General features: G+C 45.5%; 42 protein-coding genes, 5 tRNA genes and 1 other annotated feature (1 of these 48 running past the window's edge). Of the genes, 3 read left to right on the top strand and 44 right to left on the bottom strand.

All coding sequences use genetic code 11. From position 1 onward, the window contains the following. The 16 genes from rpoC to G636_RS19635 form a co-directional block, all read right to left on the bottom strand. Positions 1 to 910, bottom strand: partial view of a DNA-directed RNA polymerase subunit beta' gene (rpoC, locus tag G636_RS0111150; protein ID WP_242826960.1) — the 5' portion only. It extends 2747 nt beyond the left edge of the window; 910 of the gene's 3657 nt are visible here — the first part of the coding sequence; its start codon is at positions 908 to 910; its stop codon lies beyond the left edge, outside the window. Between the two features lie 164 nt (positions 911 to 1074). Further along, positions 1075 to 4923: a DNA-directed RNA polymerase subunit beta gene (rpoB, locus tag G636_RS0111145; RefSeq protein WP_026508122.1), complete on the bottom strand. Its 3849-nt coding sequence runs from the start codon at positions 4921 to 4923 to the stop codon at positions 1075 to 1077. Positions 4924 to 5152: 229 nt separating this feature from the next. Continuing rightward, complete coding sequence (rplL, locus tag G636_RS0111140; protein WP_026508121.1) at positions 5153 to 5527, bottom strand: 50S ribosomal protein L7/L12; 375 nt, start codon at positions 5525 to 5527, stop codon at positions 5153 to 5155. 98 nt (positions 5528 to 5625) lie between these two features. Continuing rightward, positions 5626 to 6195 (bottom strand): 50S ribosomal protein L10, encoded by a 570-nt coding sequence (gene rplJ / locus G636_RS0111135; protein ID WP_026508120.1) that lies wholly within the window; start codon positions 6193 to 6195, stop codon positions 5626 to 5628. A gap of 21 nt (positions 6196 to 6216) precedes the next feature. Continuing rightward, positions 6217 to 6345, bottom strand: a sequence feature (ribosomal protein L10 leader region). A gap of 57 nt (positions 6346 to 6402) precedes the next feature. Beyond that, positions 6403 to 7866, bottom strand: a complete 1464-nt coding sequence (locus G636_RS18295) for a CapA family protein (protein WP_051226926.1) — start codon at positions 7864 to 7866, stop codon at positions 6403 to 6405. 240 nt (positions 7867 to 8106) lie between these two features. Further along, a complete protein-coding gene (gene rplA, locus G636_RS0111125; protein WP_035779568.1) occupies positions 8107 to 8796 on the bottom strand; it encodes a 50S ribosomal protein L1 in 690 nt (229 codons plus the stop codon). A gap of 17 nt (positions 8797 to 8813) precedes the next feature. Beyond that, positions 8814 to 9239: a 50S ribosomal protein L11 gene (gene rplK / locus G636_RS0111120; protein WP_026508118.1), complete on the bottom strand. Its 426-nt coding sequence runs from the start codon at positions 9237 to 9239 to the stop codon at positions 8814 to 8816. A 114-nt stretch (positions 9240 to 9353) separates the two neighbouring features. Then, on the bottom strand, positions 9354 to 9986 hold the full coding sequence (gene nusG, locus G636_RS0111115; protein WP_026508117.1) for a transcription termination/antitermination protein NusG: 633 nt from the start codon (positions 9984 to 9986) through the stop codon (positions 9354 to 9356). A gap of 29 nt (positions 9987 to 10015) precedes the next feature. Then, positions 10016 to 10276 carry a preprotein translocase subunit SecE gene (gene secE, locus G636_RS0111110; protein WP_081668384.1) on the bottom strand — a complete coding sequence of 87 codons (261 nt, stop codon included), beginning with the start codon at positions 10274 to 10276 and terminating at the stop codon, positions 10016 to 10018. A gap of 50 nt (positions 10277 to 10326) precedes the next feature. Beyond that, complete coding sequence (rpmG, locus tag G636_RS0111105) at positions 10327 to 10476, bottom strand: 50S ribosomal protein L33 (RefSeq protein ID WP_026508115.1); 150 nt, start codon at positions 10474 to 10476, stop codon at positions 10327 to 10329. A gap of 254 nt (positions 10477 to 10730) precedes the next feature. Further along, positions 10731 to 11522, bottom strand: a complete 792-nt coding sequence (locus tag G636_RS18290; RefSeq protein WP_051226924.1) for a glycerophosphodiester phosphodiesterase family protein — start codon at positions 11520 to 11522, stop codon at positions 10731 to 10733. An 18-nt stretch (positions 11523 to 11540) separates the two neighbouring features. Further along, a complete protein-coding gene (locus tag G636_RS0111095; RefSeq protein ID WP_026508114.1) occupies positions 11541 to 12608 on the bottom strand; it encodes a galactitol-1-phosphate 5-dehydrogenase in 1068 nt (355 codons plus the stop codon). A gap of 2 nt (positions 12609 to 12610) precedes the next feature. After that, positions 12611 to 13324 carry an IspD/TarI family cytidylyltransferase gene (locus tag G636_RS0111090; RefSeq protein WP_026508113.1) on the bottom strand — a complete coding sequence of 238 codons (714 nt, stop codon included), beginning with the start codon at positions 13322 to 13324 and terminating at the stop codon, positions 12611 to 12613. Positions 13325 to 13330: 6 nt separating this feature from the next. After that, a complete protein-coding gene (locus tag G636_RS0111085; RefSeq protein ID WP_026508112.1) occupies positions 13331 to 14011 on the bottom strand; it encodes a ribulose-phosphate 3-epimerase in 681 nt (226 codons plus the stop codon). A gap of 69 nt (positions 14012 to 14080) precedes the next feature. Continuing rightward, on the bottom strand, positions 14081 to 15265 hold the full coding sequence (locus G636_RS0111080; RefSeq protein WP_026508111.1) for a glycosyltransferase family protein: 1185 nt from the start codon (positions 15263 to 15265) through the stop codon (positions 14081 to 14083). A 9-nt stretch (positions 15266 to 15274) separates the two neighbouring features. Next, positions 15275 to 15760 carry a GNAT family N-acetyltransferase gene (locus tag G636_RS19635; protein ID WP_051226922.1) on the bottom strand — a complete coding sequence of 162 codons (486 nt, stop codon included), beginning with the start codon at positions 15758 to 15760 and terminating at the stop codon, positions 15275 to 15277. A gap of 216 nt (positions 15761 to 15976) precedes the next feature. On the opposite strand from G636_RS19635, the gene G636_RS19630 reads away from it, so the two are divergent. Then, positions 15977 to 16969 (top strand): LicD family protein, encoded by a 993-nt coding sequence (locus G636_RS19630; RefSeq protein WP_051226920.1) that lies wholly within the window; start codon positions 15977 to 15979, stop codon positions 16967 to 16969. 108 nt (positions 16970 to 17077) lie between these two features. Here the strand turns inward: G636_RS19630 and G636_RS0111065 are convergent, their stop codons facing one another. The 16 genes from G636_RS0111065 to G636_RS18260 form a co-directional block, all read right to left on the bottom strand. After that, a complete protein-coding gene (locus tag G636_RS0111065) occupies positions 17078 to 17902 on the bottom strand; it encodes a flagellin N-terminal helical domain-containing protein (RefSeq protein ID WP_026508110.1) in 825 nt (274 codons plus the stop codon). Positions 17903 to 18271: 369 nt separating this feature from the next. Next, positions 18272 to 19090 (bottom strand): flagellin N-terminal helical domain-containing protein, encoded by an 819-nt coding sequence (locus G636_RS0111060; protein WP_026508109.1) that lies wholly within the window; start codon positions 19088 to 19090, stop codon positions 18272 to 18274. Between the two features lie 116 nt (positions 19091 to 19206). Further along, on the bottom strand, positions 19207 to 21054 hold the full coding sequence (locus tag G636_RS0111055) for a motility associated factor glycosyltransferase family protein (RefSeq protein ID WP_026508108.1): 1848 nt from the start codon (positions 21052 to 21054) through the stop codon (positions 19207 to 19209). Further along, on the bottom strand, positions 21047 to 21304 hold the full coding sequence (locus G636_RS0111050) for a hypothetical protein (RefSeq protein WP_026508107.1): 258 nt from the start codon (positions 21302 to 21304) through the stop codon (positions 21047 to 21049). The genes G636_RS0111055 and G636_RS0111050 overlap by 8 nt, the downstream gene beginning before the upstream one ends. Before the next feature lie 100 nt (positions 21305 to 21404). Continuing rightward, on the bottom strand, positions 21405 to 21806 hold the full coding sequence (fliS, locus tag G636_RS18275; RefSeq protein ID WP_051226918.1) for a flagellar export chaperone FliS: 402 nt from the start codon (positions 21804 to 21806) through the stop codon (positions 21405 to 21407). A 25-nt stretch (positions 21807 to 21831) separates the two neighbouring features. After that, a complete protein-coding gene (gene fliD, locus G636_RS0111040; protein ID WP_026508106.1) occupies positions 21832 to 23370 on the bottom strand; it encodes a flagellar filament capping protein FliD in 1539 nt (512 codons plus the stop codon). 15 nt (positions 23371 to 23385) lie between these two features. Continuing rightward, positions 23386 to 23895 (bottom strand): flagellar protein FlaG, encoded by a 510-nt coding sequence (locus G636_RS19625; protein ID WP_026508105.1) that lies wholly within the window; start codon positions 23893 to 23895, stop codon positions 23386 to 23388. Positions 23896 to 24261: 366 nt separating this feature from the next. Next, positions 24262 to 24741 (bottom strand): hypothetical protein, encoded by a 480-nt coding sequence (locus tag G636_RS0111030; RefSeq protein WP_026508104.1) that lies wholly within the window; start codon positions 24739 to 24741, stop codon positions 24262 to 24264. Between the two features lie 342 nt (positions 24742 to 25083). Beyond that, positions 25084 to 26481 (bottom strand): glycosyltransferase, encoded by a 1398-nt coding sequence (locus G636_RS0111025; protein WP_026508103.1) that lies wholly within the window; start codon positions 26479 to 26481, stop codon positions 25084 to 25086. A gap of 106 nt (positions 26482 to 26587) precedes the next feature. Continuing rightward, the gene (locus tag G636_RS0111020) at positions 26588 to 27502 is read right to left on the bottom strand and encodes a class I SAM-dependent DNA methyltransferase (RefSeq protein ID WP_026508102.1); all 915 of its coding nucleotides are present in this window, start codon (positions 27500 to 27502) and stop codon (positions 26588 to 26590) included. Between the two features lie 27 nt (positions 27503 to 27529). Then, positions 27530 to 28669, bottom strand: coding sequence for a YibE/F family protein (locus G636_RS0111015; RefSeq protein WP_026508101.1), 1140 nt, complete (start codon positions 28667 to 28669; stop codon positions 27530 to 27532). A 303-nt stretch (positions 28670 to 28972) separates the two neighbouring features. After that, positions 28973 to 34516, bottom strand: a complete 5544-nt coding sequence (locus tag G636_RS19620; protein ID WP_051226916.1) for a CehA/McbA family metallohydrolase — start codon at positions 34514 to 34516, stop codon at positions 28973 to 28975. 76 nt (positions 34517 to 34592) lie between these two features. Next, the gene (locus G636_RS0111005; protein ID WP_035779565.1) at positions 34593 to 35087 is read right to left on the bottom strand and encodes a COG2426 family protein; all 495 of its coding nucleotides are present in this window, start codon (positions 35085 to 35087) and stop codon (positions 34593 to 34595) included. 264 nt (positions 35088 to 35351) lie between these two features. Then, positions 35352 to 37073, bottom strand: coding sequence for a methyl-accepting chemotaxis protein (locus G636_RS0111000; protein WP_026508099.1), 1722 nt, complete (start codon positions 37071 to 37073; stop codon positions 35352 to 35354). Positions 37074 to 37418: 345 nt separating this feature from the next. Then, positions 37419 to 38474 carry a histidinol-phosphate transaminase gene (hisC, locus tag G636_RS0110995; protein ID WP_026508098.1) on the bottom strand — a complete coding sequence of 352 codons (1056 nt, stop codon included), beginning with the start codon at positions 38472 to 38474 and terminating at the stop codon, positions 37419 to 37421. Positions 38475 to 38620: 146 nt separating this feature from the next. Beyond that, positions 38621 to 39676, bottom strand: coding sequence for a tetratricopeptide repeat-containing glycosyltransferase family 2 protein (locus tag G636_RS18260; protein ID WP_035779563.1), 1056 nt, complete (start codon positions 39674 to 39676; stop codon positions 38621 to 38623). Positions 39677 to 39909: 233 nt separating this feature from the next. Here G636_RS18260 and G636_RS18255 point away from each other — a divergent pair, with 233 nt between their 5' ends. Beyond that, positions 39910 to 40947, top strand: a complete 1038-nt coding sequence (locus tag G636_RS18255; RefSeq protein ID WP_051226912.1) for a hypothetical protein — start codon at positions 39910 to 39912, stop codon at positions 40945 to 40947. Positions 40948 to 40974: 27 nt separating this feature from the next. Here the strand turns inward: G636_RS18255 and G636_RS0110980 are convergent, their stop codons facing one another. From G636_RS0110980 to G636_RS0110940, 8 genes are all read right to left on the bottom strand, one after another. Continuing rightward, complete coding sequence (locus tag G636_RS0110980) at positions 40975 to 44619, bottom strand: Ig-like domain-containing protein (protein ID WP_026508097.1); 3645 nt, start codon at positions 44617 to 44619, stop codon at positions 40975 to 40977. A gap of 587 nt (positions 44620 to 45206) precedes the next feature. Beyond that, a complete protein-coding gene (prfB, locus tag G636_RS0110975; RefSeq protein ID WP_026508096.1) occupies positions 45207 to 46346 on the bottom strand; it encodes a peptide chain release factor 2 in 1140 nt (379 codons plus the stop codon). Positions 46347 to 46444: 98 nt separating this feature from the next. Continuing rightward, positions 46445 to 49015 carry a preprotein translocase subunit SecA gene (gene secA / locus G636_RS0110970; protein WP_026508095.1) on the bottom strand — a complete coding sequence of 857 codons (2571 nt, stop codon included), beginning with the start codon at positions 49013 to 49015 and terminating at the stop codon, positions 46445 to 46447. Between the two features lie 272 nt (positions 49016 to 49287). Continuing rightward, positions 49288 to 50355, bottom strand: coding sequence for a butyrate kinase (buk, locus tag G636_RS0110960; RefSeq protein WP_026508094.1), 1068 nt, complete (start codon positions 50353 to 50355; stop codon positions 49288 to 49290). 14 nt (positions 50356 to 50369) lie between these two features. Further along, positions 50370 to 51296: a phosphate butyryltransferase gene (gene ptb / locus G636_RS0110955; protein ID WP_026508093.1), complete on the bottom strand. Its 927-nt coding sequence runs from the start codon at positions 51294 to 51296 to the stop codon at positions 50370 to 50372. A gap of 148 nt (positions 51297 to 51444) precedes the next feature. Then, positions 51445 to 55947: a phage tail tip lysozyme gene (locus tag G636_RS0110950; RefSeq protein ID WP_026508092.1), complete on the bottom strand. Its 4503-nt coding sequence runs from the start codon at positions 55945 to 55947 to the stop codon at positions 51445 to 51447. Between the two features lie 29 nt (positions 55948 to 55976). Then, positions 55977 to 56480 (bottom strand): acyl-CoA thioesterase, encoded by a 504-nt coding sequence (locus G636_RS0110945; RefSeq protein ID WP_051226910.1) that lies wholly within the window; start codon positions 56478 to 56480, stop codon positions 55977 to 55979. Between the two features lie 126 nt (positions 56481 to 56606). Then, a tRNA-Asp gene (locus G636_RS0110940) sits at positions 56607 to 56680 on the bottom strand. A gap of 204 nt (positions 56681 to 56884) precedes the next feature. Between G636_RS0110940 and G636_RS18250 the strand changes: the two genes are divergently transcribed. Beyond that, positions 56885 to 57163 carry a zinc-ribbon domain-containing protein gene (locus tag G636_RS18250; RefSeq protein ID WP_051226908.1) on the top strand — a complete coding sequence of 93 codons (279 nt, stop codon included), beginning with the start codon at positions 56885 to 56887 and terminating at the stop codon, positions 57161 to 57163. A gap of 136 nt (positions 57164 to 57299) precedes the next feature. Here the strand turns inward: G636_RS18250 and G636_RS0110930 are convergent. The 4 genes from G636_RS0110930 to G636_RS0110915 form a co-directional block, all read right to left on the bottom strand. Next, positions 57300 to 57385: transfer RNA gene (locus tag G636_RS0110930), tRNA-Leu, on the bottom strand. A 15-nt stretch (positions 57386 to 57400) separates the two neighbouring features. Further along, positions 57401 to 57473: transfer RNA gene (locus G636_RS0110925), tRNA-Val, on the bottom strand. A gap of 30 nt (positions 57474 to 57503) precedes the next feature. Next, positions 57504 to 57577: transfer RNA gene (locus G636_RS0110920), tRNA-Ile, on the bottom strand. A 22-nt stretch (positions 57578 to 57599) separates the two neighbouring features. Then, positions 57600 to 57671: transfer RNA gene (locus G636_RS0110915), tRNA-Glu, on the bottom strand.

Below are 57671 nucleotides of genomic sequence, written 5' to 3'. Positions count from 1 at the left end.
CTGTAACAGGTCTTCCACGGCGGCCGTTATCGATAAGTGCGTCTACAGCCTCCTGGAGCATTCTCTTCTCGTTTCTGACAATGATGTCAGGAGCGCCCAGCTCCAGCAGTCTCTTAAGTCTGTTATTTCTGTTGATGATCCTTCTGTAGAGGTCGTTCAGATCAGATGTTGCAAAACGACCACCATCCAGCTGTACCATAGGACGAAGATCCGGAGGGATAACAGGGATGCAGTCCATGATCATCCAGCTGGGCTGGTTACCGGACTCGCGGAAAGCTTCGATGGCATCAAGTCTCTTGATGACACGTGCTCTCTTCTGGCCGCTGGAAGTATCAACCTCTTCCTTAAGCTCCTCGTATTCCTTCTCCAGGTCGATATCCATGAGAAGCTCTTTGATAGCCTCTGCGCCCATTCCGGCACGGAACTTGTTACCAAACTCTTCTCTGGCATCCTGATATTCCTTCTCAGAGAGCACCTGCTTGTACTCAAGCGTAGTGCCTTCTCCGGGATTCAGTACGATATATGAAGCAAAATAGAGGACTTTCTCCAGAATCCTGGGAGAAATGTCCAGGAGCAGTCCCATACGGCTGGGAATGCCCTTGAAGTACCAAATGTGTGATACGGGAGCAGCCAGCTCGATGTGACCCATACGCTCACGTCTTACAGAAGACTTGGTTACCTCTACTCCACATCTGTCGCAGATTACACCTTTATATCTGATCTTCTTGTATTTGCCGCAGTGACACTCCCAATCCTTGGTAGGTCCGAAAATCTTCTCACAGAACAGACCGTCGCGCTCAGGCTTGAGTGTTCTGTAGTTGATGGTCTCAGGCTTGGTAACCTCACCATGGGACCACTGACGAATCTTTTCCGGAGAAGCCAGGCCGATCTTGATCGCATCAAATGTCATCGGCTGATACTGCTGTGTAAGTGTGGATCTGCCGCTTGAAGCTTCATTGATTGCTTTATTCATTGTTGAATCTGACATGCTTATTATCTCCTTGTCATATGCCCGGACTGTGCCGGGCACAAAAGCTCTTTTTGACAGTAACTAGGATCTATGGATCTCACATGTTAAAAGTCGCTGTCATCGGCCTGATCGTTGGCTGCAAAATCTGAAGAAAGATCTGTATCATCCACAAGTTCACCACTTTCTTCATCAAATCTCTGAGTTGAGAATCCGTTTGCTTCAAATGACTCATCGTCATAGTTGCGACGACCTTCGCCCTCGATCTCCATACGGAGGTTGGAATCTGTATAATCAATGGATTCCATGATCTCAACTTCAGTATTATCCTCGCGCAGGACTCTGATATCCAGACCCAGAGCCTGAAGCTCTTTCAGGAGTACCTTGAAGGATTCCGGTACGCCGGGTTCAGGGATATTGTCGCCCTTGATGATAGCTTCATAAGTCTTAACACGTCCTACAACGTCATCGGACTTAACTGTCAGGATCTCCTGAAGTGTATAAGCTGCGCCATAAGCCTCTAGAGCCCAAACTTCCATTTCTCCGAAACGCTGTCCACCGAACTGAGCTTTACCACCCAGAGGCTGCTGTGTTACCAGAGAGTAAGGACCGGTAGAACGAGCGTGGATCTTATCGTCTACCAGGTGGTGGAGCTTGAGGTAATGCATGTGACCGATTGTGGTCTTACCGTCAAACTTCTGGCCTGTACGTCCATCACGGAGCTGTACCTTACCGTCGGATGTGATAGGAACACCCTTCCAGAGCTCTCTGTGATCACGATTATCATAGAGATACTTCATGATCTCGGGCATTACCAGATCCTTGTACTTAGCTTCAAAATCTTCCCAGCTGTCATTTACATAGTCGTTAGCCATTTCCAGCATATCCTGGATGTCTTTCTCGTTTGCACCGTCGAAGATAGGTGTTGAAACGTTAAAGCCCAGAGCCTTGGCAGCCAGTGACAGGTGAATCTCCAGGACCTGTCCAATATTCATACGGGAAGGCACGCCCAGAGGATTCAGCACGATATCAAGAGGACGACCGTTGGGCAGATAAGGCATATCCTCGATAGGAAGCACACGGGAAACGACACCCTTGTTACCATGACGTCCCGCCATCTTATCACCCACAGAGATCTTTCTCTTCTGTGCAATGTAAATACGAACTGATTTATTAACACCGGGAGACAGCTCATCGCCGTTCTCTCTTGTAAATACCTTGGCATCAACGATGATACCGTACTCACCGTGAGGAACCTTAAGGGATGTATCACGTACTTCTCTTGCCTTCTCACCGAAGATAGCTCTCAGCAGTCTCTCCTCTGCTGTAAGCTCGGTCTCACCCTTAGGTGTAACCTTACCAACCAGGATATCACCTGCACGAACCTCGGCACCGATACGGATAACGCCGTTCTCGTCCAGATCCTTAAGAGCTTCATCACCTACACCGGGCACATCTCTTGTGATCTCTTCAGGTCCCAGCTTGGTCTCACGTGCTTCTGCCTCATACTCCTCGATATGTACGGAAGTAAATACATCATCACGTACCAGACGCTCAGAAAGAAGAACCGCGTCCTCGTAGTTGTAACCTTCCCAGGTCATGAAACCGATAAGAGGGTTCTTACCAAGTCCCAGCTCACCCTTATATGTAGAAGGTCCGTCTGCAATAACCTGTCCTGCTACAACTCTGTCACCCTTTACTACTGTAGGTCTCTGGTTATAGCATGTGGACTGGTTGGTCCTCATGAACTTGATCAGGTGGAATTCTTCATTGTCACCATCATCATAGGAGATACGGATGATACGTGAATCAACATAATCAACCACACCGTCCTTGGAAGCTACTACGCTGTCACCTGAGTCAACAGCGGCCTTTCTCTCCATACCTGTTCCTACTGCAGGAGCATCGGTTGTCAGAAGCGGCACTGCCTGACGCTGCATGTTTGATCCCATCAGCGCACGGTTAGCATCGTCGTTCTCCAGGAAAGGAATAAGTGCTGTAGCAACTGAGAATACCATTCTCGGGGAGACATCCATATAATCGATCATGTTCTTCTGATACTCGGATGTTTCCTCTTTATAACGACCGGATACATTGTTGCGCAGGAAGTGACCCTCTGCATCCAGAGGAGTATTAGCCTGTGCTACATGGTAGTTATCTTCTTCGTCTGCTGTCATGTATGTGATCTCATCTGTGACAACAGGATTTTCCTCGTCTGTGTGGTCCACCTTACGATAAGGAGCTTCTACAAAGCCGTACTCATTGACTCTTGCATAAGAAGCCAGTGAGTTGATAAGACCGATGTTAGGACCTTCAGGAGTCTCAATAGGGCACATACGTCCATAGTGAGTATAGTGCACGTCTCGAACCTCGAATCCGGCACGATCTCTTGACAGACCGCCGGGACCCAGAGCAGAGAGACGTCTCTTGTGAGTCAGCTCGGACAGAGGGTTGTTCTGATCCATGAACTGAGACAGCTGTGAAGAACCAAAGAACTCCTTAACAGCAGCCTGTACGGGCTTGATGTTGATAAGTGTCTGAGGTGAGATCTCTTCAGCATCACGGGTTGTCATACGCTCACGAACTACACGCTCGAGACGTGACAAACCAATACGATACTGGTTCTGGAGCAGCTCACCTACGCAGCGGATACGACGGTTGCCCAGATGGTCGATATCATCGTGGTTACCAATGCCGTATTCCAGGTGCATATTATAGTTAATAGAGGCAAAGATATCCTCTCTTGTAATGTGCTTGGGGATCAGATCATGCACACGGTTCTGGATAGCTTCAGCAAGGCCTTCTGCATCATCCTTTACCGCATACTCATCCAGAATCTCACGAAGGACAGGATAATATACGTCCTCGTTGATGCCCAGTTCCTTGGGATTGCAGTCAACATAATGAGTAAGGTCTACCATCATGTTGGAGAGCACCTTAACATTACGCTCTTCTGTCTGGATCCATACATAAGGAATAGCAGCATCCTGAATCTCTTCTGCCATAGCTCTGGTCAGCTTGGTACCTGCAGCAGCGATCATCTCGCCTGTTGTCTCATCAACAACATCTTCAGCCAGTACCTGTCCGCTGATACGATTCTTCAGGTGAAGCTTCTTATTGAACTTGTATCTGCCGACCTTAGCCAGATCATATCTTCTGGGGTCAAAGAACATAGCTGTGATCAGTGATTCAGCGCTGTCAACGGAAAGAGGCTCACCGGGACGGATCTTCTTGTACAGCTCTAAGAGACCCGTCTGATAATCTGTAGACGAATCCTTGGAGATTGAAGCCTGAAGCTTGGGCTCATCGCCAAAGAGATCAATGATCTCTTCATTGCTTCCAACACCCATAGCACGAATCAGGACTGTAACAGGAACCTTACGTGTACGGTCTACACGTACATAGAATACGTCGTTACTGTCTGTTTCGTACTCAAGCCATGCACCACGGTTAGGGATAACTGTGCATGCGATCAGCTGCTTACCCAGCTTGTCATATGTGAGATCGTAGTAAATACCGGGAGAACGAACCAGCTGTGATACGATAACACGCTCAGCACCGTTGATAACAAATGTGCCTGTAGCAGTCATCAGAGGCAGGTCGCCCATAAAGATCTCGTGTTCTGTGATCTCGTCCTTCTCCTTGTTATGGAGACGAACCTTGACCTTAAGAGGTGCAGCAAATGTAGCATCTCTTTCTTTGCATTTTTCGATGGAATACTTGACTTCATCCTCGCAGAGTTTGAAGTCTACGAATTCAAGACTCAGCTTTCCGCTGTAGTCTTCGATAGGAGAAATATCATCGAACGCTTCCTTGAGACCGTCATCCAGGAACCACTGATAGGAGTTCTTCTGGACTTCGATGAGGTTAGGCATCTCGAGAACTTCTTTCTGGCGCTGAAAGCTCATGCGCACAGTCTCGGCCGAACCGGTAGGATGTATCCTGTACTTTTCCATTGACATTCACCCCGTTCTATATTAAATGAATCGAGTAAACAGGCGTCCTCTTGCCCTCTCCTAAAAAAGGGCGCACTAGGGCCTGTCACTCCACAATAAGTGCACATAACATTTTATACCACAAAAAGCAAGTGTGTCAAGAAACTTTTTTGTGCAAAAAAAGAAGCTGCAGCGCATACACGTTGCAGCTTCTCTATATGAGTTATAAAAACAATGACTTAGGCAAAAATTACTTAAGAGTAACCTTAGCGCCTTCAGCCTCAACCTTAGCCTTGATATCCTCAGCTTCAGCTTTCTCAGCACCTTCCTTGATCATCTTAGGAGCGCCGTCTACGAGATCCTTAGCTTCCTTGAGGCCAAGACCTGTGATCTCACGAACAACCTTGATAACCTTAACCTTGTTAGGGCCAACTTCTGTCAGCTCTACGTTGAACTCAGTCTGCTCTTCAGCAGCTGCAGCGCCTGCTGCAGGACCAGCAACAACAACACCTGCTGCTGCGGATACGCCGAACTCTTCTTCACATGCCTTTACGAGATCGTTCAGTTCAAGAACGGAAAGCTCTTTGATAGCATCAATGATTTCCTGTGTGGATAACTTTGCCATGATAATTTACCTCCATTTAGTCTGGTTTAAAATCTTATTTTTAATATCATCTCCGGTAGATTCCGGATATCGGCTCATCTTAAACTAGAGCCATTAAATTATTCTGCTGCAGGTGCTTCTGCTTCTGCTGCAGGTGCCTCAGCTACAGGAGCTTCCTCAGCTGCGGGTGCTGCTTCACTGCCATCTGCATTCTTCTCTGCGATCTGCTTAACCACGCGAGCGAAGTTTGCAATAGGTGACTGCATAGAACCAAGCAGTCTGGAAAGGAGCTGATCCCTCGGGGGAATTGCTGCGATTTCCTGAATGGTCTTCTCGTCAAACAGTCTTCCTTCGCATACACCACCCTTAACCTCAAGTGCGTTGTTCTTCTTAGCGAACTCGCACAGGATACGAGCCGGAGCTGCAGGATCTGTTTCAGAAACAGCCATTGCACTCGGTCCATTGAGCATATCATCCATCTGAGCGAAATCTGTGCCCTCGAATGCACGCTTCATCATTGTGTTCTTGTAGATCTTGTAGCTTACGCCCTCAGCACGAAGTGCTCTACGAAGCTCTGTATCCTGAGCAACAGTAAGTCCGCGGTAATCTACCAGAACAACAGCCTGCGCATTTTTAACCTTTTCAGAAATCTCCTGAACTACAGGCTGCTTAATCTCAACCTTTGCCATGTCTTTACCTCCTTATAGAATTCGGCCGAAAAAAAACCTCCCAAAGACATTGGGAGGGTAATAGTCAGATAATGAACTAATCCTCGGCAGGGAACCATGCGGTTTATGTCTTACGACACCTGCTGTCTTCGGCTTGGTCTTACGACCTAAAATAATTTACTACATATAGCCATTAGCTGTCAAGTGTTTTTTATAAATTAATACAGATTATCCCCTGGGAACAAGCGAGTCTATAACGCCATCCTGAGAGATTATCACATTAGGAGAGAGAGACTGCATATAGGATATGATCCTGGCCTTTTCCTCCGGAGATGCTGCTCTTACAGCAGATCCGGACTGGATAGCAGGTATGAACCGCCAGCTCTTAAGGCCTTCTTTGGCAAAAGTAGCTTCTATCAGACCTGTATCAAGAGTCTTGGAATTAAAGAGATAATTGCCAAGGCTATATATCACAGGAACATCGCCAACATAATCTATTCCCTGCAGGCAATGGGGATGATCTCCTATTATGAGATCTGCTCCTGCTGCGGACAGATCCTTTGCCTGACTCATCTGAAGCCAGTTTAATTCAGTGGTATTCTCTATGCCCCAGTGCATATATACGATCACCACAGCGCCAGTTTGCTTTGCCTCTCTCACGCGCTGGCATAACAGCTCATCTTTCCTGACCCTGAACACACCGGGCAGAGATTCTGTAGCTCCCCTGGTAAAGGGAGGCTCAGCACCTTCAACGTCACAGCCTGATATAAAAGCCAGTCTGATGCCATTATCGCTGGTAAAATAGAGCGTCTCCGAAGCTTCATCTATATTTCTTCCGGCTCCCACATAGGGCATATCTGCATCTTCCAGGCAGGACAGAGTATCAAGCAGGCCCTTTTCGCCATAATCAAATATATGATTATTGGCTATGCTCACCAGATCCACACCCATATCTCTTAGATATGAGACAGAAGAGTAATCTGCGTGAAAAGTAAATTCCTTGCCTTCAAGTGGTGCGCCGCCTGTTGTATAAGGAAATTCATTATTGACCATACACAGATCAGCACCCTGCATCAGATCCAGGAGCGGCTTGTCTACAACCCCGCTTATTCCGCCATTTCTCTGCACGGAATATAAAATGGCATAATCCCTGGAAAAGAGTACATCACCCCCAAATATAACAGTGACCTCATCTGAGGATGCATCAAAAGATCTGTTTTTTATGCTGACACAGCTGTCAGAAGAATCACCGGAATCAGCTGCTGCATCTTCAGTTTCCTTTGCTTCAAGCAGATTATTCTCAGTGCTGCCGAAAGTTGCCTTATCAGCTTCTTTATCAGCTGATCCATCTTTTTCGGAAGAAACGTCATTTTCTTCTTCTCCCATTACCTGAATAGTGGGGACCCTTTTGCCTACAGCGTAATTATCCGCGTTGGGTTCTGCCGCTCCTGGTACACCCCCTTCAGCGATCATGTCCCCATCAGGACCCATCACATAGTCTTGTCTTTGAAGCTCGGATTGCTGATCATAGCCCTCAGGGAGCAAACTGTCCTCTCCAGTAGCATAGACAGGCTCTCCAAAAGCATATTGTGTATTTTCTGCTTTGTGCGAACATCCGGAAAGACTGCATATAGCAAGCATAGCTGCCATAAGTGACAGCCTTGCAGTCACCTTACCCTCAAACCTTCTCATGACCATTCCCCCAAATTATCACAAGTATGCATAATTGATCCCAAGTTTCCATACAGATCAATCCCGCCTTTAACCCAAAGCTATTGTAACACATTTGGGTTTATCAGCGCACCCCCTCCAGGCCGCAAGCAATGACGTCAATGTGCATCAATGCGTAAAAAAGGACCTGCAGTTACCTGCAGGTCCTCTATAGACACTGTAATATACACGCTTCGTTGCAGCTTGCAACTTACGCATTTATCAATATCTGTTAGCTACGATCTTGATGCCAGGGCCCATTGTTGTTGCAACGCTGATGGACTTAAGGTACTGTCCCTTTACGCTACTGGGCTTAGCCTTGGAAATAGCATCCATGATAGCTGTGTAGTTCTCGATAAGCTGCTCTTCAGAGAAAGAAGCCTTACCGATCGGTACGTGTACGATGTTAGCCTTATCAAGACGATACTCAATCTTACCAGCCTTGATATCAGCGATAGCCTTAGCAACATCCATAGTAACTGTGCCAGCCTTAGGGTTGGGCATCAGTCCCTTAGGACCAAGAACCTTACCAAGACGACCAACAACACCCATCATATCAGGTGTAGCTACTACTACGTCGAAATCCAGCCATCCATCGTTCTGGATCTTAGGGATCAGGTCTTCGCCGCCAACAAAATCAGCGCCTGCAGCCTGAGCCTCGTCAAGCTTTGTACCCTTAGCGAATACAAGTACACGAACAGTCTTACCTGTTCCGTTAGGAAGAACTACAGCGCCTCTGATCTGCTGATCAGCGTGACGGGAGTCGCAACCTGTCTTGATGTGCAGTTCTACAGTTTCATCAAACTTAGCTGTAGCAGACTTCTTTACCAGAGAGATAGCTTCCTCAGCTTCGTACAGCTTTGACTTCTCGATAAGCTTTGCAGCTTCAGCATATTTCTTTCCGTGCTTCATGATCTACTCTCCTCCTATCAGTCTACTACTTCAATGCCCATGCTGCGAGCTGTTCCCGCAACCATGCTCATTGCTGCTTCAATTGTGTTGGCATTAAGGTCAGGCATCTTCATCTCAGCGATCTCGCGTACCTTATCCTTAGAAATCTTTGCAACCTTGTTCTTGTTCGGAACGCCTGAACCCTTCTGAAGATTGCAAGCCTTCTTCAGCAGTACTGCTGCAGGGGGTGTCTTTGTGATAAATGTGAAGCTTCTGTCTGTGTAAACAGTGATAACAACAGGGATGATCAGGTCACCCTTATCTGCTGTCTTTGCGTTGAACTGCTTTGTGAATTCAACGATGTTAACGCCGTGCTGACCAAGTGCAGGGCCAACCGGGGGTGCCGGAGTTGCTTTGCCGGCCTGGATCTGTAACTTAATGTATCCTTCGACTTTCTTTGCCATGATGGCTTCCTCCTAAGAAAATATGTGGTTGGACGCGTTCCGCTCATAATATATGTCGTATACGCTCCCACTCCATAGGGTTATATGTATAAGCACTATTGCTATATACCTTTATCAACCGTCGATCCTGCGAACCTCAGCAAAGCTGATCTCAACAGGTGTCTCACGGCCAAACAGCTCTACATTGATAGTAGCTGTCTGCTTGCCGAAATCCATACGTTGAACGACACCGGCGGTATCCTTCCATACGCCTGCAATAACGGCTATCTCATCACCAACGCCAAAATCAACAGAAATATTCTCTGTCTTGATGCCCAAGGGCTTGATCTCAGCATCGGAAAGCGGAACAGGCTTTGATCCCGGACCTACGAAGCCTGTAACACCACGGGTGTTACGAACAACATACCAGGTCTCGTCGTTCATGATCATATGTACCAGAACGTAACCGGGGAACATCTTGCGCTGAACATTCTTCTTAGCGCCGTTCTTAACCTCGACAACATCCAGAAGAGGAACTCTTACCTCAAGGATCTGATCCTCAAGATGACGATTCTCTATGGTCTTGTCAAGATTAGCCTTTACCTTGTTCTCATATCCGGAGTATGTATGCGCTACATACCACTTGGCTTCTGTTGTCTTGTCTTCTGCATCAAGCTTATCTGCTGATGACTCTTCGGCAACAGAGCTTTCAGTAACGAGGCTGTCCTCAGCGGGGACTTCCTGCAGCTTCTTCTCTTCTTCTGCCATTTGAATCTCCTTTAATGTGATCCCTCAGATCAAAGATTCTGAAGGAAATTCAAACCTGCTTCGAAACCATAGTCAAGAGCAGCTATCAATGCGCCGACAACTATGCAGACTACAACTACAGCAACAGTCTGCTTGCCTACAGTTTCGCGGCTGGGCCAAACGATCTTGCCAAACTCAGCCTTAAGGCCTGCCCAAAAAGACTTAACCTTATCGCCTGCCACCTTCTTATCAGATGAATTTGCTGACTTCTTTGAACTTGTGCTCTCTACTGTATTATTGGACTCTCCCATTGTTATGGTCTCCCTCTTGAAGCATTAGTAGGTTCCGTTTCAGACAAATATTACTTTGTCTCCTTGTGCATAGTATGCTTTCTGCAGAAAGGACAATACTTCTTGATCTCCATACGCTCAGGATGTGTCTTCTTGTCCTTTGTTGTGTCATAGTTACGGTTCTTGCACTCTGTGCAAGCAAGTGTGATTCTTGTACGCATCTCTCTACCTCCGCGTGATTTATAGCGTCTTTTAAAAAGTCTTTTTTTGCATAAAAAAAAGACCCAAAATTCTTGTCGCTGTAACAGAATAGCATACACTTCTGTTACAGTCAAGTGTTTTTGCAAAATCCGCTATCATATCTGTCCGCTCAAGAGGAGCAATCATTATAGCTCAGCAATCTGCCTGCTCATGAGCAACTACCATTATAGCGCAGTTATCCGCCTGCTCATGAGCAACTACCATTATAGCGCAGTTATCTGCCTGCTGCCAGATAATGATCAGCCCTGTTGGTGATAAGATCTGTCACTCCGTATACACTGTAATCCCTGTAATCATGGTCTATCAGGATACGTCCGCTGCCAAATAAGGGCTCGGACACATTCCAGCCTCTGATAATGAGCCCGTCAGCTTTATAGCTATCTGCTTCCGCAGCAGTAACTTCATATAAGAGTTCCAGTGCCACATGATATGCATCAGCTGACACAAGCGCACCTCTTTCCAGACTCTCGCTCATATGAGGCGCCAGCATACCTGTCTCAGCGCCGGGATCCATCTTTTTGATAATAGCCATGGACTCCGGAAGAAAAGACGACCACAGAACACAGTCCAGCATGCCTTTGTCCTTTACAAGCTCATAGGCAGCCTTTTCAATCCCTTCATATCTTACATTGGCAGTCTTGAGCTCTATATTTATCCTCTGCCCGTTATCCCTGCAGTATGGCTCCATAAGCTCCAGAACTTCAGATAGCGTGGGCACGTAGATCAGTTTTTGTTCTTCACTTGTAAAAGCTTCTGAATTTTTAAAAGAAAGGCTCTGAAGCTCTTTTAAAGAACACTCTGCAATATTAGCTTCCGCGGCAAGCACTCTGCCAGCAGTCTCATCATGAAATACAACTATCTCCTTGTCAGCAGTAAACTGTATATCCAGCTCTATACCTGCGATGCCCTCAAGCTCAGCAGCCTTTTTAAAGGCCAGAAGAGTATTTTCGGGATAATCCATACTCAGACCTCTGTGAGCCCATATCGCCATTTTACTCTCTGCCATTTCCACCTCCCGTCCAGATCAATTTACTATAATTATTTTAATATAATCTTCCCGTTTGTTCCTCATTATATCAAGCCCTTTATCCAGATCTTCAAGGGAAAACCTGTGACTGATCAGCAGATTGGGCCTTATAAGACCCTGGCCCATCAGCTTCATAGCAATATTCCAGTCGTCAAGGGGCGCATGATCATAATAGGAATTCCAGCTTCCTTTCAGGGTCAGCTGTTTTCTCAGTATCTTCCAATATATATTTTTGTCCAGGTTCATATCAGCCAAAGGATTGCCCACCAGCATCACCCTGCCTCCGGGAGAAGCGCAGTCAAGGCATCTCTCCAGCGAACACCTTGTGCCTGCAGTCTCAAATGCATAGGCGAACTGTCCTGCCAGCATAGCAGCTCCCCGCCCTTCAAAATCGTCTGTGCTGTAGATATCGTCAGGATCAATGCCCAGCTTCCCAGCCATCTCGAACTGTAGATCCCTCGTACCTATACAGCTTATGTTTTCAAAGCCCAGGCTCCTTAGCACCATCATTACAAGGAGCCCTATAGCGCCTATACCGGACACCATAACAGGCGCGGTAGGATCAGCGCCTTCCGTAAGCTTCCATTCTAAAGGCTTTATCCTGCCGCCCAGGATCCCCCTGACAGCATGTATAGCCACAGCCAAGGGTTCCATCATAGCACCCTCTTCAAAAGAGACATTTTCATCCAGCTCTATCAGGTTCCATACAGGCACCTTCACATATTCTGCAAAGCCGCCATCGCAGCGAGAGCCCAAATAGTTGTAATTCTCGCACATCTCATAGCTGTGAGCCTTGCACATAGGGCATACTCCACAGGGTATCAGAGGAAATATACCCACTCTCTTGCCTGCCAGGCCTCCTTCTTCGGAATAAACAGTGCCTGCAAATTCATGCCCCGGTATGGCGGGAAAATGATATGTCCCGTTCCTGTATATCCTAGGCACGTCAGAGCCGCAGATGCCCGCAGCCTCCACCTTGACGATCACCTCTTCATCTGAAGGCACAGGCATCTTAACATCTTCAAATCTCAGATCTGCTACAGAATACAGATTCCAGCCCCTCATGGTCACCCTCCGTGCTCTGCCCTGAACCTGATCAGGTCAGCATTGGTAGTCACTTTATAATTAGCCTCATCACCGGGGATCATGGCTATATCCATCCCGGCCATGATAGCAGGCTCAGTACTGCCATGGATCATCATGATCTCTTCATGGCTGAGGCTTTCATTTGCCCTAAGGTACTTTCCATAATGAAAGACTTCAGGAGCCTGCCCTGCAAAGAGCTCCGATCTGTCAAGGAGTCCTGATACCTTAACCCCGTCACTTGACATATAGATGGTATCCTTCATAGGCAATACAGGTAGAGAACCTTCTGCATCCATAGCTGCTGCTATGCATTCATCCAGAAGCTCATCTGTAAGGCACGGCCTTGCAGCCTCAAGTATTGCGACCAGGTCATCATCCTTCATGGCATCTCTCATAGCATAGAGTCCGTTTAATATGGACAATTGCCTGTTTTCTCCGGGTCGAGCAAAAGAAACATCCTCAAACCTGCCTCCGCAGCTGGTCCGAACTGCTTCCCTGATAAAATCCTCCCACTCCGGGGCGCACACTATAACAAGCCCGGAAATCCTGTTATTCCGGGCTGCCGTTTCAAGAACATAACTGATAATGGGTCTGCCGCCCACTTCCACATACTGCTTTGGCCTGTCTTCCAAAGTGATCCTGCTTCCGGTACCTCCTGACAGGATCATGCACAGACACTTTCTATCTACTGACATATATTCTTATATCTCCAATTCTCTTATCCTTTTGATAATATCCCCATAAGATTCTTTTTTGCCAAATAAAAGGGTCGTACCAAGGACAAATCCGTCCACTCCCATAGGAGCATAGGTCCTGATCTTTTCTGCAGAACAGGCTCCGTCCCAGTAGATCTTGATACCCATTTCTTTTTTCAGCTCCAGAAGCTTGGGAAGCTTTTCACCAACATAGGGCAGAAACATCTGAGCGGCATTGCCGGGATTCACTGACATCACCAGGACCTTCTTTACTATCCTGAGCATCTCATATACAGTCTCCACGCTGGTCCCGGGATTTATTGCTATGCCCGGCACCATGCCTGCATCTATCACTTTCTGCAGTGTAGTAGACGGATGATACTCGGCTTCCGGATGGATATACACAGTGTCACCCTTCCTGAGCTTACGCAAGAAGAGATCGATATTATTGTTGGGATGTTCGATCATCAGATGTACATCCAGGCGTTTATTTGTGGCAGATGCGATATATGCCATATCATATAGGGACATAGCAAAATTATTGACAAATCGCCCATCCATGATATCGATATGAAAAGAGTCCACTCCCGCTTCGTCCAAAGCCTTCACTTCCGAACTCAGATTGCCGTAATCGGCACACATCATAGATGCCATAAGCTCAAAATACTTTTGTTCAGTACCGGCCATATCGCCCTCATTTCCGCCATCCGTTCTATGGCTGTAAACGTTCAATGCCTCGGTATTATGCTGCTATATTCATATTGATAATAGTATTTCCACTTCTCTTTCCGCTGACAGCCTCTCACGTACAGCCTTCATGCCTGCCGCGGCTATCATTTCCCGCTCATCTGCGTGGGCGAGGTAATAGCTGATCTTCTCCCTGCAGTCCTCGAGACTGTCATAGGTTACAAGCTCCCTGCCGATATCAAAATACTCCTCAAGCTCCTTTTGATAATTAGACAAAAGAAAGCCACCCGCATTCATGATATCGATGGCTCTTAGCGGAATCCCGCTGTGAATGCTCCTGAGACTGATATTCAGATTGATCCTGCTCCTTAGAAAAACCAGGGGCATTTCAGTCTTGTAATCCACTTGTCCCATAGCCACTTTATCCAAAAGAGGGGAAGAGGAAGTATCTGATGCCGTGTAGAGCCTAAGGTCCGTCCCATTCCCGGCAAGGCTCTCAAGAAGCCTTCTTCTTTCTTCTACAGTCACTTTCTTTTCCAGATAAGAGCTGATAAAAATGTCATCCCGCTCCAAAAGATATTCATCTCCCGGTAGGAGCCCTTCTTTATCTATCTGTTCAGCGGCCTTTTCTCTAAGGAAACGCCTTTCTTCTTCAGATCTGCCCTTGTCAAAAAAGCTGGCCAGATGATCCTCTCTATAGTCAAATATCTGCTCTTCCACCGCCTTACTCGAAGCCTCAAGAAGCTCCTGAGCATCCGATAAGCTGTCAAAATAATTGTATTTATTGGTATATAGGTTTCCCACAAAGGAGACGTCGCAGTCATAGCCTTTATCCCCTTCAAACGCTCCATTTGAAGCCAAGGCTCCTGCGCCAAGAGGAAGATGGATGACATCTTTTGCACCAAGCTTCCTGAGCCTTTCTGCCATTTCCCTGTCAAAACAGGCTATCCTGTTAACATCATAAAGGACAGGAGCCGCATACAGGGTATAATGGGGACAATCATAGACCCACGAATAGTACTTTATCCCGCACTTCTTACAGACCATTGATATAATAGGAAAATAGTTGCAGCTGATAACTCCGGCTACCTGCCCGGTCCCTATAAGAGTCATGAGCCCCAGGGCATATTCCATATCCCTGGTATAATGCCTGCACTCTTTCTTATATAGGATCACTTCATGGCCCAGCTTCTCCAATGCTATTTTCAGCGTGTCTTCATATATACTGCCCCAGGCAGCCATTATGATCTTCATTCCTGCCCCTTATTTGTCCCCGGTCTTCTTATTGTAAAAGACGTAATGATCATCTTCTCTTTCCATGAGATAGCCCAGCTTTTGGAATACCCTAACAGACGCCGCGTTGCCGGGCAGGACCTCCGCCTTCACTGTCACATCTCCATATTTCCTGCGAAGGAGCGTGGCTGCCATTTCAAGCATGATACCTGCATAGCCTCTTCCCCTTCGATCCTTGTCAATACTGTACGACATAAGGGCTATCCCATCACAAATGTCATATCTGACTTGTCCTGCATCTCCTTCATTGTCAGAGAATATCAGGATCAGACAATCATCCTGTCCCAGCTTCTTTTCCAGCCATTTCAGGTGGTCCTCATACCTGATAGGCTCCTTGTTAAAAGAAAATCGCCTGGTGTCCTCATCGTTTCTCCAGTCATACAAGAGCCGTGCATCCTCCATAACTGCAGGCCTCAAGCCAAATCCGTCATTTGATATTTTAATTCTATCAGTCATTTTCTGCTTTTATCCGTTCTCTTCTACTGCATATACCAAAAACTTTTGTATTGGTATAATTCTATTATCGGCGAAGACACTATCAAACATTATATTTTCCGCCATTTGACCGAAATACTATTAGGTACAATTGCATTAACAATGCTCATTTCTTTAATTATAGATTATTAGATATAAGAATCAACACCCCGGGCAAGACTGAAAGGTAGGAGGGAAATGTCATTTTCTTTTACTGAAGATTATTTCAAAGAGGAGATCAGACAAGACTTCACGATCACATCCACAATGAAGAGATGCTGGGCAGCTCAGATGCGCGTAGTATCCGAGCTGGAAAAGCTATGTGACCATTATGGCATTCACTACAGTGCTTACTGGGGTACGCTTCTTGGAGCAGTCAGAGAGCACGGCGTGATCCCCTGGGATGATGATATAGACATAGCAATGACCAGAGATGACTTCAATATACTGGTCTCTCACATAAACGAACTTCCCGATACTCTCCAGCTTGTAGGCAAGGACAGCAGCAATTTTCCATTTAACGGCTATTACCGCATAGTCAATACCAACCACGTCAGATGGGATGACAAATATCTGGCAGCCAATTATGGTTTCCCCATGGGAGCCGGAGTAGATGTATATGTATTTGACTATATTCCCAGAGACGAAGCTACTCTTAAGTGGGTAGGCGAATTCTCTGACCTGTGCCTGAATGCTGCAGACCTCATCTTAAAGGATCCCAGAGACCCCAGTCTTCCTCAAAAACTAGTCAACATCCAAAGCTTTTTGGGTGTTAATCTGGACCCTGCTTCAGACAAGTCCATAGTCTGGCAATTGCAGACCTTTTATGAAGCCGCCTGTAGCATGACACACGAAGACGAAGCAGACGAAATGGCCCTTATAAATCATATCTTCTATCATGCTCCAAGTATACGCTTTCCAAAAGAAGCTCTTAAAGAATATATAATGCTCCCCTTTGAGACCGGTAGTATCATGGCATTCAAAAATCATGATATTCACCTGATCAAACGTTTTGGCAAAAACTATATGACTCCCAAACAGCAAGCATCCCAGCATAATTATCCCTATTACCTTGGGCAATTGCAGATGATAGCAGACTACTGCAAGGAAAATCATACAGACGAACCTGTAAGAAAATGCAATCTTGAAGAAGAAATGAAACTAAGGCTTGGTATAACAAGCTATTACTAAGCTTCTTTCTCAAGATAGATCAACAGATCACATATCAGCTTCATTAATATAAAGCCATAGAAAAAAGCCCGGCAGCACTGCTGCCGGGCCTCATTATATTCATCACTGTTACTGAAGAAGTGAAAGTACACCCTGGTTGGACTGATTGGACTGAGCCAGCATAGACTGACCTGCCTGAGCCAGAATATTGTTGTTAGAATATCTAACCATCTCAGCTGCCATATCAGTATCTCGGATCTGAGATTCAGCTGCAGTAGTATTCTCAGCGATATTATCCAGATTCTTGATGGTGTGCTCAAGTCTGTTCTGCATAGCACCAAGGTCAGCTCTCATACTGGATACCTTTTCCAGAGCAGCCTTTACCTTTTCAATAGTTCCCTTAGCTCCTGAGTGAGAGCTTACGGTTATAGCAGATCCTGTCAGCCCAATAGCAGCTGCATTCATGGATGTAATGGTAACCTGGATCTGGTTCACAGCGCTACTGTCTGTACCAACCTGAAGGTTCTTCTCGGAGAAGGAACCATCCAGGAGCTTTTGGTTATTAAACTCTGTGGCTGATGCTGTACGGTCGATCTCAGATACCAGAGCATCGATCTCAGCCTTGATATAGTTTCTGTCACTTGTTGTAAGTGTATCGTTAGCAGCTTTGACACTAAGCTCATTCATACGCTGAAGCATATCCTGAACTTCCTGAAGGGCACCTTCAGCTGTCTGTACTGCTGAAATTCCGTCCTGGGCATTGGCTGAAGCCTGATTCAGACCTCTTACCTGTCTTCTCATCTTTTCGGAGATTGCCAGACCTGCTGCATCATCCGCTGCACGGTTGATCCTGTAACCTGATGAGAGTTTCTCGCTGGACTTTGCCTGGACATCCGTTGTGATACCCAGCTGTCTCTGAGAGTTCATCGCCGTAATATTGTGTTGTACTACCATAAATAAATCCTCCTTGAACCGGCACCTGCATCCCTGCTGCCACAGTCCTTTTAATATAGCCCTTTAGGAGTCCGTTCCAAGGCACTTTACTTATCTTTTCACAATATATATCGGAGAAATGATCGAAAAATTAATAAAATAACAGCTATACTAAAGTATATTTTCTTATGTTTTGGTATAATTCATCATATTGTCTAAATATTTTGTTTTTAATTCTTATAAATATGATAATCTTTATCTATTAAGTTTTTTACACTTTTGTCGAACAACAAATACATTGAAGTGCCTCCAAAGAAAAGCCCCGGTCTTGCGACCGGGGCCTTCTTGTGGTAGTTTGGCAATTTAGCACTTAAACAGATTTTAAACAGATTAGCCAAGTATTGACAGAACACCCTGATTGGACTGATTGGCCTGAGCCAGCATTGACTGACCAGCCTGAGCCAGGATGTTATTGTTGGAATACTTAACCATCTCAGCTGCCATATCTGTATCACGGATCTGGGATTCAGCTGACTGAGTATTCTCAGCAATGTTGTCCAGATTCTTAATGGTGTGCTCAAGTCTGTTCTGGTATGCACCAAGGTTAGCACGCATCTGGGATACGTTCTCGAGAGCAACCTTTACGTTATCCATGGTATTCTTAGCGTCATCGTGGCTAGAAACGCTTGTAGAAGTAAGGCCGATGGATGTAGCATTCATGTTACCGATAGAGATTGTGATCTGGTTCTGATCAGATGTCTCTGTACCAACCTGAAGTTTCTTTCCGGTGAAGTTACCATCCAGAAGCTTTGTGTTGTTGAATTCGGTAGCAGATGCTGTACGATTGATCTCAGATACAAGTGCATTGATCTCAGACTTGATATAAGTTCTGTCACTTGTTGTGAGTGTATCGTTTGCAGCCTTAGTTGAAAGCTCGCTCATTCTCTGAAGCATATCCTGAACTTCCTGAAGAGCACCTTCAGCTGTCTGTACTGCAGAAATTCCGTCCTGTGCGTTTGCAGAAGCCTGATTCAGACCTCTAACCTGCCTTCTCATCTTTTCGGATATAGCCAGACCTGCTGCATCATCTGCTGCACGGTTGATCTTATAACCGGATGAGAGCTTCTCACTTGACTTAGCCTGAATGCCTGTTGTGATTCCAAGCTGTCTCTGTGCGTTCATTGCGCCGATGTTGTGTTGTACTACCATAGTTTTTTCCTCCTTGAATTAAAACTCCGAAAGCTTCCTTGCTCCCGGCTTGCATGATATTGTGGGAAGTTATCTTCCCGCTTACACAATAATTATCGACAGAAAAATCAAAAATATTATAGGTCTTTCCAATATTTTTTTATTAATTTGATAATTTCATCAATGTTACTTATATAAACACCCATCAGTTCACTTCCTGCAAAGAGCACCTCTTCAATGCTCTTATTTGGATCAGCCACTACATCCGCAAATTTCCAGGACTGTTTTTGATCATAGGAGGACACCAGGGGATAGAGCTTCTCCTTCTGTCCCATGGCATTTGCTTTTTTAACCTGCTTGTAGGTATTTTTAAAGGCGGAGCCTTCAGTCTTTCCTTCTTCAAAGAGCTTCTTTAGTTTGAGATTAGCCTCTTTATAGCCTAGCAGCCTTCCCCGATAATCTATGAGCTTTTGTTCAATGGTAGACAGCTCTTTTGTCATTTCCTTTCGCTCATCATCGTCAAAAGCATAATCACATTCCTCTATGATCCTGTCAAAATCAATCTCTCTTTTGCAATACTCGTCTATGGCAGCTGCAAGTGTCATTTGCCTTGCACCTTCTTTTTTGGCTCCGCCCTCAGTTGCATCTATGACCTCCAGCTGGCCTTTATATGCCATAAACATCTTCTCAAACCATTTCAGATAATACTTCATCTGGTCATCTGTTCTAAGGATATCGCCATTCCAGCCCTCTACAAGAGCAGTCCCCCTCTTATCCAGATAGCTCTTGCTCTCTTCAAGCGCATACTCGCTGGTATGACCCAAGTCGCCCTTATAAGCCAGATCCTGTCCTACAAGTATTATCTTCTTAAAGCCCAATACCATTAATGTATAGAAAGCATCTGTTGCTACAGATCCTCCGGAATTAATAGGGATAAAGGGGTGCTTGTTTTTGCCGGAGAAAAAAGAATTCTCAACAATTGATTTCACCTGACCATTTCCGGTAAAGAAAAGCCTGCCCTTCCACTGAGCTACTGCTTCACGATTACCTGACAGGCCGCTTATAAGAGGCTTACCCTTTGCCAGCTCTTTTTCAAATATGGAAAAAGGCTTCTTGGGATCGATGGTTATACCAATATTATAATCAACTCCGTGACTGTCCAAAGTCCTGAAGGCAGAATCCACGGCTATGATCAAAGCCTTGCCCCAGGCCTTTCTCAGATCCTCAATATTTTCATCAAGAGAGGGGCCTGCCGCCACGATAATAGCAGGTACATCTTCTATATCATTCTCTTCAAAAGCTTTTTTGAGACAAAACAGATCCGACGACCTGAGATAAATGGGAAGACTTACTATATTATTCTCATTGATCGCACTGTTCATACGTTCAATGGTAACTCTCGATGAAGCCTGCTCCGTCTTGTTAAAATTCATGATGTCAATGCATTTCCTGCAGATCTCAGAATATATAACATCATAGCCCGGACTGATTATGAGCCTGATGGGATACTCAGAAGAAGCATTGGTCAGATTAAATATCACATTGGAAAACTCTTCATATATCTCCTCGATATCTGTCAAAAGTATAAAATTCTCTTTTTTAAAGAGCCTCGTATAATCAAAATGCTGCATATTAAACTTGAACACTTCAATATCAGGCTCTATGGCAAAGAGGATATTATTATCAAGAAGATTATCCATGATCTTCTCTGCAGCTCTTCCGTCTCCCAGCCCAAAAAGACAGTAATTCTCAAACATATGAGGGTCATTGTTTCTTTCAGCCAGACATTCCGAAGACATATCTGCATCTATTAGGCTGGACATGGCGTAGGTATAGCCCTCATGTTCAAGACATAATACCTTTTGTCCCTTTCCGTCCTCAGCTATGCTCGCATATGGGGCAAGCTCACATTCCTCCACTTTCTTTTGGGAAAAAATAACCTTTTTCTCGGCAGCTTTGAGATTCTTCTGATACAGATCAGCCATCCAGCACCTCCCCTGCCAGCAGCAGATAATCAGCCATCCCTATCACATCAAGATGTTTATAGGCTTCAACGGCATATGTGATATTCTCCATAGCCTGAGGGGCGGTTCCCACTCCATTTGTCATCAACTCTCCAATCTCAGACAAAAGCTCTTTTACAATATCCATATATACCGGCATAGCCTCTTTCTCATTATTTTGATATAGAAGTCTACACTCCTTTTCAATCCTGTTTTTCAAGTCACTATACATATTTTTGCCCTCTTATCAGACAGATCATACGTACATAGCTTAATAAAGACACCACAAAGGGGTCCTCTTCTAAGGACCCCTTAATACTACTCTTTAGTTGTCAACCCTTTTGCATATAGCTGTTGGGTATGGGTACATTGTTGGCCTTCATCACCTCGATCCAGGTATCCCTTACAGAATGAAGGTGAGTGTTCACTTCCTTTAATATCTCAATATCCTTTGAGATATTAGCCTGGATCAAACGGGAAGCCAGATACGAATATATATTTTCAAAATCCTGAGCCGTAGCGTATTTCATATTCAGGGTTTCTCTCAGATAGCCAATGATGTTCTCTACCTTGACTATATTGATGTGTGCGTTTTGAATATCCTTTTTCTCTACCGCATTTTCTGCCATATTGCAGAATTTGATAGCTCCTTCATAGAGCATCAGCGTCAGCTCAGGCCCCGATGCTGACATTATCTTGTTGTTGGTATACTGCGCATAAGGATTAGCTACCATTAGTTTCCTCCATCCCGACTGTTAGTTACATTCCGATCATTCCTCCAAGAGCTGATGAGCTGGAATTGATCTTGGACAACGCACTCTCCATCTTTGAAAACTTGTTGTAGTAGTAGTCCTGCTTTTGCTCCAAGGCCTTTTCCGCATCGCTGATCTTGGTGTTGTAGGAGCTGTACTGAGAAGCCATCAGCTTATCTTCATATACTGTATAAGCACTGGAATAGTCAGTACCCTTCATCAGATTACCCAACTCTTTATAAATAGTCCTGGTCAGGTTGGTAAAGAAATTGCTGACTTTTTCAGGATCGGACGCTATAGCAGCCTTTAAGAGATCTGTCTTACTTGCAGTATTTGTATCATCAGGATCACCATCGATATGATACAGGCCCCTTTCATTCTCAGCGGCATTGAAATAGCCCAGGGTATTGATTCCAAATACAGACAGGTTGTACTTCTCGTAGTCTCCGCCGCCGTCACTCTCAACGGCATTTACTGCATAGCTCTTTCCCATGGCATTTTTAAGGGTATTGATAACACTTTCCAATGTACTGTCTCTGGATAAAAGTCCGGATTTTATCTTCTCATTCCATTCCTTGACTTCATCATCAGACATCTGATCCTTCTGATCCTGGGTCAGCACATCATACTTCTTGGCACTGTCAGCATTATAGAGTGTATCCAGACTCTTGATGAGTTCGTTGTACTCTTTCAGGAAGCCCTTGACCATATCGTAGATGCCGCTGGTGTCATTCTCAGTAGTCAGGGTAAAAGGAGAATCCGTTTCTCCGCCTATGGTGATAGTCAGGCCGTTGATCTCCATGGTATTGGAATCTGAAGTATAAGTAACTCCATCCATTACTATGGTAGAATCTGCGGCTGCCTGATACTGATCTTCACTATCAAGACCTATCAGCCCCAGTGCTTCAAGAGCCTCGGAGTTTACACTGCTGTCAACTTCAAAAGCATTCTTTACGCCTGTAGCTTCAGCGGATATATAAAATCTTCCCTGTGCGCTGTCATAGCTGGCATTTACGCCCACGCCGCTGTCTGTTTTTGCCTCTGCAAGCTTCTTTGCAAGGGACTCCAGTGTCTCATTTTCGCCCACTGTTACAGACAGGCTTTCGCTTCCGTCCTTGCCCATTTTCAGCCTGATCTCTGTACCTGCTTCTACGCCCAGATCAGAGAGCTTTGTTTCCTTCGCCTTGGGCTCATCTCCATCCTTTAGCTGATTACCTGTCAGGAATGCACTCCTTGCCAGCTTGGTGGATGATACTGTATGAGTTGCTACCATTGCATTAGCGCCTGTTACAACAGATACAGCATTGGAATTTGATGATTTTGTTGTTTTCTTATTGTAGGCATCTGACATACGCATCTTGCTCAGACTGCCGTTATAAAACGATACGATGGACTTATTGGTGGTCTTCCACTGCTCCTGCTTCCACATGAGTCTGGTCTGGCCGCCCTTGTTCTTGTCTACCTTAGTCTGATAACGCTGTGTGAGTGCCGTAATAAGAGATTCCGTATCTAGGCCGGAATTCAGGCCTGTAATCCTGTTAGTCATAAGAACCTCCGATCATTACTTGCGCTCATCAACCATAAGACCTGCCAGTTCCCATGCCTTGGCGATCATATCAAGAGTCTCCTCAGCGGGGAATTCCTTTACGGTCTTCTTAGATTCTTTATCTATTATCTTGATGGTAACGCGGTTAGTGTCTTCATGATATCCGTATACTGCCTCAGTATTGGAACGCATCTTCTTGTTCATCTCACTGACAGCCTTGCGGATCCTCTCGTTATTCTTCTCATTTACTTCCTGAGATACCTCGAGAGACTGGGTAAAAGATGCCTGGGTCTGACTATTCTTCCCCTGCTCTTCATCACGGGCATTTCTGCCATGAGCATTTGTCTCAGCAGGTCTTGCAACAGTAGGAACCTCTGCTGCCACCTGACTTGCTGTATTTCCTGAACCGTCTAACTGGCTGTGATGCCCTTCATGATCAGGCTGCCTGGCAGGATTAGCCTGAGAAGCCTGATGTACCTGCTGTATTTGCATCACATTCGCTTGCTGGATTGGATTGATTGCCATGATTTATCACCTCCATGTCGGTATCGATCGGTGCTGCCCTGTGCCTTTGCAGCAGTATGTCTTCACTTCCTTGTGTTTTGCCGATCAGTTCATCATATGTGTATTGTTACATCTATATTTATCAGAAGAGGGGCATAGTCAGACCCTATTCTGTCTTACTGCCTATATCGGTATATAAGAGCAAAAGATTAATAGATTCTTATAAAAACTGAGTCAATTAACAAAAAATGTTCAAAAAAAGAGTTTATACTCCCTCAAGGAATATAAACTCTTTCTGATCTGTATGATGACACAAGCGTCAAATATCTTTTTGATCCGAGCCAGCTCTCTATCAAATATGTTCTATTTATATTTCAAGAACCCTGCTTACCCCTGATTATCAAAGAACTGCGGTGCAACATTCTCAGCCTTGTTCATGATATTGTGATAATTCAGCGCTGCAGCAGCAGTCTGCCTGCCTGATTTCATTTCTTTCCTTAGAGAGGAGAAATAGTAATCCGCCAGATTCTTATTCTTATGTTCTTCCACCTGCAAAGTATTGGACAGATCTGTTATCTCCCTTATGAGAGCCTGCATCCTCTGTATCTGCTCCTTATAATCCTCCTTGTGCCCCTCGATTTCTTCTCCCACCTTGGCAAAGAGACTGTCAAAGCCGTCATTGAGTATAGTCAGTTCATCGATCAGGTCACCCTTTTGCCTTACGCAGTCGTCAAAGCCGTCGCTGTCCATATGCTGCTGATCTTCTAAGATTTCCATTTGACGCAGGTTGAGCTTCTCAATCTTTTGCATCACTTCAATCTTCTTACGCAGAGAGTCTTCCATCATATCCATATAAATATGTGTCATAGGGCCTCCATCCGTATGCATCTGTTATTGTTCCATTCCTATAACATGAGGTAGGTGTCAAAAGTTCCTTTTGACACCTTATGACTAACGGATTGTTCCGTTTCTTCGAAACTCTCACAATCCTTAAACATTCGCAAATCCGCACTACGTGCTACTTTGCTCATGTTTTGCGGGTCATAAATTCATATTCGATTTCGAGCAAGCTCGAATCGAAATGACTTTTGACCCTTACGTCATAACATTTTGCCAAATATGCTCCGGCTATCTACATACCTATTTCTATGATAACAAAAAGAATCTTTCCCGTGAAGTCTGGCACTAGTAAAGCCGTTGCAGCACTGCTTATATTAAACACATCTTTGCTTCACACTTATTTATCTTTGTGATCATTCTGATAAATTCTCCGGCACCATCGCAAAGTACCGACGCTTTTTTTCTGGCAATGGTACTCATTTGACTATAATAGCCATCATCCCCTGCCAGCTCTAACACTCTCTCATAGATATCATCATAACTGTCAACGCAAAATTCGTCCCCGGATATGGCAGCCACATCCCCGCAGCGGACTGTTACCACCGGTACGCCGCTATTAAGAGCATCTGCGGCACTGGTACCGCCTCCCACTCTCCTTGGATTGATATAAATATCAATGCAGGAGAAGAAGCCCGGCAAATCCAATACCGCCCCCGGATTCAGGATATGAGCGGCCAAATCAGAATCGTCTTTTATAAGGTCCTGATAGCCCTCATATCCGCCCACAATCACTGTTACAATATCTTTGGCTGCCAGTTTCTTTAGGATATCCAAAAAGCCCTCATCCATCTCAAGATCAAGCCTTGTACCTACAACAGCACATATCTTCTTTCCCTCGGGAAGACCAAATTCTCCCCTGCTGTATTTACGCTTTGCAGGATGCAGGTCATAGGTAAATCTGCCCCCTATAATCTCTATCCCTCTGGATCTTGCTATGTCCAGGTATTCTTTTTGCCTGCCCTCCTTCATTATTGGCAGCATAAGGTAACCGCTCCTTGTAGGCTGTATGTCCTCAACTACTGTTGACAGACACGCAGAGGCTACCAGCTTGCCGCATATATCGGCAGTGAGATTGGATGCACCTACAGACATGATGAGGCAGGGTCTTAGCTTCTCTAGCAGATCTGTCAGAAGTTTCATTGCTCCCGCATCAGGCATGGTCCTGGGGCACTGAAAAAAGTCAAATACCTGATCCTTGTACTCCAGCTGGTCTACTTCACACAGCTTCTCGTCATAATTTGCATAGAAATCATCCTCCCACGGAATGCCTCCAAAAGCAGGAAGTATGTCCGCCGTATTGATGATCAGGACCCTTTTGCCCATCATCTTCTGGAAAATATATGCCCTGTCCAGGACTATCCTGCTGGGAGCGTGCTTACCTGTCAGAAACTGTGAGGAAAATATAAAGACCAGATTATTATTCAATTCTCCTGCGGGGATACGCTTGAGATCATCTCCCCAGCATGCAAGATATGCCTCATAAATGTCATCATATATGTCAAATAAGAGCTCGTAGAATTCCTTTGTCTGAAGCTCTGTTCTTAGAAAATGCTCTCTAAGGAGCTTGCGGTATATGAAATTCTTATTCTCTTTTGACAAGTCATAATCATCCTTTAGCATCTTGGCTGCGCTGATCAATAGATCAGCATCCCCGGTCTGTGCATAAAGGCTGGATAAATGGTAATACTCCTTAGCTGAATTAGTCATGATAGCTCTCCCTAAGGTCATTTCACAACTGTGCGTTTCCAGTCACCGGTATTTCCTGTCTATATGATCTGTTCTTCCCTATCCTATCCTATCCGATCCTATCCGATCAGTTCACCTTGCTATTCGCGTCCGTATTCTTCCCTGCCACAATATATATGCGCTCGCTCTCTTCATCCGGAGCCATATGGCTGTCAGCGTCGATGCAGTCTATCAGAGTCATGCCGGATTTCTCCACCAGCTCCTTCATCTCCTCCAGACTATAGCCCCTCTGCATGTGGGTCTCTGTAAAGCGGCGATAGAGGCCGCTGTCCTCCCTGACAAAGATTGCCAGGTCATACTCGTTGATGCAGCTCTCCTCGTCATAGTAATTGTCCCAGATAAAGGCGCAGTCTTCTCTGTCCTCAGAGATAGTGGTATCTCCGATGATATCTCTGTATTTATGCACGGTATTAAAATCAAAGATAAAGATACCGCCGGGATAAAGATAGTTATTCACCTTTTCAAGTGTAGTCACTACATCTCCCGGATCAGTGAGATAATTGATGCTGTCACAGACGCTGACAAAAGTACCGGCTGTGGAATAGAGCTCCAGCTCCCTCATGTCCTGTTCAAGATATAAGATCTGCCTTTCCCTTGCCTCATTTTTCTCCATAGCGATCTGCAGCATCTCAGAGGAATTGTCTATTCCCATAATGTCATAGCCCATATCTGCCAGCTCTGTGGTAAAAGAGCCTGTGCCGCAGCCCAGCTCCACCACAAGGTTTTTCTCTTCTTCCAGAGCCTCTTCTTCACTGATGGCAGACTCTTTGCCAGCCATAACAGCTTCTTCGCTGATTGGTGCCTCTCCTTCAGGCACCTCATTTATATTTTCGTCAACTTTTTTATTTCCATTTACTTTAAGTGCGGGTTTCGAAACGCCGTATTTGGCGATGAGTTCATGTATATAGCCCGCCCAGTCGTGGTAAGGCGTCTCATCCATAAAGGTATCGTATACCCTTGCAAAATCTGTATATTGATCCATTGTTTTTTTATCCTTTTATAGTCATGATTATTTCTTCCCGGCTGCCTTGCATTCCAAAAATGCACTGATCCCGGATACAACAGGCACTGTCGCGAATATACCTATACTGCCTGATACGGCCCTTATGAGCTCTATAGCAACAAAATCAGTATTTACAAGCTGTATAAAGGAGACTCCGTAGGAATATATAAGCACCAGCATATTCAGAGCGCTTCCCACATAAGCCAGTACCAGTGTATTTGCCATGGTACCCATGGCATCCCTGCCTATCTTCATACCGGAGAGGAACAGCTCCTTCTCGCTGCGTTTTGGCCCCAGCCTATGTATCTCATCCAGGGCAGATGCTATGGTCATGGCCACATCCATGACAGCTCCCATTGCTGCTATGAGGACACTGCTCACCAATAATCCCCTTAGATGCATAGGGAAGGTGGATGCCTGCAACAGCAGAGCCTCTGCTTCATCAGTCTGGAATACGGTCACACCGCCTATCCTTCCTGCCAACGCGCCAAACACAGCTGCGATCACCACTCCGCCAAAGCTGCCAAGAGCAGCAGATACAGTCTTGACCTGTAAACCGCCTATAAGATAAAAACATGCTGCACTGGTGATGAGTATGATGAAGCAGGTCAGCGGCACAGTCTCATATCCCTTAAGCGCCAGAGGCAGCAAGATGAATACAATGCACAGCACCGTGAAAACAAGGCCCCCAAAGGCTTTAAGTCCCTGCCTGCCACCTATGAGCAGCAGTACCAAAAGGAAAGCCCCTATCATGCCAAAGAAAAAGGGTATCCTGTCATAATTGTAGATACTCACATCTATCTGATCCACTCCGGTGGTATCGATCCTCACAGATACCGTGTCGCCTTCTGCCACGTCCACATTGTAAAGAGCACTGTAGTAGTTGGTCACTCTCTCCCTGCGCCCCTTGTACCTGCCGGTGAGTATCTCTATATCCAGGACCGTAGATCCCTTCTTGACATTCTCAGTCTGCTCATCCACTACAGTCTTGTCTTCCACCAGGGTCAGGACCCGCGCCGTCTCATATTCCGTACCGGAATCCTCGCTCATAGTGTAACGCGGCCTGTCCTTTGAAGCGTATATCATGATCAATACCATTATCAGGACAAAAGCCCCTGCAGCAAGATATCTCTTTACTTTATCCATCAATTCTATATATCTCCGTTAATTAGTATTCGTTAGCTCATCCAAGGTAATTCTTATCAGCGCACGCCTAGCACCACTCGAGTCCTATAATCGTTATTACCCTGTCCCTACAACCTATTATCAAACGATATCCGCTGCCGGTCAAGGCGACCATCCTCAACGGTCACTGGAGGCTTTAGCCCCCGGTAAATAAAAGAGAATCCATCTTCTTAAGTCGGCTTAAGAAGATGGATTCTCTTTTATTTAAGAATTTAGTAAAAACACAATTTAAAGTGCGGTGAGCGAAGTAAATAGCCGTGCTCCTTATCCCACCAGTCTTCCGTTTTTATCAAAGCGGAAGAAGTGGAACCACTTGCCGCGTCTGTAGATAAAGAATACGTAGCAATCCTTTGCCATGCGGCCTGTGATATCAAAGTAGTAAGTGTCCTTACCGATCTTGACGAACTCATCCAGCACCAGATATCCATTCTTGTCAAAATAGTAGGTATTCTTACCAATGGTCTGAAGCCCCTTAAGGTATGTCTTATCGCTGAGGACATAACGGATGCCTCTCCAGCTGATCACCCACTTGCCGGTGATCACAGGTTCGGGTTCAGGATCTGTGCCGGGTTCTACGCCGGGCTCCTCGCCTCCGGGCTGATCACCGGGATCTTCTACTGCAGGTCTTTCTGTCTCAAAGATATCATCTGTGTCACGTACTCTCAGTACAGGCACGGATACATCGCTGTCTCCTTCGGGATGCATATAGAGGATACCTGCTGCAGATATATATGCACCTTCCTTAACAAAGCTTCCGATCTCGTTCTTGCCTGTAGTACCTGATGCGATATAACCGTCGATGAAGATAGCAGCTTCTTTGCCGCTCTCATCCTTGATCCAGAACTCTGCTACAGTCTCGCCGTTTTCAGCATATTCTACTCTCTCAACATTACCCTTGGTCCTGATGAGGCTTCCGCCAAAGGCGTCATAATCCATAGCATCCTTTGTGGACAGCTGCCTTGGATCATAGATCTTCTTTTCAGCATCCAGGATATCTACGCTGATAGCTCTCAGCTCCAGATCGCCCTGATATGCATCCAGCTTACCCACTACTCTTACCTTGGTACCGATCTCCAGACCGGGCTCAGCGTAAGGGAATATATCCATACCGCCAGTCTCGTCCTGGATGTAGATAGTATCAAAGAATGTGGTCTTCTCATTCACTGTACCGCTGGTCACGTATCCTTCTACTGCAAATACGTCGCCCATATTTCCTTTTCTTGCATCTGCGATAGATGTCAGAGACAGTTCAGTCTTTGCACCATCCAGGATATTGAGGATGATATTGCGGTTTGCGTAAGGTAGTGAATCATTATTATCGATCTCTGCATTTACTTCAAAGTCAGACATGAACACGCCGCCTGCTGCAAAGATATTTCCGCCTGCCTTGGTAGCCTGGTGACCCAGTACTACTACCTTGCCCTGCTCGATGAGCACAGGCTGCTCCTTGATGCTATTGCCTGCATCATCCTTGCAGTCCTTGGAGCATGTGGTATCAAATCCTCTTACCAGAGCCTCAGCTGCGTATACATTGTCATTTTCCACAGCATCTTCCACATTTACAGAGCATCCGCTGTACTGTGAATATGCCTGGCCTTCTACAACACCCTTCAGGAAGGAGCTGTCCATGTTCAGGTTTGTCATGTACATACGGTACTGCTGACCACCGTTGTTCTCATCATCCCATACTTCATCGGAGTTGAGCTTTATGGTAGCGCCTACTCCCTCCAGGAGCTTGTTGATCTCTTCTGCAGTCCTGCCTGATGTGCTGTCCTGATAATCTGCCAGGCCGCATACGATCAGGTCTCCGCCTGCTGCCACATAGTCAGCCACCATGGAGATAAAGTCATCTTCAAAGTGTGCAGGAGTATAATCACCTGCATTTGCAGTACCTGATTTCTTTGCAGGAGCAGATACGATGAGGAGCTTGCAGTCCTCCAGCTCCTGTCTTGTAATACCATCTGTATCTATCCTGACTCTGATATTGTCACCGGCTGCCAGCTTCACAAAGCTTGTCATGTTGCCGCCGTAGTAACCTGTTACATAGTCATTATAGTGGCTTCCGTCTACTATCACATTGGATACCAGCGAAGCATCTGTCAGGTTCAGCTCCAGGACATCCTTGTATACCTTGGCCACTCCCCTGAGAGTGCAGTTGGCAGTGATATCCAGCTTGACCTTACCTACCTTGCTGGTATTAAAGTCAAATCTGTATGTAGCTTCACTGCCAGTTGCAAGGCTTGATACGCCTGCCTCTGCCAGTTCAGCTGCGCTTACAGTCTTTACCAGTTCACCGTCTGCTGTAACAGTCAGTGAATCTACGCTAAGGGGCTCTTTTTCATTGTTATAGAAGCCAACATTTACATCCACGTCCTCACCTGCAACAGGCAGATCGGTCTGTGTATATGTCTTGTTGATACCGCAGGCCTCTACTTCGCCTACCCATACAGGAGCTGTTACTGCGATATCTCTGTCTCCCTCAGTTACCTTCAGATAATAGTATGAATAATTTGCAGGAACCTTGAAGGTTACTGTTTCCTTGTTAACATTTACGTTCTGGCTTGCAATGGAGAGGCCGCCGTTTACGATGACTTCTACCTTGCCAATGGTATCTGATGCATCAGGATCAGAGATCTCAGCCTTTATGGTAACCTCGTCGCCTACCATATCCTTTTCAAGGACGGAACCCATTACATTGCCATCAAGAGTGTAATAGATGGACAGGTCATTATCCTCTGTAGCATAGATACGGTAGCTGCGCATTGCATCATAGATATTCTCTTCAGTCAGGCTGTCTGCCAGGATGACTGTACGAGCTGTATTGGCATCGCCCCACTTACCCTTGTGGTTGTCCTGGTTGTTGGTGGGTGCTACGTGCCAGCCCTTATCCAGAGCTCTTGTGTAGTACTCGTATGAAGGGAAGTATCCGCTGCTGCCGATAGCTCCTTCACCGTTACCTACCTCGATCATTGTGATCAGGTTATCTCTTTCGCCTGTATAATATGCGAAATCCTGGAAATCACCAAAGGTTGTTCCGGGATGGTTGAACTGGCTGATAGAATCCGGAACAGTAGAGAGTGTATTGTAATAATTGTTCAGTGCTGTGCCATAGGTCTTGTAAGCAGCCTGGGTACGGCTCTGGAAACCGGGTGTGTTAAAGGTATTCATATGACCCAGTCCGTTGCTCCAGGTCATCTCAAAGCCGTAGAAAGCTACGAAATCATCTGTTGTATACTGCTTTGCCAGGCTGTGTCCCATGGTCCACTCATCTGTATCAGCAGTGTCTACATTTTTGGCCAGCTCAGAGCTGTCAGCATTATCCAGTGAGTTGGAGTGGTCTGTTACAGCCAAAAAATCCAGGTTGTCCACCTTTGAAGCATGAGCAAATGCCTCCTCGCAGGTACCGGATCCGTCTGAATAACTGGTATGTGAATGGATCTGTCCAAAATAGATATTGTAATTCTCGTTCTGTCTTAATGTAAATGAAGCTGTAGATACAGGGCTTTCACTGCAGCCTTCCTTGCAGGCTTTAGCCTTGATCACTGCAGGCAGCTCTTTGATCTCAACAGGCTCTGTATATGTCTGCCATGCATCATCTGCCACCTGGGCATCTGCGCTGTCAGCAAATGCATAGTAAATAACAGCATCTTCTGCTTCGCAGGTGAGCTTTACCTTCTGCCCCACTCTTACGGCTCCGCCGCCGGGAGTAGCCTTTACAGAAGGAGTGCCGGCCTTAGTATAGCTGTATATAGTTACGATAGAATCTGCTCTATTATCGCTTACAGCATAAGCACTTACTGTCAGAGGAAGCTCTGTGAGCTCTACTGCCTCTGTATACTCGCTGTAGCTTACTCCCTTATCAAGAGAGTAATAGATCCTGGCATCCTTTGTATCTGACGAAAGTGTCAGCTTCTGTCCGATGGCAGCTTCTCCTGAAGGGATGCTGCTCTTTACATAGCCTGTCATGGATCCGCCGCAGGCGGGATTTGCCTTGACCACTACGCTGTCCATACGTACTGTGCCGCCGGAGGTGATGGTCTTGCCTGACTTGGCAGCTTCGCTTCCGGGTACCAGACGTACATAGACCTTATCTGCATTGTTGCATTCTGCAGGAAGCTCAAAAGTGAACTCCACATACTTGGCAGGTGAAAGAGATGTCTTTGCGATACCGTCTGTGATATCTCCGCTGCCTACTACAGGTGCGGGAGCTTCTCCTGAATAATCTGTATAGGAATATGAATATGTACCCTTTGTCAGGTTAGTGAAGTTCTCACCGTCAGTTGATACCTTCAGCTGGAATGAACCTGCGCCTGTATTGCTGGCACGAAGACGGAAAGCCATATCCATATTGGCATAGCCCCTTCCGGGGAAGGTCAGCTGAAGATAGTCATCAGTGCCTGAACCTACGCCTACTGCTCTCATGTAGTAGTTGTAGCTCTCGCCGCCGTTAGCAGCTGTCTTTTCCCATACTCCAACATTCTGTCCGCTTAATACTGCAGTAAAAGCAGAATTGGTGTCGAGAAGGTCATTGTCCTCATAGAGGTCGCCGCAGATCAGATCTGTAACGCCTGCTGCCTCATAATCAGCAGTACCTGCAAAACGCGCTACGGTCACACTTGCCTTTTCGTCATATACCACTTCGCCTTCAGCTGCTGCATTGATCTTGTCAGCATCATATATGGAGAAAAGATATGCATCATTGCCTGCTTTAAATGAATAAGTAGTATAGCCCTTGAAATACTCAAGGTACTGAGCATTGCCGTTATATGCTGCAGCAATATTCTTTACTGTAACAAGGCCATCAGTTCCTTCTACCTCTTCAAAGAGCCAGTAGCTGTAGTCATCTGCCTCTGCCTTAAATGACAGGTTGTTGCCTGTAGCACCTGTAGTCAGATACTTACCATCAGAAACAAGTGCTGCATATCCGTTTTCTTCGTTCACATTGACGGTGAGTACAGCATAGTCTCCTTCGATCTTCAGGCCGTCTCCGTCCTTTGCAGCTTCTACTGCTGCAAGTTTTGATCCTGATGCTGCAGCGGACATGGCAGTTTGGCTGGCAGGATGATAGAGTACTATCTCATCTCCGTCCTTTACAAGAGAAGTATCCTCAGGAAGAGGAGTCTCTTCTTCGCCGGGCAGTTCATCCTCGCCGGGCTGATCCTCTATAGGCTCCTCAGCTGCAGGCGCCTTCACACTATCTGCATCCATAAGAGCAAAATAGTATGCATCTCCTGCTGTCTTCATGGAATAGGTAGTGTATCCGTTGTAGTACTCAAGATACTGCGCACTATCCTTGAACACAGCCAGAGTATTTTTAAGAGTATAGAGGCCGTCTGCTTCAGCCTTTTCTATAAGCCAGTGGCTGTAATCCCCTGCCTCGGCTTCCAGGCTCAGTCCATTGCCTGTAGCAGGGCTTGTGAGATACATGCCATCATCGCTGAGAGTCACATATCCTGTGCTCTCATCAACGTCCACTGTAAGGACGGCGTAGTCTTCCTCTACAGTCAGGCCATCTTCTGTGCTTGTAGCAGCTGCTCCGGCCAGCTTTTTGCCTGATACAGAAGATGACAATACTGTGCCGCTTGCAGGATGGTAGATCACTATCTGATCACCGTCTGCGAGATCGGGCATAGTAACTTCCGCTATCTCGTCTTCTGCTGCTACGGTCTCTGCTGCAGCTTCTTCAAAGACGGAAGCGCTCTCTGCTGCCATAGAGTCAAAAGCACTTACGCCTGAGAGCGCATATGTGCCCAGCATCGATGCCAGCAAGGTACGGGCTGCGATAAGCCTTGTTGTTCGTCTCATCATTATCTCCTCCATTTTAATGTGAGTAACAAGTGAATCTACTCACAGATCAGTTTGCGATCTGCAAGCTATAAATTGATCAGCCTGTAATGGCTGTAAATCCTGAAGCTATGATAAAGCTGCCCACTGCCATGATGATACCTGCAGTAAGAACGCCCAGCATAACGCTCCTGACGCTCCTCTTAAAATCCATGTCCAGAAATGAAGCTGCCAGAGTCCCTGTCCATGCGCCTGTTCCGGGAACAGGAATGCCCACAAAGAGCCAAAGGGCATAATACAGGCCGCGTCCTGCCTTGTTCTTAAGAGTCTCACCGCCCTTGTGTCCCTTCTCCAGACAAAATGAGAAGAACCTACCGATAACGGGCTTGTCAGCGCCCCATTCCAGTATTCTCCTGGCAAAAAAGAAAATAAAGGGAACCGGGATCATATTGCCTATCACGCAGATAATATAAGCGACAGTCATGTTAAAAGCCGGATCTGCCACCTTAAAACCCTGGGCGATAGGGATTGCTACCCTGAGCTCTGCGATAGGTACCATAGATATCAGAAATACATACAAATATTTGGAAATCATACACACCTCTCCCATAATAATCTTAGAATCGCCCTACAAGAATAACAGAAAAAAAAGTCCAAAACAATAACAAAAGTTCCAAAAAAAGAGCCCCATTTCCGTTAGAAATGTAGGCTCTTGACCAAACGTTCAATCTAATATTTTACCTTGTTAGCACTGCAATTTAGTAAAATATATTTATCTAATATTTTGCACATTATTACTATAACAATCCGATCAATAATAAACGTATATCCGACATCATTGATCCTTAGGTCAAATCAGTTACAGCTTATACTTTTCTACAATCACCCTCAGCTCATCAGACTGCTTCTTGACATCAGCTGAGCCATCAGCAATGACATTGACCATAGCCAGCACTTCTTCAATGGAAGCATTAGTCTCTTCAGTTGCTGCGGCATTGGTCTGAGCTGCTTCTGCCAGATGACCCATAGCTGTACCAACTCTTTCACAACTCTCTGTCATGGACTTACTTACGTTGCCCAGACTCTGTACTTCCTTATTGATGATCTCCAGGTTATCAGAGATATCATTGTACTTGGTCCTGGTATCTTCCACGCCTCTTACCTGGCGCTCAACAGCATCCTTAACGCTCTCACTCTTCAGATTAGCGTTATCCACATTTGCCTGCAGCTCCTTGAGCATCTCATTGATCTCGTTGGCACTGCTTGCGGAGTCTTCAGCCAGCTGACGGATCTCATCTGCTACGACTGCAAATCCCTTACCCATTTCGCCTGCTCTTGCAGCCTCAATAGAAGCATTCAGTGACAGGAGGTTGGTCTGGGATGCAATGCTCTGGATCAGATCAGATGACTGACCAATCTTGGAGGTACTCTCTTTGATCCTATTGATACTGTCAAAGATTTCCTCAAAGGAGTGCTCGCTCTCCTTGGTAATATTATAAAGATCATCCATAACCTGAGTTCCGGCTTTGCTAGCTTCAGAGATCTGAACACTGGCCTTGGACAGGTTATCCGTTGCATCCTCATTCTGTTTTGCAATATCGCGCAGTCCATCAATCTCGCTCATAGAGCGGTTGATATCTTCAGCCTGCTCGCCTGCAGTCTCTGCTACATGGTTTACTGCTCCGGTGATCTCATTTACATTCTTGGCAATAGTATCAGAATGAGAACTCATGTCATCTGACATAGTCTCCAGTTTTTCTGTGGATCCGTTCAGATCTCCCATGATCTCCTTCATGGAATCCTGCAGAGAATTGTAAGCCTTTGCCAGATCACCAATCTCATCCTTTTGCTTGATATCAAGCTTAGGTGCTGTCAGATCTCTTCCTGCCAGAGTAGTGATAGCTGAGCTCACCTTCAGGATAGGCTTTATCACAATCCTGATGACCGATATTGCTATCCATATTCCCAGGATTATATTTATGATAGAGCATACTGTATTGATAGCAGCCATTGTGATAGTACTGGAATCAATGGCTTCAACACTTTGCTCCATCTCTTTTTCCACGTCTTCAACAGTCTTATCCAGGGCTTCTGAGAAGCTTTCTGTTTCACCATCCACTTCTTCCATTACTTCATTACCGGCATCCTGTCCCTCATCTATATATGCCCTTGCCATTTTATGGCACAGATCATATAGAGAATCATATTTGGTCCTGATCTGTGAGATAGCCTGAGCGTATTCGTCATCCAGCTCTACCAGCTGATTCATAAGAGAATACATATTGGCCTTGATCTCTTCTGCCTCTTCAAATACTTCCTCATCCCTGGTAGCGGACATATCAGTGAATATCTCGCATGTGTGCAGACCCTCATAACGGATATCCTCTGCTACCTCCATAGCCATCAGGTGTTCTTCTTTCAGAGCATTAAGATCAGTCAAGATACTTACGATCTTAAGCTGAGTAACGGTCAGTGTCAGGATCAGAAATACCACGATTCCCAGTGCAGGACCCAGTATCTTGGGAGTCAGACCTGTCATTGACATCTTTGCTTCATTTACGGATGCGCCCTTCTTTGCCATATTCTCTCTCCTTTTAGTATAGATAATGATCATAGCCATATGGGCTCAGAAAAATATAGATCACACACCACTTACAACGATATTAATAGCTAAAGTGTAGATAGAATTCCTTTAAGTATATCGACAAGTTTTTTTGCTTGATAAGATTTCTCATGTAAAAAACTAAATAAATATTCGAGTTTTCCATGATATACCATAGCTTTAATTAATTTAAAAAGCCTTCGGAATGAGAATTACAAGTCCCATTCCGAAGGCCAAGATAGAATCGCAAATCAGATAATTTTAGAATAATGCGATCTATAGTTCTTTTTTTGTGCAAATAACTTTTGACATTTATGACACATTTTATTTTCCCAAAATATCCCTTAGTTCTTCTATGAATCTGTCCATCTCCTCATCTGTTCCTATGGTGATCCTCAGATAATCCTCTATCCTTGGAGCATTCCAGTGGCGCACATATATCCCCTTTGCTTTAAGTGCGCAAAATAGAGACTGGGCAGATACATTCTCATGCTTTGCAAAGATGAAATTTGCCTGGGAATCGGGAAAAGTAAATCCCAGCGCCTTAAGTTCGCATTTGATCCTGCGTCTGGTCTCCATGATCTTTTTACAAGTTGTTTTGAAATATTCATCATCAGCCATGGATGCCGCACCCAGCTCTATAGAGGGCAGGTTCATGGTGTAAGAATTATAGGAGAACTTGGCATCAGAGAGATATTTGATCAGCTTCCCTGAGCCAAACGCATAACCTATGCGGATTCCCGCCATAGCCCTTGATTTGGAATAGGTCCTTACCACCAGGAGATTCTCGTATTTATCGATCAGGGGCAGTACGCTTTCCCCTCCAAAGTCGATGTAAGCTTCATCCACGATCACCACGCTGTCTTTATTTGCAGCCACTATCTCTTCTATCATGGAGGTGCTTTCCAGTATTCCCGTAGGCGCATTGGGATTAGGGAAAATGATACCGCCGTTTTCCTTCTTATAATCCTCAGCCCTGATCCTGAAATCATCATCCAGAGGCTGCCTCTCATAGGGTATGTCAAAGAGCTCCGCCCATACGTTATAAAATGAATAGGTCACATCAGGAAAGAGAATCTTCTTACCGGAATTAAAGAATGTGAGAAATGAAAGAGCGATCACATCATCAGATCCCACACCCACAAATATCTGATCTTCAGGCACCTTGTAATAGTCGCTTATGGATTTTACCAGCTTAGAAGCTTCCGGATCCGGATAGAGCCTCAGATCTTCATAGCTTAGTCCTTTTAATACCTTTTCTACGCCCGGTGCAGGCGGATAAGGGCACTCATTGGTGTTAAGTTTGATTATATTCTTATCCCTCGGCTGTTCCCCCGGGGTATAGGGTACTACCTTTCTAACATTACTTTCCCAGCTCATGATTTCCTCCCGATCTTTACCGTTTTAGCATGCTATCACTGTATCATACGAAAGTGCATTTGTAAATAAGGGATTATTGTCCCGATTCATATATCTGTCTTTTCATCTTACACTTCCACATTAACAACTAATACGCGCCGGGGAGCCTAGATGTCCTCTTCCCCGCATTCCTCTATAGCCTTTTGCTTGAACATCTGTGCCTGCTTCTCATCGCCCATCATACTGTAGCATTTGTAGAGCGCCATCAGAGGCCTTCCCTTACCTGATCTGATATCCAGCACCGGCACCTGCTCATAGGCAGCATTATAGTACCACAGGCTGGCCTCCGACGGGTCGCCTTCCTTCATATAGTAATCCCCCAGCTCGCAGCAGGTCTCTGAGCTGGCTCCTGCAGCCACTTCCTTTAAAGCATACTTCATCATCTCCTGCAAATCTCCCATGATAGAAGCGCGCTTGCAGAGTATGACGCTGGCTTTTCTGATATCATCCACGCTGCTCTCTTCGCTTTCAGTTATATTACGAAAAAAATCCCCTGCCTTTTCAAAGTTCTCTCTATTGCCTGCCATATACAGTTCTCTGGCATAGAAGTCCAAAAGTGCCGGAGTGATCTGCCTTCCTTCTTCCACCATCTTCTCAAATATGGCCAGATCCCTGGCAGCATGGCTCTCGTCCATATGATGGATGATCTCTATATCAGAATCAACAACTATAGGCTCAACCCTTATCTGTTCATGTATGGGATTGATCCAGTAAAAGCCTCGAACACGGCGAAAGAGCTTGGGTCTTAGCTCTCTGTCATAGTTATACACACTGCGCTTCCCCTGCAGCTGACCCACATAATACATCTGCACAATATCTACCGGCAGGTCATCACCCTCTGGTATATCACTTGCAGTGAGCAGGCTCTTAAGTCCCATAAACATCTGCCTGCCCTCTTCGGTCATTGTCTCATCTGCATCAGCTGTATATATAAAGTCGCACCCGGCCTTGGAAAAAGCAAAATTCCTGGCTGCTGCAAAATCATCTATCCATTTAAAGTCATATACCTTGGCCCCATTAGCCAGGGCAATATTAACAGTGCTGTCAGTAGAGCCGGTATCCACGATGATGATCTCATCCATGAGCCCCTTTAGGCTGTCCAGGCAGCTTTGCAGATTTTTTTCCTCATTTTTCACGATCATACACAAACTGACAGTAACCATACGACCTCCGTATTTAACATGTACCTCTTAACTTCTGCATCATGATATAATGTGACAACAGACTCCTAAAACATGAATGTGATCTTAGAGTCATGCCATAAATATATTTATATTATACGATAAATAGATAACGCGCAGTCAATATATCGTATTGCTTGCGGATTGCCATGTTTCTATGAAGCTCTCGCAATCCTCTGGCATGAGCATAAATATTTTTTGGGGGAGAGACGATCATGTATAGATCCAAACACAGTTTATTGATCTGTTCAATAATTCTTATATTATTGGTAAATATCACCGCTTGCAGAAGTGCGGGTCCTTTTGCTGAAGGAAACTACATAAGTAAAGGCACTAATACCTCTTCTCCTGCAGTCACAGAGGCAGCTGATATCCCCACCTTAAGTGTCCCCACCTGTATCACCAGGATTAAGGACAACTATTACATCGTGGACTGCTATCATTCCAGAGTTATCTACAATGACAATCTCACTGATCCCATCAGCGATTTTAAGACCCTTATAGACGAGGAGAGTACCGGCTTTAAGCTAGGTCACACCATAGCTTATGATGATACTGTCATGCTCCTTGATGATACTGAGAACAACCGCGTCTTTGCCTTTGACAACACAGGCGAGGTTCCTGTCCTTACCACAGTCTTTGATAATATTGGCAACAAGCCTCACTTCATAGTCTATGATGATGCCACGGACTCCTTCTACTGCTGGAGCTCATTATCAGGGGAGATGTACATCTTCAGGCATCCCAAGAAAGATGCAACTGTATACCTCACAGATGTGATCACCATAGACAAGCTGACCAGCAGCTATGTCAGATCCTTTACCATATCAGATGGCAAGCTCTATTTCGTGTCAGGGCTCCCTGCAGCTGAAAGCTGCACCACCCCGCCCCAGATCCTCATCTATGACCTTAAAAGCTTCGAGGAATTACAGACCATAAATGTGCCAGAGAACATAGCCGGTATGGCGCAGCTTCAGCGGATCGGCGATTACTGGTACATCACTGTCTCCACTGATCTTTATGGAAATCAGGACTATGCTGATATCTACATAGCCTCCTCTCTTGAAGACATAGAAAAAGGGGCCCTCACCTCTATCTACGTAGAATACTTCGCAGGAGGCGGAACCCCTTACTATATAGGCTGCATAGACGGCAAATGGTATCTCACAGAGCACCGTCTGCCCGCCCATGCCATCTGGTCCTTTGACACCGACGAAAGCGGCATGATCACTGCTTCCCAGGCCATCTACTAAGTTAATGGACGCACTTCTATGTCATTTTTATTTTCTAGTTATCTTATAACCGTAACCATATTCGTATTTACCATTTATCTGGCAGTTCTTGACTGTCAGATTTTTTGTTGAGTAATTTGCAAATACTCCCTTAAAGGCACAATCTTCAAAGGTCACGTTTTCCCCGTGCTTTCTTGGTTTAGCCCAGGTGTATGCGGATGCAAAAGCATATGGTTCCACACTGCTGCCGGATTGTTTTACATTTTCAAGATAGGAGTGATATACATAGATATCCTTAGATACTTCGTCAGGATCATTACCTTCTATCTCTATACAGCAGGCAGGTGGTTCACCCACAGCAGTGACAATCTTGCAGTATTCTATCCTCGCATTTTTACCAAATACAAAGGTGACATTGTTTCTGTGATTATCATGTATATAGCATCTGCTTATGGTCACGTCCGATGTAGGATTTTTAGAAGAACCCTGTCTTCCAAAATAAATACCATCGCCATCACATTTCTCAATCTCCATATCACTGATAGAGATTTTTGTACAGCTGTTCATAGCAATACCATGTCCCTCATCATTTCCTCTCTCGGCTGGCTGATTACCCACAAGATGGCCACCCATTATAGAAACATTGCTACAGCCGTTTAACAGGAATATATGTGCGTCCACACGATGCTGATGTAAATATGCTTCGTCATCCATGACTATCTTAATATCGCTTACATACTGCAAAACAATGCTTGCGTTTATGTCATATCTTCCAGCAGGAATATACACAGTATCTATAGTGCTGCTTGCACTCTGCGTAGCATATATAGCAGTATTAAGAGCATCCAGGTCAGAATTACCATCATTTGCCCTTGCCCCATAATCCAGGATATTGTAATATGTTCCCTCTGCAGGCTTATCCACAGAGCGAACGGGATTATTTGCCAGTTCATCGACATTGATGGGCAATATTATAGCAACTGACTGCTGACGACCATTCTTCAACGTAGCTGTTACATATTCAGGTCCTGCTCCGCCATAGCCTATAGCAGTTACTTTTACAGTTTTGCCATCAGAGGATACCTTTATTTTGAGCTTATCCTCGTTTGAAACAGACCAGGTCACTTCATCTTTAGTCACGCTTGCTCCGCTGTTAGCTGCTTTCACTGTAAAGCCGCCGGTTTTATTTATATTTACCTTCAAACTTTTAGCAGACAGCTTCAGCGCTGTAGGATTCTTCCTGACCACTACTGTCCTGCTGACTTTTTTGCCGCCAATGCTGGCACTGATCACAGCCTTGCCGGGCTTTATAGCCGTAACTGTACCGTCCGCTGCCACAGAGGCAGTTGCTACGCTGCTGCTGGCCCATGCCAGATCAGGGTTTGCAGCATCTGACAATGTGATAGCATTACTATACTTTGCTTCTGCAGTCAGTTTGAGACTGGCAGACTGGCCTACTTCCGGATCAGTATTAGGGTTTACATATATGATCGGCAGAGATTCACTGTATGATCCGGCGCCTATAGCCTTAAATTGCACGCTTTGTGCTTTCCTTGTGATATAAACTTTGCAGATATAGGAGCACTGGCTTTCAATATAGTGATAGTCTGCTGTGCCAGTTTCGGGATCTATTTCATCCAGACCTTTTATCCTGGCTGTTACCATGATATATGCTGTGTCCATATTCTTTGCACTATCACTGACGCCAAAAGTCAGGCTCTGACCGGCGTTATCCGATATAGCAGCGCCTCCTGATGCAGTTCCACGTATCAGTTTTGCATCGCTATAACTTACAGCTACAGGATCTTCCGGACTCTTTATCTCTTTCCATTCATAGGCCATGTATTTATTTGCAACTGAAGGACTTGTTTTTACTGTCAGCTTTGCATTTTTACCGGCTGTTATGGATACTTCTTTCTTATCCAGCGTTACATTATCAAGCCTTGAGGAGACATATACTTTTACTCTACTATATTTACTTTTGGAATACCTGGCTGTTACCCATGCACTACCTGATCTATTTGCTGTGACAACTCCGTCTGTCACTGATACAGCCTTAGAAGAACTGGTCCAGCGTACGTCTGAGCTTGAGCCCAGGGGATATACCAGGGCTGACAGAGCTTCTTTATCGCCTACAGTCATATTCAGCGCTTCCACAGAGCTTGGCAATTCAGAGTCTCCTGTATAGACGCCCTTTGTTACGTCAGCCGCCTTATATATCTTAACATCATCTACCTTTGCAAGTGCGCGAGCTTCACTACTGCTTATACGCTCCTTTAGCACTTTGATCCTGATATCAGAGGTTGACAGTTCAGATGCATCATCTTTCAGCACCTTATAGCTGGCTCTGATCACTGCATTTCCTGCCTTCAGGCCTGTGACCTGATTGCCTGATATCTTGATATTCTTGCTGCCGCTTATGACCTTATAGGACACAGCTCTTCTCACTGCAGCGCCGTCTGTGTAAAAGGCCTTAAGCCTGGCTTTCTGGTTTGTCTTTAATACATAGCTGCCCTCATCTTTCCCAGCTATATTTATCAGATTACCCTCTTCGTCAGCTGTAGCAGTCAGGAGGATCACGCCTCCTTCTCCATTTAGCGCATCGCCATCATTAGCCAGCTGATTATTAGCCTTATCCAATACCTTAATCTTAACAGATGTTTTCTTGCCATCAGCAATAGCAGTGATAGTAGCCGTTCCGGGGTTGACTGTCCTGAGCCTGACCTTCTGATGGCCTGATGCAGATGCTGAGTAGTTGTCACTTACAGGATTGCCATCAGTATCAAGAGCTACCATCTCTATCACAGACTCATTGGAGCTGGAATATCTACAGTTGATCGCTGTCTCAAATGCAGGCTTTATGCGCACTGTCAGATCCTGTGTAGCTCCCTTGGCATACATGGTCCTGTCCACATCCACTGTCTTGTCTGCCCTTGCCTGGTATATCTTCACAGAGGATACTGATGCAGGATATACATATACCTTGCAGCTGTCTTCATAGGTCACATCGCCTACTGTGGCTCTTACGGTCACAGTCTCTTCCAGCCTTTCGCTCCCGGCATAACCTTTTACATATACATTGACCTTATCCGAGCTTTTACTGCTTTCTATATCTTTATTACCTATACGGAATCCCAAATTTTCACTGTCAGTAAACCATGTGATATTGGTATCCTTCCTTGCTGATCCGCTTTTGGAATCGTAGAGAAATGCAGTAAGAACGCCGGAAGGACTCATCTTCGACGACTTCTGCTTCAGAGTCAGGACCTTTTTGCTCAGTGTCAGCGCTCTTTCTGACTTATATGCGTCCGGATCTGCGATCACTTCCTGGCTCTCAAATGACGCCCCTTCTTCCAATTCCTGACTGTAAAAAGAAAAGCCTGAGAGATCCTCATTATAGGCTTCCACTTCAGTATCGTCGGACTCTCCTTCTCCCGTCCTGTCAAAATAGCCGCCTGATAAACCATCATCTCCTGTATTATCTTCGCCGGGATAATAGCCATCTTCATCATATGAATCAGAGCTGCTGTCACTATAGCTCTCATCATAGTCTGAGCCTTGATCATCCCATATCTCGCCCGATGAATTGTCATTGTCAGAAACAGACGAAGACTTATCCACAGATGAACCAAGACCCCCTGAGGAAACAGAATTATCAGAAACTGAGGCTGCACTTACATTGCCGCCCAGCATACACAAGCTTAAAGTTATTGAAATTATAGTTTTGAAAATTCTCTTAGATAACATAAATACCCCCATATAAATGCCAATTTATATTTCGGATATTTCAAGATTAATGATAACCGTTATGCCTATTATTAATCAAGAAAAGGGGAGCGATAATGGATTTTATCCACTCGCCCCCCGAAATTATTATTTTGTATTATACGATTTATGCGCTGGCTTGCAAGATTCACATTTTCACGAACCCTGCAGTAAATGCATGTTTCTGAAGCATCATCTAATGATACATACATATTTGACATAACTGTTCACCCGCTTAACACATCATAATAGCGACGCTACAGAAGATTATTTTCCGCAATGAGCGTTCACTTCAAATGGTAGTTTTTACTTATTCTTTATAGCAGCCTTCACATTGCCCACGAGAAAGTTGTCTGAGCAGGGCTTAAAGCCCTGCGAGTTTCTTTCGAGTGTGGCGAATTAAAAGAAGGCTGCTATAAAGAATTTAGTAAAACACCATTTGAAATGCCGCGAAAGAGGAAAATACCTTCTGCAGCGGCGCCCATTAAAACGTGACAGCGGGTGAACCGCTCCCATCATTCCTCAATGTCGCCTACTGCCACACCGCCTGTAGCCAGCCATTTCAAATATGCATTGATGAAGGGATCAAGATCACCGTCCAGCACTCCGTCTGCATTGGAAGACTTCTCACCGGTGCGTGTATCATTGACCATGGTATAAGGCTGCAGTACATAGGAGCGGATCTGGCTGCCCCATGCATTGTCCTTTACCTCGCCTCTGATGCCTGCCAGCTTGGCTTCATTTTCCTCCACCTTCATCATGTAGAGCTTGGCCTTGAGCATCTGCATAGCCTTGTCCTTGTTCTGGAACTGTGAACGCTCATTCTGACAGGTTACTACTATGCCTGTTTCCAGGTGAGTGATACGGATAGCGGATGAAGTCTTGTTGATATGCTGTCCACCGGCACCTGATGAACGATATGTATCAACCCTGATATCCTCAGGTCTTACTTCGATATCGATATTCTCTTCAATGTCAGGCATTACATCATTGGATACAAAGGAAGTCTGACGCTTACCCTGTGCATTGAAGGGGCTGATACGTACCAGTCTGTGTACGCCGCGCTCACTCTTAAGATATCCATAAGCATTTACACCATTGATCTGGAAAGTAACAGACTTGATACCTGCTTCGTCACCGTCCAGAAGGTCCAGTACTTCTACTGTAAAGCCATGTCTCTCAGCCCATCTGGTATACATACGATAGAGCATCTGGCACCAATCACAGGCCTCGGTTCCGCCTGCACCTGCAGAGAGCTTGAGAATGGCATTGCAATTGTCATATTCACCGTTTAAGAGATTGGATATCCTGATATCCTCCAGGGTAGCAGCGAATTCATCCAGGTCAGACCTGATCTCGCTTGCCATATCCTCATCCTCGGTTCCCTCTTCATTGAGCATATCGATCATATCGATGATCTCATCATATTTATTATTGAGACCTTCTACCTTCTCTACCAGATCCTGGAGAGTCTTAAGTTCCTTGGTCTTCTTATTGGCCTTCTCGGCATCATCCCAGAAGTTAGGCTCTTCCATTTCACGGCTGAGCTCTTCGATCTTGCGGGACTTGGTCTCCAGATCCAGCGAATCAGTAACTTCATCCAGAGTGGGCTTCAGACCCTGGATCTCGATCTTCATATTATCAAGTGCTAACATTTATTATCCTCTATCCTTCAAAACTCGTTCCCGGCCTGCCACTATTAGCATGCCGGGAACTATTATAATAACATTTTCAATTTATTACAAGAGACGGATCATACTCCGCCCTGAGCACCATGGCAGTTCTTGTACTTCTTACCTGATCCGCAAGGGCAGGGATCGTTGGGACGGATCTTCACTGCTGTATTCTTAACAGGCTCTCTCTTTACAGTCTCATCCTTGTTGGTACCTGTTACCTTGGCTACCTGCTCACGCTCAACCTTCTCCTGTACATGTACATGGAAAAGGAGTCTGACTGTATCTTCCTTGATACCCTGCATCATCTCGTTGAACATGTCATAGCCGGCCATCTTATATTCCACTCTGGGATCTCTCTGACCATATGCCTGCAGTCCGATACCCTGACGCAGCTGATCCATATCATCGATATGTCCCATCCACTTACGGTCGATGACCTTCAGGAGGATCACACGCTCAATCTCTCTGATGGTCTCAGCTTCAGGGAACTCAGCCTCTTTTTCCTCATAGAGTGCTACTGCCTCTTCTTTGAGCTGCTGCTTCAGGCCGTCCTTGGTGCGCTTCTTGATGCGGCCTCTGTTGATAGGCTTAAGAGGTACTGTGGGAAGGAGCAGCTCATTGAGTTCCTTCAGATCCCAGTCATCACTGCTTCCGTCACCGATCACTGTATCTACAGCATCCTCTACTATATCTGTGATCATCTTGTAGATATTATCACGGAGGGACTCGCCATCCAGTACTCTGCGTCTTTCCTTGTAGATGATCTCTCTCTGCTCATTATTAACAGCATCATACTCCAGGAGGTTCTTACGTGTTCCGAAGTTCTTCTCCTCGATCTTCTTCTGAGCTGATTCAATAGCCTTGGTCAGCGCCTTGTGCTCAATCTCCTGACCCTCCGGGATACCCAGAGTGTTGAACATATTGATCAGTCTCTCAGAACCAAAGAGTCTCATAAGATCATCTTCCAGTGAGATGTAAAACTTGGATTCACCGGGATCTCCCTGACGTCCGGAACGACCACGGAGCTGATTATCAATACGTCTTGATTCATGACGCTCAGTACCTATGATCTTCAGACCGCCTGCTGCCCTGGATTCTTCATCCAGCTTGATATCGGTACCACGACCTGCCATGTTGGTAGCGATGGTAACAGCGCCGTGACGACCAGCATCTGCTACGATCTCAGCCTCCAGCTCATGGAACTTGGCATTGAGCACATTGTGCTGGATACCAGCCTTCTTGAGCATGGATGAGAGAAGCTCTGATGTCTCAATTGTGATAGTACCTACCAGCACAGGCTGTCCCTTGGCATGAGCCTCTTTAACAGCTTCTACTACTGCTTCGTACTTCTCTTTCTTGGTCTTATATACTGCATCCTGCAGATCTTTTCTGATAACAGGCTCGTTGGTAGGGATCTCTACTACGTCCAGTCCGTAGATATCTCTGAACTCCTGCTCCTCTGTAAGAGCAGTACCTGTCATACCGCACTTCTTGATGAACTTGTTAAAGAAGTTCTGGAAGGTGATGGTAGCCAGAGTCTTGGACTCACGCTTTACCTTTACATGCTCCTTGGCTTCGATAGCCTGGTGAAGACCGTCTGAATAGCGGCGACCAGGCATTACACGGCCTGTAAACTCGTCTACGATCAGTACTTCATCGTCACGTACGATGTAGTCGTGATCCTTTGCCATCAGGTTGTTAGCTCTAAGAGCCAGGATTATATTATGCTGGATCTCCAGGTTCTCCGGATCAGCAAGGTTTGCAATATGGAAATAGTGCTCTACCTTGGATACACCCTGAGCTGTGAGATTTATCAGCTTGTCTTTCTCATTGACGATGAAGTCACCGGTCTCCTCCTGCTCGATGCCCATGATAGCATCCATCTTGGAGAAGTCGCCCACATCCTCACCTCTGATCATCTGCTTGGCCAAGAGATCACAGGCTTCATAGAGCTTGGTGGACTTGTCGGACTGACCGGATATGATAAGAGGTGTCCTTGCTTCATCTATCAGGATGGAGTCGATCTCATCGATGATGGCGAAGTTCAGACCGCGGAGTACGCACTGCTCTTTGTAGATCGCCATATTATCTCTGAGGTAATCAAAGCCCAGCTCATTATTTGTAACATATGTGATATCGCAGTTATAAGCTTCCTTTCTCTCATCGGGAGTCATGCTGTTGAGTACCACGCCTACCTTCAGGCCCAGGAACTCATGGATCTTGCCCATCCACTCAGCATCACGCTTAGCCAGATAGTCATTGACTGTGACTACGTATACGCCCTTGCCTTCAAGAGCATCCAGGTATGAGGGCAAAGTAGCAACAAGAGTCTTACCTTCACCGGTCTTCATCTCAGCGATACGGCCCTGGTGAAGAACGATACCACCTATCAGCTGCACACGGAAGTGCTCCATACCCAGTACACGCTTACCGGCTTCCCTAACTACCGCATAAGCCTCAGGCATCACATCGTCCAGTGTCTCACCGGAAGCAAGGCGTTTCTTGAACTCATCAGTCTTGGCTCTAAGTTCATCATCAGTCAGAGCCTGCATCTGAGGGCGCATACTCTCTATTTTGTCAACTATAGGTTTGATTCTCTTAAGTTCTCTCTCGGAATGAGTTCCGAAAATCTTGTCTACTACACTCATTTTATACCTTTCCCCTTAAGCGGTTACGACTGCCCCCTTATCTCATACTCCATTGAGTGGCAACCGTATTGGACCGGAATTAGCTTATTATACCCTTTGCAGGGTCTTTTTCCATAAGCACAGTCCGCCTTGTATTATAGCAAAAATCACTATAGCCGTAAAGCATCCATTCCTCACGCAAAGACAGGGCCAAGACCTGTATCTGCCGGTCCTGGCCCTGTTTATAGTTTGATAAATCATGATATAAGAGACTGTTACTTTTTTATGAACAATCAGTAAACCTTGGGCTCTTCTTCGCCATTTAATACTCTGATAGCGCCCTGAGCAAGAGCCAGAAGCTCATCCTCACCGGGATATACTGTCACATCAGCAATATGGCTTACTCTTTCCTTCATAGCACCTGTGATCCTCTCATTGTAAGCGATACCGCCTGTGATGATGATCTGGTCTACCTTGCCCTTAAGTACAGCGCCCATAGCACCGATGTTCTTGGATACCTGGAAAATAAAAGCATCCAGTACCAGCTTGGCTTTCTCATCGCCTTCATCGGCTCTCTTTATCACGTCTCTTGCATCATTGGTTCCCAGATATGCATTGAAGCCGCCGTTGCCGGTAGCCTTCTTGAGCATCTCCTTCTCGGTATACTTGCCGCTGTAGCACAGACGGATCAGTCCGCCTACAGGTACAGCACCTGCTCTCTCAGGAGAGAATGCGCCATCACCTTCAAAAGCACCGTATACATCAATGATTCTTCCCTTTTCGTGAGCGCCTACGGATACACCGCCACCCAGGTGAGCTACGATCAGATTCAGATCCTCATACTTTTTGCCTACAGACTGAGCATATCTTCTGGCTACAGCCTTCTGGTTCAGAGGATGGAAGATGGATATCCTGTTAATCTCGGGGATACCTGAGATCCTGGCCTCATCGCAGAGCTCATCTACAACAACGGGATCTACGATATATGCCTTTACGCCGATCTGATCTGCGATCTCTCTTGCAAGGATACCGCCCAGATTGGATGCGTGCTGACCCTGTACGCCCTTCTTCAGGTCTTCTATAACAGCGTCTGTAACTTCATATGTGCCGCCCTGGATAGGCTTTAAGAGACCGCCTCTTCCTACGATCACGTTAAAAGAATTTACATCGATATTCTGCTTTTTAAGAAAGTCCAGAATGATGTCCCTTCTGAAATCCTTCTGATCGATGATGGAATCATACTTGGATATCTCTTCTGTGGAATGACGCAGTGTCTCGTCCATTACAAGAGTCTCGTCTTCAAAGATACCAAGCTTGGTTGATGTGGAACCGGGATTGATGATCAGACTTTTAATAGCCATATCTGCCTCCATTATCAGAGCTGTCCGCTCTTAAGATCTTCTGCTACCACTGCTGCAAGTGCAATGGAATTAAGTTTAACGTCAACTGAATCAGAACGGGATGTCAGGATAACAGGAGCCTTGGTACCTGTCAGGATGTTACCGTTCTTTACTGTAGCCAGACGTACGATTGTCTTGTATACCAGGTTGCCTGCATGGATATCAGGGAAGAGCAGGATATCTGCGTCTCCTACGATCTTACGGCTCTCAGCGCCGGGCTTAAACTTGGAAGCCTCGGGATCGATAGCCAGATCCATGGACAGAGGTCCGTCTACGATGCAGTTAGCAATCTCACCTCTCTCGCATGCCTTGGTCAGCTCATCAGCTTCAACTGTTACAGGCATCTTGGGATTTACTACTTCTACTGCTGCAAGGGGAGCTACCTTGGGCATATCTACGCCGCAGGCTCTTGCCACATTAACTGTATACTCAATGATGACTTTCTTGTCTTCAAGTGTGGGATAGGGCATAAATGCAACGTCTGTAAGGAAAAGAAGACGGTCAATGCCGGGAATCTCAAACACGCAAACGTGTGAAAGGGGACGGCCGGTACGAAGGCCTACTTCTTTGTTAAGAACGCTCTTAAGGAAGGTCTTGGAATCCAGAGATCCCTTCATGTAAATATCTGCCTTGCCATCATGGACCAGGCCTACAGCTGTGGTAGCAGCTGCTTCCATATCTGTCTCATTGATGATCTCATAATCATCAGGATTCATTCCGATCTGTGCACAGATCTCTCTGATCTTTGCTTCATCACCTACCAGGATCGCATCAGCAATACCCTTCTCGTGTGCCAGCTTAACAGCCTCCAGAACGTGCTCATCCTGAGCGTAAGCTACTGACAGTTTCTTTCTGCCGGCTGTCTTCAGCTTCGCAAGGATATCGTCAAAACTCTTGCTCATTACTATCTCCTTTCACGGCTTCTTAACATCGCCAAAAAACATTTGTGAAAATAATAACACTTCCCCCGGCAAAAAACAATCCATGATGGATTTCCCTTAAGCTTTTTGCCCGCGAAAATAAAGAATGTCCCTTAGACCCGCATCTATTTCATCGGCTTATTTTGATCTTCAGATTAACCTTTGCGGGTTTCTGAGCTGCAGCATCTGCAGAACAAGCTCCTTTAAAGCGTACATACGCAGTTATCTTTGTATTATTGTATTTTAGGAGTCTCGCATCCTCTATGCCGTCTTTCAGGGTCAGGCCAAGGAGCTCTTTATCCTCCGGATGAAAGCGTGCAGCTATCACATCCATACCCTGGCCTGATAAAGATACACTCTCTATCCTTCCGTCCTGTTCCTTATAAGTCCCGCTCCTCTTTACCCATATATCCCTTTCGGAATTAGAGCTTATGTACATGGTCATGGTTGAAACTGATGCTTTCACCTTTGGAACCTTATATACTGTTTTGATCTTAAATTTTGTATTTATAACAGTGCCATCTGACAGGCTTATCTCCAGCACAGGTTCATAGCTTATGCCGGTATCCTTTCTTCCTGTTACAAAAAGGGGTATCTCCCTGCTATCCGCTTTAGTCTCATAGAGTGCAGATAATGTGTATATTCCCTTCTCATTACTGCTTATCTTGAAAGCGTCTTTGTATGATATATCTCCCGGGATCACTCGTCCATCATCAGCCCTTATGGGAAGATACAGACCCTCCTTTATATCTACTGACTCTATTTTTACAGTATTGTCATAGTTTATGCCTGTTTTTATGGTCATAGCCGTGGTATCCCTGGCTATTGTATTGATGCTGCCTGAGCTTTTAATAGATACGAGCTTTTTTACAGAGCATTCATAGTTTATCCTGATGGTCTTTGAAGCGGTCTTTGTCACTGTTTTTGGCGAGCCGTTCTTTTTTACCGTAGTTTCATAGCTATAGACAAGCTTTACTTTCTGATAGGGATTCTTCAGCGTCTTTATCTCTTCGATGCCCATGACAGGCGATATCTTAAGTGCGCTTTTTTCCTTATCCCACACAGCATCTATCTCTACTCCGTCTGCCGGTCCTCCTGCTTCCTTTCCTGTGAGCACCACAAGGTCATGATCCTTATAGTCCATTCCGCAGCCTGCTTTTACAGGTATTATCAGCTGTGGTATCATTCCGCCTGTATCTGCACAGTTCACCTTATAGACAGTCTTTGACGTGATGATACTGCTCCTGATGGGCATATTTTTCTTTTTATAGCTGACCTTCACATTAAAGGTCACAGGCTTTGTCCATGCGGGACTTTCTGCCTTTAACTTATAGCTTCCGTTCTTATAAGCTGCGCCTTCGATAGCTCCAATGAGATATTTCCCATCGCCCATATCCTTTAGAGCAAAGCCGCTTGATGAATAGCCTGCTTCTGACAGATCACCTTCTACTTTCGCGATCTTGCCATCTGCAGAAGCTATGCTGATCCCGGAAGGCACGTTCTGCAGCTTTCCGCTTGCCTTATCCGTCAGATCCAGCTCCATATATGGCCTGTCATTATACAGCTCAACGACTGCTGTTTCAGGACTGACAGGTTTAGTCAGCTTAGTTGACACAGTCAGGGTCTTTGTGACCACCCTCTCATCTGCATAGCTGATAGTAAGCCTGACCTTCTTGTTAAAAGACGGCCTTGACTTTATTCCCGTAGCCTCCCTGGAAATTGCATAATTTTGAGCGCGAAGGCTGATAGTGCCATCCGTCTTGTTGTAGCTTCCTTCCTCCAGCACCATACCCACAGTATCTGCACTGCTGTTATCAGTTACAGACTCTATCTCTGCCGGGCTGGATATCCTGTAGAGAGCTCTGCTATCCTGCATATACAGATTGGGAGACGAAAGCTTCTTAAAAGAGACCTTAGGCAGAGTCTTTACCACCTTCACAGTCATCTTCACAGGACTGAGGCTGTATTCTCCCAGGTCTGTAACAGGGATGAGCTGTAGACTGTAGGTTCCTGTAGTCAGCTTATCGCCTGCCTTTAATATCCTGTTATTCTCATTTACTGAGCTTCCGGTCAGGGTAAAAAAGTCACCGACCTTATCATCCCCCAATACCGCCTTGCCCTTAGAAACAGATGCAATCCTGATATCCCTAACAGTATTGCCGTCTCTTGCTATGGCTTCAAATATCACAGCTCCACTGCCCGAAGCATTGTTCAGGCTTAGACTCTTTACAGGGATCCTGGGCTGATGATCTTTGGCAGTGATGACCAGGTCCCTGCTGTATCCGCTATCAGGCGACGTAGCCCTGACCCTTATCACGCCGGCCTTTTTGATGGTCATTACTGCGCTACCGTTTTTCTTTGATGCAGTGATGCTTGCTGCAGAGGATGTGCTCTGACTGACTATTTTCCAGGTCAGGGCCTTATCTGCCGTGTCTGATGGCTCCCTATAATACTCAGGATAAGCCTGGAGAAGTATTTTACCGGTCAAGCCATACTCTATCTCCATTGTATCCGTGATCCTGGATGAGCCGGTATTTTCAGCCCCTTCCGTGATCGTGATCCTCTTATCCTCAGGAAGAGATGGTATGCTGCCTGTAGGAGTCTGGCCCGTAGAATCATAAGCTCTAAAGGACAGACCTGTCACAGCCTTTTCGTAGTTAAAAGACAGGACGCCGCCCATATCTGCTCCATGGTATACCTTGCTCTTGTCAGCTCCGTAATAGAGGTCAGCAGATACTGTCCATTTTCCCACCATCTGATTACTTCCTTCGCCAAGGCCTCTGGGAACTATGAAATAGTCGCTGGTCTTAGTCCCCATGCTGATCTGATATTTTGTATTATCAGGCGATGTAAAGGTCAGTATTATCTCCTGACAAGAGGACATGTACGGGCTCACACTTATAGCAAAATATCTGTCCCCAAAGATATGCTCACCCTTCATGGTCAGTTTATATCCGTAATATTCTGTCACGCGCTTTAGATATCCCATGGCGCAATAGCCTGTAAGGCCGTTGTATTTCACCTTGGCCCATGTGCCATTTCCGCTGACTACGTCTACTATTGTTCCCTTTGGTATCTTGGCAATGGACGCACTGGATGCACTAGCCTTTTGCCTCATGTTCAGAGGATCGTTCTGGGTAGCCACCTTGTACTTACCGGCATAGGCAGTGGTAAAAGGGGCTGTCTCTGTGGCATGATCCGGCCAGAAGCGGTAAATAGCAAGATTGGCTCTTTCTATTGCCCTTGCCTCCTTATTGGCCGGTATCTCATAGTAGAGACACCATGACTTCGCTGCAGTCTTTGCACCATCTGCACTGTTATCTACGCTTATCAGAGTGTTATAGACCTTTGTATAACCGGTCTTTAGCTCATGCTCCATAAATCTTAGCTGTCCGCTAAGACTATCCGCACTCAGTCCATTGTTTTTGCAATATGTCTTAAGGGCCTCCCACCTTCCGGCATGCCACTGACATATGCCGTAGCTGGTATATACTCCATTTTGCATATCTCCCTTAGCGGTGGGATTAAAGCCTGATTCATAATAGATATTGGCCAAAACGCCGCATGCCGCTGCGGAATTTAGCTTCATAGTCTTCGTCAGATAGTCAAATATCTGCTGCTCATTGCTGCTTGCCATTGCAGTAAAAAGGTCCCCGCATATGACAGCAGCTTCCGATCCGTCATACTGCTGTTCAGCAGTTTCGTCACTTGATGGATATCCTTCCAGAGAATTTGCAGATACGCTGTTAATTCCTGGGCCTGATGACTGTTCATCAAAATTAGATTTTTCTTCTGCGCTATTTCCATCTGCTTGTGTATTTATTTCCTCTGCCTCTGATTCTTTTTCATATTTAAGTTCAGAAGCCTTCCCTGTTTCATTAATGTTTAATGATCTGGGAACTTCCTCTGTTTCTTCATAAGCTTCTACAAATACACAATAAAAGGGAATCTGATCAAGAAGATGATCAGCTACGGGATAGCGATCTCTATCCCATACAGGATTAAACTGATAACAATAATACTTTTCCAGATCTTCTTCGCCGCACTCCCAGTTAACGGGAATGACCACATCACTCCCATCAGCTCTAATAGCCTTTATGTAAGAGGGCATTTCTGAGCTGATATCATAGATATCATTTCTGGAATAGATGTGAAGTTCACTATAGGTGGCCAGATAGAAGGATACGATCTCGCTGTCATTACTGCTTCCTGCCCCTATCTCCTCATAATAGAGATTATCCCCTGTGGCAGGATCATATGCAGCATCTATCCCGTCTTCCAGGGACATAGTGCTAAATTGCAGATCTTCTAATGTCTCAGATTGAGCTTTTGCAGATACATCGCTAAGACCGGCTAACTTTATAGATTCAATAGAATGAGATTTGCTTAGATAATCAGTCGAAGAAGGCACGGGCGCACTTACTCTTGACGTATCGCCAAGAGATGAGCCCATGACAGCTATTACATTCTTAACAGATGCCGCTTCCGCTGCTATACCGCTGCCCGGCAGGATCCTGGATGCGGGAAGCAGCGTCGAACTCATCATGGTAATGCCTGCCAGGAACAGAGCAACAGCTTTGTTTGTTCTTTTCTTTGGAGATTTAGAGATAACTTTTGGAAATACTCTTTTCATATCGGGTCCCCCAAAAAACTATCGGAAAATCAAAAGCCCTCTCTTCTGCGGCTCTTTCTCATTTCAATGCGCTTCAGAGCTCCCTCCCATTCAGCAATCTCACCGGCTGAGCTGATATCCAGACCGTATGGGATAGGAATAGGATTTCCCTTATCATCTACACATACTTCAGTGAGATAGGCCCTGTTGATCACATGTCTGAGGCCGGTGGTCCTGTCCTCCACATATGTATCTACACGTACCTCCATAGAAGTCCTGCCTACATAAGTCATGTAAGCCACTATCACGACTATGTCCCCAAGATAAGCAGCCTGCTTGAATTGCAGATTGTCCACAGCTGCGGTGGTCACAGTAGTACCGCAATGCCTGGTAGCTACTATCCCCGCAGCCTCATCGATCATCATCATCAGCTTACCGCCGAAGAGTCGGTTATAGCCGTTTATATCTTCATACATCAGTACCTTGTATCTCTCAACCTTTGTATCGTCTACAGTCTTAAGACCAAGGGGTCTTTCATACTTATCTTCTATCATCTTAACCACCTCGTCCTTTATTGTACCATAAAAATGAGTACCCCATATTGCAGCAGAATAGATGAATCGTTGCTGCAACGAAAAAGAGTTGCTAAGATGAACTATCATCCTTTGCAACTCTCCAAGCGACCCGAAGGGGGTTCGAACCCCTGACCTCCGCCGTGACAGGGCGGCGCTCTAACCAGCTGAGCCACCGGGCCTTACGCTATATTTTTCCAACGAAAGCTAGTATAGCATAGAGGATTTTTAATATCAATAGATAATTTCAAAAACTTCCAGAGTCAGAAATATAAAATACATAATAGATATATGAATTATCAAAATACTGAGAATAGTTGCAATTCATCTGCAACAATGATAGGATTCTTTTGCACTTATATATGCAAACAGGAGGAGTATTAAATATGATCATTTGGGGAACCAGAGAATTTAAAATCAAAAAAGGATTAACCAGGAAAAAATATCACTGCGATCATTGCGGCAATGATCACCAATGGCAGTTAATAAATATCTGGACATGGTTTACTCTGTATTTCATTCCTATAATACCTCTTTATAAGAAATCGATCTTGATCTGCCCAATATGCGAATATGGAATTAAAGTAAATAAGCATAACAAGGCTGATATAATGAAAGAAATCGTTACTAGCAAAGAGCTAGAAAGCCACAAAGAAATAGCCTAATCTAAGTAAATATCAGAAATCCGTAATAAGGGCAGGAGTATTTTGTATATACTCCCGCCCTATTATGATATTGTCATATACAAAGATAACGAAATACACCAAAAAACCACCAGCCTTAAGCTGATGGTTTTCTTCGTGCCGGCAACCGGAATCGAACCGGTACGGGTATTACTACCCATGGGATTTTAAGTCCCAGGCGTCTGCCAGTTCCGCCATGCCGGCGTCTTAAAAAAAAGATGGGACCTATAGGGCTCGAACCTATGACCCTCTGCTTGTAAGGCAGATGCTCTCCCAGCTGAGCTAAGATCCCATTTTAGTAAAACAGATTATGTAAATAAAGTGGAGCTTCAGGGACTCGAACCCGGGACCGGACGGTTATGAGCCGTCTGCTCTAACCAACTGAGCTAAAGCTCCTGATACTTGAGTCAAAACTCAATGACCCCAAGCAGGTTCGAACTGCTGTTACCGCCGTGAAAGGGCGATGTCTTAACCACTTGACCATGGGGCC

This window comes from Butyrivibrio sp. MC2013, from assembly GCF_000424585.1.
Lineage (GTDB): Bacteria > Bacillota > Clostridia > Lachnospirales > Lachnospiraceae > Butyrivibrio.
The sequence above is the reverse complement of the archived record's forward strand: the minus strand, read 5'-3'. Positions and strand labels throughout refer to the sequence as shown.

Coding starts and splice junctions, on each gene's coding strand:
- rpoB (WP_026508122.1), bottom strand. CDS start 4,923: ATGGAAAAGTACAGGATACATCCTACCGGTTCGGCCGAGACTGTGCGC.
- rplL (WP_026508121.1), bottom strand. CDS start 5,527: ATGGCAAAGTTATCCACACAGGAAATCATTGATGCTATCAAAGAGCTT.
- rplJ (WP_026508120.1), bottom strand. CDS start 6,195: ATGGCAAAGGTTGAGATTAAGCAGCCTGTAGTTCAGGAGATTTCTGAA.
- G636_RS18295 (WP_051226926.1), bottom strand. CDS start 7,866: ATGAGAAGGTTTGAGGGTAAGGTGACTGCAAGGCTGTCACTTATGGCA.
- rplA (WP_035779568.1), bottom strand. CDS start 8,796: ATGAAGCACGGAAAGAAATATGCTGAAGCTGCAAAGCTTATCGAGAAG.
- rplK (WP_026508118.1), bottom strand. CDS start 9,239: ATGGCAAAGAAAGTCGAAGGATACATTAAGTTACAGATCCAGGCCGGC.
- nusG (WP_026508117.1), bottom strand. CDS start 9,986: ATGGCAGAAGAAGAGAAGAAGCTGCAGGAAGTCCCCGCTGAGGACAGC.
- secE (WP_081668384.1), bottom strand. CDS start 10,276: ATGGGAGAGTCCAATAATACAGTAGAGAGCACAAGTTCAAAGAAGTCA.
- rpmG (WP_026508115.1), bottom strand. CDS start 10,476: ATGCGTACAAGAATCACACTTGCTTGCACAGAGTGCAAGAACCGTAAC.
- G636_RS18290 (WP_051226924.1), bottom strand. CDS start 11,522: ATGGCAGAGAGTAAAATGGCGATATGGGCTCACAGAGGTCTGAGTATG.
- G636_RS0111095 (WP_026508114.1), bottom strand. CDS start 12,608: ATGAGGGGCTGGAATCTGTATTCTGTAGCAGATCTGAGATTTGAAGAT.
- G636_RS0111090 (WP_026508113.1), bottom strand. CDS start 13,324: ATGTCAGTAGATAGAAAGTGTCTGTGCATGATCCTGTCAGGAGGTACC.
- G636_RS0111085 (WP_026508112.1), bottom strand. CDS start 14,011: ATGGCCGGTACTGAACAAAAGTATTTTGAGCTTATGGCATCTATGATG.
- G636_RS0111080 (WP_026508111.1), bottom strand. CDS start 15,265: ATGAAGATCATAATGGCTGCCTGGGGCAGTATATATGAAGACACGCTG.
- G636_RS19635 (WP_051226922.1), bottom strand. CDS start 15,760: ATGACTGATAGAATTAAAATATCAAATGACGGATTTGGCTTGAGGCCT.
- G636_RS19630 (WP_051226920.1), top strand. CDS start 15,977: ATGTCATTTTCTTTTACTGAAGATTATTTCAAAGAGGAGATCAGACAA.
- G636_RS0111065 (WP_026508110.1), bottom strand. CDS start 17,902: ATGGTAGTACAACACAATATTACGGCGATGAACTCTCAGAGACAGCTG.
- G636_RS0111060 (WP_026508109.1), bottom strand. CDS start 19,090: ATGGTAGTACAACACAACATCGGCGCAATGAACGCACAGAGACAGCTT.
- G636_RS0111055 (WP_026508108.1), bottom strand. CDS start 21,054: ATGGCTGATCTGTATCAGAAGAATCTCAAAGCTGCCGAGAAAAAGGTT.
- G636_RS0111050 (WP_026508107.1), bottom strand. CDS start 21,304: ATGTATAGTGACTTGAAAAACAGGATTGAAAAGGAGTGTAGACTTCTA.
- fliS (WP_051226918.1), bottom strand. CDS start 21,806: ATGGTAGCTAATCCTTATGCGCAGTATACCAACAACAAGATAATGTCA.
- fliD (WP_026508106.1), bottom strand. CDS start 23,370: ATGACTAACAGGATTACAGGCCTGAATTCCGGCCTAGATACGGAATCT.
- G636_RS19625 (WP_026508105.1), bottom strand. CDS start 23,895: ATGGCAATCAATCCAATCCAGCAAGCGAATGTGATGCAAATACAGCAG.
- G636_RS0111030 (WP_026508104.1), bottom strand. CDS start 24,741: ATGACACATATTTATATGGATATGATGGAAGACTCTCTGCGTAAGAAG.
- G636_RS0111025 (WP_026508103.1), bottom strand. CDS start 26,481: ATGACTAATTCAGCTAAGGAGTATTACCATTTATCCAGCCTTTATGCA.
- G636_RS0111020 (WP_026508102.1), bottom strand. CDS start 27,502: ATGGATCAATATACAGATTTTGCAAGGGTATACGATACCTTTATGGAT.
- G636_RS0111015 (WP_026508101.1), bottom strand. CDS start 28,669: ATGGATAAAGTAAAGAGATATCTTGCTGCAGGGGCTTTTGTCCTGATA.
- G636_RS19620 (WP_051226916.1), bottom strand. CDS start 34,516: ATGATGAGACGAACAACAAGGCTTATCGCAGCCCGTACCTTGCTGGCA.
- G636_RS0111005 (WP_035779565.1), bottom strand. CDS start 35,087: ATGATTTCCAAATATTTGTATGTATTTCTGATATCTATGGTACCTATC.
- G636_RS0111000 (WP_026508099.1), bottom strand. CDS start 37,073: ATGGCAAAGAAGGGCGCATCCGTAAATGAAGCAAAGATGTCAATGACA.
- hisC (WP_026508098.1), bottom strand. CDS start 38,474: ATGAGCTGGGAAAGTAATGTTAGAAAGGTAGTACCCTATACCCCGGGG.
- G636_RS18260 (WP_035779563.1), bottom strand. CDS start 39,676: ATGGTTACTGTCAGTTTGTGTATGATCGTGAAAAATGAGGAAAAAAAT.
- G636_RS18255 (WP_051226912.1), top strand. CDS start 39,910: ATGTATAGATCCAAACACAGTTTATTGATCTGTTCAATAATTCTTATA.
- G636_RS0110980 (WP_026508097.1), bottom strand. CDS start 44,619: ATGCTGGGCGGCAATGTAAGTGCAGCCTCAGTTTCTGATAATTCTGTT.
- prfB (WP_026508096.1), bottom strand. CDS start 46,346: ATGTTAGCACTTGATAATATGAAGATCGAGATCCAGGGTCTGAAGCCC.
- secA (WP_026508095.1), bottom strand. CDS start 49,015: ATGAGTGTAGTAGACAAGATTTTCGGAACTCATTCCGAGAGAGAACTT.
- buk (WP_026508094.1), bottom strand. CDS start 50,355: ATGGCTATTAAAAGTCTGATCATCAATCCCGGTTCCACATCAACCAAG.
- ptb (WP_026508093.1), bottom strand. CDS start 51,296: ATGAGCAAGAGTTTTGACGATATCCTTGCGAAGCTGAAGACAGCCGGC.
- G636_RS0110950 (WP_026508092.1), bottom strand. CDS start 55,947: ATGAAAAGAGTATTTCCAAAAGTTATCTCTAAATCTCCAAAGAAAAGA.
- G636_RS0110945 (WP_051226910.1), bottom strand. CDS start 56,480: ATGATAGAAGATAAGTATGAAAGACCCCTTGGTCTTAAGACTGTAGAC.
- G636_RS18250 (WP_051226908.1), top strand. CDS start 56,885: ATGATCATTTGGGGAACCAGAGAATTTAAAATCAAAAAAGGATTAACC.